42 protein-coding genes and 1 tRNA gene are annotated in these 43,926 nt (G+C 71.1%); 19 read left to right on the top strand and 24 right to left on the bottom strand.

The features are described 5' to 3' along the window. Positions 1 to 53 precede the first annotated feature (53 nt). Positions 54 to 126 (bottom strand) — tRNA-Arg (locus ACWDSL_RS26900). A 201-nt stretch (positions 127 to 327) separates the two neighbouring features. Between ACWDSL_RS26900 and ACWDSL_RS26895 the strand changes: the two genes are divergently transcribed. Together ACWDSL_RS26895 and ACWDSL_RS26890 are read left to right on the top strand one after the other, a co-directional pair. Further along, a complete protein-coding gene (locus tag ACWDSL_RS26895) occupies positions 328 to 846 on the top strand; it encodes a SigE family RNA polymerase sigma factor (protein WP_385625027.1) in 519 nt (172 codons plus the stop codon). Further along, entirely contained in the window at positions 827 to 1,738 is a 912-nt protein-coding gene (locus tag ACWDSL_RS26890; RefSeq protein WP_450489577.1) for a hypothetical protein, read from the top strand. The genes ACWDSL_RS26895 and ACWDSL_RS26890 overlap by 20 nt, the downstream gene beginning before the upstream one ends. Here the strand turns inward: ACWDSL_RS26890 and ACWDSL_RS26885 are convergent. From ACWDSL_RS26885 to ACWDSL_RS26840, 10 genes are all read right to left on the bottom strand, one after another. Next, complete coding sequence (locus ACWDSL_RS26885; RefSeq protein ID WP_450489575.1) at positions 1,728 to 3,518, bottom strand: IucA/IucC family protein; 1,791 nt, start codon at positions 3,516 to 3,518, stop codon at positions 1,728 to 1,730. The genes ACWDSL_RS26890 and ACWDSL_RS26885 overlap by 11 nt on opposite strands. After that, positions 3,515 to 4,183: a GNAT family N-acetyltransferase gene (locus ACWDSL_RS26880; RefSeq protein WP_450489573.1), complete on the bottom strand. Its 669-nt coding sequence runs from the start codon at positions 4,181 to 4,183 to the stop codon at positions 3,515 to 3,517. The genes ACWDSL_RS26885 and ACWDSL_RS26880 overlap by 4 nt, the downstream gene beginning before the upstream one ends. Continuing rightward, the gene (locus ACWDSL_RS26875) at positions 4,180 to 5,526 is read right to left on the bottom strand and encodes a lysine N(6)-hydroxylase/L-ornithine N(5)-oxygenase family protein (RefSeq protein ID WP_450489571.1); all 1,347 of its coding nucleotides are present in this window, start codon (positions 5,524 to 5,526) and stop codon (positions 4,180 to 4,182) included. Before ACWDSL_RS26875 ends, ACWDSL_RS26880 begins: the two co-directional genes overlap by 4 nt. A gap of 27 nt (positions 5,527 to 5,553) precedes the next feature. Then, positions 5,554 to 7,176 carry a pyridoxal phosphate-dependent decarboxylase family protein gene (locus tag ACWDSL_RS26870; protein ID WP_450489569.1) on the bottom strand — a complete coding sequence of 541 codons (1,623 nt, stop codon included), beginning with the start codon at positions 7,174 to 7,176 and terminating at the stop codon, positions 5,554 to 5,556. Between the two features lie 145 nt (positions 7,177 to 7,321). Beyond that, entirely contained in the window at positions 7,322 to 8,287 is a 966-nt protein-coding gene (locus tag ACWDSL_RS26865) for a siderophore-interacting protein (RefSeq protein WP_450489568.1), read from the bottom strand. A gap of 35 nt (positions 8,288 to 8,322) precedes the next feature. Further along, a complete protein-coding gene (locus tag ACWDSL_RS26860; protein ID WP_450489566.1) occupies positions 8,323 to 9,366 on the bottom strand; it encodes an ABC transporter substrate-binding protein in 1,044 nt (347 codons plus the stop codon). A gap of 149 nt (positions 9,367 to 9,515) precedes the next feature. Further along, positions 9,516 to 10,700, bottom strand: coding sequence for a PDR/VanB family oxidoreductase (locus tag ACWDSL_RS26855; RefSeq protein WP_450489564.1), 1,185 nt, complete (start codon positions 10,698 to 10,700; stop codon positions 9,516 to 9,518). Further along, on the bottom strand, positions 10,697 to 11,797 hold the full coding sequence (locus tag ACWDSL_RS26850; protein ID WP_450489562.1) for a Rieske 2Fe-2S domain-containing protein: 1,101 nt from the start codon (positions 11,795 to 11,797) through the stop codon (positions 10,697 to 10,699). Before ACWDSL_RS26850 ends, ACWDSL_RS26855 begins: the two co-directional genes overlap by 4 nt. 89 nt (positions 11,798 to 11,886) lie before the next feature. Beyond that, positions 11,887 to 12,189, bottom strand: coding sequence for a DUF4190 domain-containing protein (locus ACWDSL_RS26845; RefSeq protein WP_450489560.1), 303 nt, complete (start codon positions 12,187 to 12,189; stop codon positions 11,887 to 11,889). A 3-nt stretch (positions 12,190 to 12,192) separates the two neighbouring features. Next, the gene (locus tag ACWDSL_RS26840; protein ID WP_450489558.1) at positions 12,193 to 12,348 is read right to left on the bottom strand and encodes a hypothetical protein; all 156 of its coding nucleotides are present in this window, start codon (positions 12,346 to 12,348) and stop codon (positions 12,193 to 12,195) included. Between the two features lie 148 nt (positions 12,349 to 12,496). Here ACWDSL_RS26840 and ACWDSL_RS26835 point away from each other — a divergent pair, with 148 nt between their 5' ends. Next, positions 12,497 to 13,219: a TetR family transcriptional regulator gene (locus ACWDSL_RS26835; RefSeq protein ID WP_450489556.1), complete on the top strand. Its 723-nt coding sequence runs from the start codon at positions 12,497 to 12,499 to the stop codon at positions 13,217 to 13,219. On the opposite strand, the gene ACWDSL_RS26830 is transcribed toward ACWDSL_RS26835, so the two are convergent. Further along, entirely contained in the window at positions 13,185 to 14,510 is a 1,326-nt protein-coding gene (locus ACWDSL_RS26830) for a M6 family metalloprotease domain-containing protein (protein WP_450489554.1), read from the bottom strand. The genes ACWDSL_RS26835 and ACWDSL_RS26830 overlap by 35 nt on opposite strands. A gap of 406 nt (positions 14,511 to 14,916) precedes the next feature. Here ACWDSL_RS26830 and ACWDSL_RS26825 point away from each other — a divergent pair, with 406 nt between their 5' ends. Together ACWDSL_RS26825 and ACWDSL_RS26820 are read left to right on the top strand one after the other, a co-directional pair. Next, a complete protein-coding gene (locus ACWDSL_RS26825; protein WP_450489552.1) occupies positions 14,917 to 15,570 on the top strand; it encodes a TetR/AcrR family transcriptional regulator in 654 nt (217 codons plus the stop codon). Positions 15,571 to 15,816: 246 nt separating this feature from the next. Further along, positions 15,817 to 17,325, top strand: a complete 1,509-nt coding sequence (locus ACWDSL_RS26820) for an MFS transporter (protein ID WP_450489550.1) — start codon at positions 15,817 to 15,819, stop codon at positions 17,323 to 17,325. A 140-nt stretch (positions 17,326 to 17,465) separates the two neighbouring features. Here the strand turns inward: ACWDSL_RS26820 and ACWDSL_RS26815 are convergent, their stop codons facing one another. Further along, positions 17,466 to 17,966 (bottom strand): MarR family winged helix-turn-helix transcriptional regulator, encoded by a 501-nt coding sequence (locus ACWDSL_RS26815; RefSeq protein WP_450489548.1) that lies wholly within the window; start codon positions 17,964 to 17,966, stop codon positions 17,466 to 17,468. A 111-nt stretch (positions 17,967 to 18,077) separates the two neighbouring features. On the opposite strand from ACWDSL_RS26815, the gene ACWDSL_RS26810 reads away from it, so the two are divergent. Continuing rightward, positions 18,078 to 18,881 carry a dioxygenase family protein gene (locus ACWDSL_RS26810; RefSeq protein ID WP_450489546.1) on the top strand — a complete coding sequence of 268 codons (804 nt, stop codon included), beginning with the start codon at positions 18,078 to 18,080 and terminating at the stop codon, positions 18,879 to 18,881. Between the two features lie 51 nt (positions 18,882 to 18,932). Here the strand turns inward: ACWDSL_RS26810 and ACWDSL_RS26805 are convergent, their stop codons facing one another. Continuing rightward, a complete protein-coding gene (locus tag ACWDSL_RS26805; RefSeq protein ID WP_450489544.1) occupies positions 18,933 to 20,123 on the bottom strand; it encodes a questin oxidase family protein in 1,191 nt (396 codons plus the stop codon). A gap of 112 nt (positions 20,124 to 20,235) precedes the next feature. Further along, positions 20,236 to 20,673 (bottom strand): hypothetical protein, encoded by a 438-nt coding sequence (locus ACWDSL_RS26800; RefSeq protein WP_450489542.1) that lies wholly within the window; start codon positions 20,671 to 20,673, stop codon positions 20,236 to 20,238. 442 nt (positions 20,674 to 21,115) lie between these two features. Between ACWDSL_RS26800 and ACWDSL_RS26795 the strand changes: the two genes are divergently transcribed. Next, positions 21,116 to 22,117: a sigma-70 family RNA polymerase sigma factor gene (locus ACWDSL_RS26795; RefSeq protein WP_450489540.1), complete on the top strand. Its 1,002-nt coding sequence runs from the start codon at positions 21,116 to 21,118 to the stop codon at positions 22,115 to 22,117. 144 nt (positions 22,118 to 22,261) lie between these two features. Here ACWDSL_RS26795 and ACWDSL_RS26790 read toward each other — a convergent pair whose 3' ends face one another. Then, positions 22,262 to 22,999, bottom strand: a complete 738-nt coding sequence (locus ACWDSL_RS26790) for a 3-oxoacyl-ACP reductase family protein (protein WP_450489538.1) — start codon at positions 22,997 to 22,999, stop codon at positions 22,262 to 22,264. Between the two features lie 267 nt (positions 23,000 to 23,266). Here ACWDSL_RS26790 and ACWDSL_RS26785 point away from each other — a divergent pair, with 267 nt between their 5' ends. From ACWDSL_RS26785 to ACWDSL_RS26775, 3 genes are all read left to right on the top strand, one after another. Beyond that, positions 23,267 to 24,028: a DeoR/GlpR family DNA-binding transcription regulator gene (locus ACWDSL_RS26785; RefSeq protein WP_014179044.1), complete on the top strand. Its 762-nt coding sequence runs from the start codon at positions 23,267 to 23,269 to the stop codon at positions 24,026 to 24,028. Beyond that, complete coding sequence (gene pfkB, locus ACWDSL_RS26780; RefSeq protein ID WP_450489535.1) at positions 24,025 to 24,969, top strand: 1-phosphofructokinase; 945 nt, start codon at positions 24,025 to 24,027, stop codon at positions 24,967 to 24,969. The genes ACWDSL_RS26785 and pfkB overlap by 4 nt, the downstream gene beginning before the upstream one ends. A 93-nt stretch (positions 24,970 to 25,062) precedes the next feature. Next, positions 25,063 to 27,198, top strand: coding sequence for a PTS fructose transporter subunit IIABC (locus ACWDSL_RS26775; protein WP_450489533.1), 2,136 nt, complete (start codon positions 25,063 to 25,065; stop codon positions 27,196 to 27,198). A gap of 100 nt (positions 27,199 to 27,298) precedes the next feature. On the opposite strand, the gene ACWDSL_RS26770 is transcribed toward ACWDSL_RS26775, so the two are convergent. Together ACWDSL_RS26770 and ACWDSL_RS26765 are read right to left on the bottom strand one after the other, a co-directional pair. Continuing rightward, entirely contained in the window at positions 27,299 to 28,324 is a 1,026-nt protein-coding gene (locus tag ACWDSL_RS26770) for a pyridine nucleotide-disulfide oxidoreductase (RefSeq protein ID WP_450489531.1), read from the bottom strand. A gap of 57 nt (positions 28,325 to 28,381) precedes the next feature. Beyond that, the gene (locus tag ACWDSL_RS26765) at positions 28,382 to 29,602 is read right to left on the bottom strand and encodes a P1 family peptidase (RefSeq protein WP_450489529.1); all 1,221 of its coding nucleotides are present in this window, start codon (positions 29,600 to 29,602) and stop codon (positions 28,382 to 28,384) included. Positions 29,603 to 29,756: 154 nt separating this feature from the next. Between ACWDSL_RS26765 and ACWDSL_RS26760 the strand changes: the two genes are divergently transcribed. Next, the gene (locus ACWDSL_RS26760) at positions 29,757 to 30,290 is read left to right on the top strand and encodes an AMP-binding protein (RefSeq protein WP_450489527.1); all 534 of its coding nucleotides are present in this window, start codon (positions 29,757 to 29,759) and stop codon (positions 30,288 to 30,290) included. A 21-nt stretch (positions 30,291 to 30,311) separates the two neighbouring features. Further along, positions 30,312 to 30,509 (top strand): hypothetical protein, encoded by a 198-nt coding sequence (locus ACWDSL_RS26755; RefSeq protein ID WP_450489525.1) that lies wholly within the window; start codon positions 30,312 to 30,314, stop codon positions 30,507 to 30,509. 19 nt (positions 30,510 to 30,528) lie between these two features. On the opposite strand, the gene mscL is transcribed toward ACWDSL_RS26755, so the two are convergent. The 5 genes from mscL to ACWDSL_RS26730 form a co-directional block, all read right to left on the bottom strand. Further along, a complete protein-coding gene (mscL, locus tag ACWDSL_RS26750; RefSeq protein WP_089505288.1) occupies positions 30,529 to 30,999 on the bottom strand; it encodes a large conductance mechanosensitive channel protein MscL in 471 nt (156 codons plus the stop codon). Between the two features lie 57 nt (positions 31,000 to 31,056). Continuing rightward, positions 31,057 to 31,587 carry an RcpC/CpaB family pilus assembly protein gene (locus tag ACWDSL_RS26745; protein WP_450489523.1) on the bottom strand — a complete coding sequence of 177 codons (531 nt, stop codon included), beginning with the start codon at positions 31,585 to 31,587 and terminating at the stop codon, positions 31,057 to 31,059. Between the two features lie 344 nt (positions 31,588 to 31,931). Beyond that, the gene (locus tag ACWDSL_RS26740; RefSeq protein WP_450489521.1) at positions 31,932 to 32,792 is read right to left on the bottom strand and encodes an S-methyl-5'-thioadenosine phosphorylase; all 861 of its coding nucleotides are present in this window, start codon (positions 32,790 to 32,792) and stop codon (positions 31,932 to 31,934) included. 99 nt (positions 32,793 to 32,891) lie between these two features. After that, positions 32,892 to 33,242, bottom strand: a complete 351-nt coding sequence (locus ACWDSL_RS26735; protein ID WP_450489519.1) for an FmdB family zinc ribbon protein — start codon at positions 33,240 to 33,242, stop codon at positions 32,892 to 32,894. 139 nt (positions 33,243 to 33,381) lie between these two features. After that, the gene (locus ACWDSL_RS26730) at positions 33,382 to 34,890 is read right to left on the bottom strand and encodes a potassium/proton antiporter (RefSeq protein WP_450489517.1); all 1,509 of its coding nucleotides are present in this window, start codon (positions 34,888 to 34,890) and stop codon (positions 33,382 to 33,384) included. 210 nt (positions 34,891 to 35,100) lie between these two features. Here ACWDSL_RS26730 and ACWDSL_RS26725 point away from each other — a divergent pair, with 210 nt between their 5' ends. Then, positions 35,101 to 37,845 (top strand): penicillin acylase family protein, encoded by a 2,745-nt coding sequence (locus ACWDSL_RS26725; protein ID WP_450489515.1) that lies wholly within the window; start codon positions 35,101 to 35,103, stop codon positions 37,843 to 37,845. A 178-nt stretch (positions 37,846 to 38,023) separates the two neighbouring features. Here the strand turns inward: ACWDSL_RS26725 and ACWDSL_RS26720 are convergent, their stop codons facing one another. Next, positions 38,024 to 38,629 (bottom strand): 5-formyltetrahydrofolate cyclo-ligase, encoded by a 606-nt coding sequence (locus ACWDSL_RS26720; protein ID WP_450489513.1) that lies wholly within the window; start codon positions 38,627 to 38,629, stop codon positions 38,024 to 38,026. Between the two features lie 72 nt (positions 38,630 to 38,701). Here ACWDSL_RS26720 and galU point away from each other — a divergent pair, with 72 nt between their 5' ends. The 6 genes from galU to sepX form a co-directional block, all read left to right on the top strand. Continuing rightward, positions 38,702 to 39,604 (top strand): UTP--glucose-1-phosphate uridylyltransferase GalU, encoded by a 903-nt coding sequence (gene galU / locus ACWDSL_RS26715; RefSeq protein ID WP_450489511.1) that lies wholly within the window; start codon positions 38,702 to 38,704, stop codon positions 39,602 to 39,604. A gap of 4 nt (positions 39,605 to 39,608) precedes the next feature. Beyond that, positions 39,609 to 41,045 (top strand): molybdotransferase-like divisome protein Glp, encoded by a 1,437-nt coding sequence (gene glp / locus ACWDSL_RS26710; RefSeq protein ID WP_450489509.1) that lies wholly within the window; start codon positions 39,609 to 39,611, stop codon positions 41,043 to 41,045. 71 nt (positions 41,046 to 41,116) lie between these two features. Next, entirely contained in the window at positions 41,117 to 41,599 is a 483-nt protein-coding gene (moaC, locus tag ACWDSL_RS26705; protein ID WP_089505281.1) for a cyclic pyranopterin monophosphate synthase MoaC, read from the top strand. Positions 41,600 to 41,613: 14 nt separating this feature from the next. Next, positions 41,614 to 42,240, top strand: coding sequence for a MogA/MoaB family molybdenum cofactor biosynthesis protein (locus ACWDSL_RS26700; protein ID WP_450489579.1), 627 nt, complete (start codon positions 41,614 to 41,616; stop codon positions 42,238 to 42,240). A 17-nt stretch (positions 42,241 to 42,257) separates the two neighbouring features. After that, the gene (locus ACWDSL_RS26695) at positions 42,258 to 42,860 is read left to right on the top strand and encodes a GNAT family N-acetyltransferase (protein ID WP_450489507.1); all 603 of its coding nucleotides are present in this window, start codon (positions 42,258 to 42,260) and stop codon (positions 42,858 to 42,860) included. Positions 42,861 to 43,010: 150 nt separating this feature from the next. Continuing rightward, positions 43,011 to 43,926 (top strand): divisome protein SepX/GlpR (gene sepX, locus ACWDSL_RS26690; RefSeq protein ID WP_450489505.1); only part of this gene is annotated, 916 nt, incomplete at its 3' end.

The raw sequence follows: 43,926 nt of genomic DNA, 5'->3' as shown, positions 1-43,926 counted from the left end.
TGACAAAGGGCCAGCCTGGGAAGAAACCCCTCCTGAGCTGGCCCTTTTCGTTGTGCCCCCGGGCAGATTCGAACTGCCGACACCCGCTTTAGGAGAGCGGTGCTCTATCCCCTGAGCTACGGAGGCGCGACGCTCTGCTCCCGCAGCGCGCACCGGCGCCAGTGTAGCGGTTGCGCCGTGGGGGCCGCAGGGCGCTGAGGTGTGGGGGTGTTCGTTGAGCGCCGGTTGGCGGATTCTGGGCTTGAGGCAACCCCGTCCTGGCCTCATGGCGTTCACCATGTGTGAAAGACACGGTTCGGACAGGGGCGCCATGGCGAGGACACGACAGTGACGGGCGCGACGCCCGGCTTCGAGGAGTTCGTCGCCGCGCGCGGGCCTCGGCTGCTGAGGGTGGCCTGGCTGCTGACTGGGGATGCGCATCTGGCCGAGGATCTGCTGCAGACGGTGCTGGCCAAGGTGTGGCCGAAGTGGCGGCGGATCGCGGGGGAGAATCCGGAGGCGTACGTACGAAAGGCGCTGGTCAATACGCATGCCTCGTGGTGGCGGCGGCGCTGGCGCGGGGAGGTGCCGCACGACGAGGTGCCGGATACGCGGGCCATGCCGGATCCGTTCGAGGGGGTGGATCTGGAGCAGTCGCTGGCGGCGGTGGTACGGGGGCTGCCGGTGCGGCAGCGGGCGGTGGTGGTGCTGCGCTATTTCGAGGACCTGAGCGTGGAGGACACCGCCGATGTGCTGGGCTGCTCCACCGGCACGGTCAAGAGCCAGGCGTCCAAGGCGCTGCGTACCCTGCACGGGCTGCTGCCCGCCGCCGCGCTGGTGGAGGGTGGTGAGCGCCGTGGAGGGTGATGAGAGCCGCGACGCCCTCAGTGAGGCGGAGCTGCGGGTGCTGCTCGAGCGCGGTGTGCCCCGCCTGCCCGCTCCCGCTCAGCGGATGCGGCGGGTCCAGCAGCTGGTGGTACGGCGGCGGCGCGTGGCCGGGGTGGTCGGGGCCGCAGGGGTGGCCGGGGGAGTGGCCGCTGCCGTGACGCTGGGCGTGCTGGGGTATGTGCCGAGCGGGGGGTCCAGGGGGCACGGCGCCACTTATCAGGTGCCGGCCGCCTCGCCCACTGGTATCGGGTCTGGTTTCCGCTATCCCGGGCTGGGCGGGCTGACCGTACGGCTGCCGGACGGCTGGAGCGGCCGCAGCGTATGGGGTGGGGAGGAGGCGGGCACGGTGGGGCTGGCCGGGAGCCGGCCCGCAGCCGTGGACGAGGAGGGGTGTGCGGCGGGCATCCGGCGCTACTGTCTGGCGTCGCACGAGCTGCGGCGCGGGGAAGGGCTGCTGGTCTTCCGGCTGGAGAGTAAGAAGGCTCTGGACGCGATCGACCAGCGGGCGCCGCTGGTGGATACCCGGCCAGGGGACTCCTGCCGCCTTGCGGGCGGTACGCATGAGCTGCTGGGCTGGCGTGCTGCGGCGGGTGGGGTGGATGGGGTGGATGGCGCCTCTGGGGCAGCGTCTGGGTCGGGCGGGGCGGCCCAGCCGACCAGTTCGGCTGGGGCGTCCCAGTCCAGGCCGTCCAAGTCGGCCGAGCCGTCCGAGTCGCCCGCGCCGTCCGAGCTGTCCACGCCGTCCGGGGCGCGGGGGGTGATCATCGCTTCCGCATGCCTCAACCGGCCCTCCGCCCTCACCCTGAAGCAGGTCCGTTCCATACTCGGCTCCGCCGTCTTCGGCGGTAAGGCCACACCTCCTACCCCCTGAACCGCGCGATGGGGTTCTCCAGCGTCCCGATCAGCTGGAGCGCCCCGGCCGGGTCCGCCAGGTCGAGCATCTGCTGGTTGTTCCGCAGCTGGAGCCGGTTCAGGCAGGACAGTGCGAATTCGGGCGCGAACATGTCGTACCGCTCGAACTTCTCCGCCAGCTCCGGCACCGACGCCTGGTAGTCCGAGACGCATTCCGCCACCGTCCGCCAGAAGGTGTCCTCCTCCACCAGGCCCTCGGTGACGAGGATGCCGCTCAGGAAGCGCAGGAAGCAGTCGAAGACATCGGTGAAGATCGACAGCAGCTTCTTGTCCTCCGGGACCTCCACCCGGATCCGCGTGACGGCCGGCGGAAGGACCGCGTCCGGGTCCATGACGGCGATCTCCTCGGCGATGTCCTTGAAGATCGCCCGCCGCACGGCGCCGTCCTCGATGACGAGGATGACGTTCTCGCCGTGCGGCATGAAGACCAGGTCGTACGCGTAGAAGCAGTGCAGCACCGGTCGCAGATACGCGTCCAGGTAGCGGCGCAGCCAGCGGGCGGGGGGCAGGCCGGACTCCTCGATGAGGGCGCTGACGAAGGAGCCGCCGGTGGGGTCGGTGTGGAGGAGGGAGGCCATGGTGACCAGGCGTTGGCCCGGTTCGAGGGTGGGGACGGGGCTTTCGCGCCAGAGTGCGGCGAGCATTTTGCGGTACGGGGAGTACTTGTCGGTGGCGCGTTCGTACTGCCGGTGGTGGTAGCCGATGGCGGCGCGTTCGCGGATGATCGAGAAGCGGGCGGCGCGGAGGAGGTCGTCGCCGGCGATCAGGCCCGCGAGCCAGTCGTTGATGGCGGGGGTGGCCTCCATATAGGCGGCGGAGAGGCCGCGCATGAAGCCCATGTTGAGGACGGACAGGGCCGTTTTCACATAGTGCTTGGCCGGGTCGTCGGTGTTGAAGAAGGTACGGATCGACTGCTGCGCGAGGTACGCGTCGTCGCCCGTGCCCAGGCACACCAGGCGCTGCTGGGCGAGTTCGGCGGCGAAGGTGACCGACAGCTTGTTCCACCACTGCCAGGGGTGGACGGGGATGAGGCGGTAGTCGGCCAGGTCGAGGCCGAGGCCGGTCAGGGTGTCGGCGAAGCGGGCCAGGGCGGCCTCGCCCAGTTCGTCGCGGATCAGCCCGTCGTAGTCGAGGTCCGTGGAGGAGGTGAAGGTGGCGTGTTCGCGGTGCGCGGCCAGCCAGATCAGCTGGACGGGGCTCGCGGTCTCGGGGGCGTACGAGAGGTATTCGTGGACCCCGAAGCCGAGTCGGCCGTTGTTGGCGACGAAGCAGGGGTGGCCCTCGGTCATGCCGGTCTCGACCGTCTGGAAGTCGGACTTGGCGAGCTCGGCGGCGCTGACCGGCTCGCCGCTGAGCTTGTACGCGGTGCCGGAGAGGGTGGAGCTGATCTCTTCCAGGTAGACGGGGAGGATCTGGTCGCCGAGCCCCAGCCGTCCGCGCAGCTCCAGGAAGAAGTCGAGCGCGTCGAGGGGGAGTTCGGAGCCGTCCCGGGTGTCGTGGCGGGTGACGGAGTCCGCCTCGACCATCCAGTGGTCCAGGGCCAGCAGGCGGGCCGCGAAGCGGTAGGTCACCGAGCCGTCGTCGCTGGTGACGGCGTAGTGGCCGGGGGTGTCGGGCAGCGGCTCGGGGGCGAGCAGGCGCTCATGGGAGAACTCGGCGAGCGCCTTGCGTACGAGGAGGCGGCCGGCCCGCTCCCAGAGGGCGGGGGTGAGGTGGGCGACGGCGTCTCGGGGGCTCATCGGGGGGCTGCTCCTTGAACGGCTGCGTCGGGTGTGGTCGGTGTGGCGGGTGCGGCCGGTTCGCCGGACGTGTCGGGTGCCGTCGCGGTCTTGTCTGAGGACGCACTCGCCGTCGCCGCGCGGAATTGGGCGCGGGTGCAGAAGCTGAGGTACGCGTCCTTCTCCGGCTTGGCCACCGTGCCCGCGATCTCGAAGCCGACGGCCGCGTTGAGCCTGTGCACCGCCGTATTACGGACGTCGGGCTCGACCACGACGCGCCGGGTCGCCGGATCGGCGAAGAGGAACTCCATGACGGTGGTGATCACCGCCCGGGTGAACCCGTGCACCGGGGCGTCAGCCGGCGCGCACAGGAAGTGCATGCCGACATCGCCCTCCTGGGCGGGGTAGAGGCCCGCCAGCTCCACCCGGGCCGGGTCGTAGCGTTCGGTGAGGAAGGCGGGGCGGCCCTCGTGCAGGCCGATGAAGGCGTCGTGGTGCGGATGCTCGGTGATCTTGCGGTACTCGAAGGCGACCTGCGCCACGTCGGCGTCCTGCATCAGCCAGAAGGACGCCTTGGGGTGGGTGACCCAGTGGTGCAGCAGCTCGGCGTCGGCGGCCGGGTCGAGGGGGCGTACGGAGAAGTGGCCGAGCGCCGCGTCGAGGTGGGTGAAGAGCGCCATGGTCATCGCAGCGCCCCCTCGGGGGCCGCGAACTCCTGGAAGGCGATCGTCTTCTCGATGGGGTAGTGCTCGCGGCCCCCCAGCAGCTCGCGGATGATGCACGAGTTGCGGTAGGCGGCCATCCCGAGGTCGGGGGTGACGAAGCCGTGGGTGTGCAGCTCGGCGTTCTGTACGTAGATCTCCCGCCCGGCGCCGGCGGTGTTGATGCTGTAGTCGCGTGCGACCGCGAAGCGCCCGGCCTCGTCCCAGGCGATGCGGTCCCGTACGGGCGCCAGGAACTGCGGCACCTGGTGGCGGTAGCCGGTGGCCAGGATCAGGCCCTGGGTGGTGAGGGTGAAGTCCTGGCCCTGTTCCTCCTGGCGCAGCCCGAGGGTGTACGAGCCCCCGGCCGCGTCGCCGTCGGCCGCCTCGTATGACGCCTGCCGCAGCGCGGTGTTGGTCATCAGCCGGGTCGGGCACGGGCCTCGCCGGTTCTTGATGTAGAGCAGATCGAAGATGGCGTTGATGAGATCGGAGTTGATCCCCTTGTAGAGGTTCTTCTGCGAGGTGTTCAGCCGCTCGCGGGTGTGAGCGGGCAGCCCGTAGAAGTAGTCCACGTACTCCGGGGAGGTCATCTCCAGCGTGAGCTTGGTGTATTCGAGCGGGAAGAAGCGGGGCGAGCGGGTGATCCAGTCGAGCCGGTAGCCGTGCGTGTCGATGTCCTGGAGCAGGTCGTAGTAGATCTCGGCGGCGCTCTGGCCGCTGCCCACGACGGTGATGCTCTCCTTCGCCTGAAGGGCTTCCTTGTGCTCCAGGTACCGGGAGTTGTGGATCAGGTCGCCGCCCAGGTCACGGCAGGCTTCGGGGACGTAAGGCGGCGTCCCGGTGCCCAGCACCAGCCGTCCGGCCCGCCAGGTGCGGCGCTCACCGGTCGCGGTCTCGGTGGTGTGGACTGCGTACCGGCCGTCGGCCTCGTCGTACTCGACGGAGGTGACCTCCTGGCCGAAGCGGACGGAGTCGAGCCGGGCGGCCACCCAGCGGCAGTAGTCGTTGAACTCCTCCCGCAGTGGATAGAAGCTCTCGCGGATGTAGAAGGAGTACAGGCGGCCGTTCTCCTTCAGGTAGTTGAGGAAGGAGTACGGGGAGGTGGGGTCGGCGAGGGTGACCAGGTCGGACATGAACGGCGTCTGGAGCGTGCTGCCCTCGAGGAACATCCCCGAGTGCCAGTCGAAGTCCGGCTTGCGCTCCAGGAACAGCCCGTTCAGCTCGTCGATCGGGTCGGTGAGCGCGGCCAGGCCGAGGTTGAAGGGGCCCAGGCCGATGGCGATGAAGTCGTATGAGTCGGCAGCGGGGGAAGAGGCGGTGGACACGTGGGTCTCCGGCGGGGTGGAAGGCGGTCAGCTGGCTCGGGCCCGGGTGAACTCCGGTTCGGCGGCGTGCGGGGAGGACGACAGGTATTGCTCCGCGTGGCCGGCGATCAGGTCGAGGACGTGGGCGATGTCGCCGACCGAGGTCTCGGGGTTGAGCAGCGTGAACTTCAGGTAGTGCGCCCCGTCCACGACCGTCCCGGCCACGACGGCCGCGCCGGAGGCGGCCAGCGCCTCGCGCGCGTGCAGATTCGCCCGGTCCAGCAGTCCGGCGTCGAGCAGTGCGGTGTCGAGCAGTCCGGCGTCGAGCAGTGCGGCTGACGGCCCCCCGGTGTAGCGGAAGACCAGCGTGCTCAGCTGCGGCCGGGTGACCACCTCGTACCGCGGATCGGCGTCCAGCAGCCGCCACGCCTCGGCCGCCCGGTCCACCACCTCGTCGAACAGCTCCCCGACGGCGTCCGCGCCCATGACCCGCAGCGTCAGCCACAGCTTGAGCGCGTCGAAGCGCCGGGTGGTCTGCAGCGACTTGTCCACCTGGTTGGGGATCAACCGCTCCGCGCTGTGGGCCGGGTTGAGGTAGTCGGCGTGGTATGTGGCGTGGCCGAGCGTCGTACGGTCGCGCACCAGGACCGCGCTGGAGCTGACCGGCTGGAAGAAGGACTTGTGGTAGTCGACGGTGACCGAGTCGGCGCGCTCGATGCCGTCGAGGAGGTGCCGGCGGCGCGGGGAGACCAGCAGGCCGCAGCCGTACGCCGCGTCGACGTGCAGCCAGGCCCCGGCCCGTGCGCACAGGTCGGCGATCTCGGGCAGGGGGTCGATGGAGCCGAAGTCGGTGGTCCCGGCGGTGGCCACGACCGCCATGACGACCAGGCCCTCGCGGCGGCAGCGGTCGAGTTCGCGGGCGAGCGCGACGGTGCGCATCCGCCGGTCCTGGTCGCAGGGCACAGGGATGACCGCCTCGTAGCCGAGCCCGAGGACGGCGGCCGCCTTGGCGATGGAGAAGTGGCTCGCCTGGGAGGCGAGGATGCGCAGCCGGGGCAGGATCTGGGGTTTGGTGAGCGGCGTCCCGGCCGCCGCCGTCTCCTTCTCCACCAGCTTGCAGGCCTCGTCGCGGGCGAGCAGCATCGCATGCAGATTGGACTGCGTCCCGCCGCTGGTGAAGATGCCGTCCGCGGCCTCGCCGAGCCCGAGGCGCGCCGCCGTCCAGTCGATCAGGCGCCGTTCGATGAGCGTGCCGCCGGCGCTCTGGTCCCAGGTGTCAAGCGAGGAGTTGACGGCGGAGAGGATCGCCTCGCCGAGCAGCGCGGGGATGACCACGGGGCAGTTGAGGTGGGCGAGATAGCGGGGGTGGTGGAAGTAGACGGCGTCCTTGAGATAGACGCGTTCGAGCTCGTCGAGGGCGGCGGCCGGGTCGCCCAGCGGCCGTTCCAGGTCGATCCCGGTGATCTCGGGGGCGAGTTCGGCCGGGGTGACTCCGGTGAACGGGCGGGTGGTGCGGGCGACGGTGGAGGCCACCAGGTCGACGCCGTCGGACACTGACCGCCGATAGCGGTCCGTCGTACGGTCGTTGAAGAGGTGGGCCCTGCCATCCGCCGCCCCGGGTATCGGCCCTGACGACGGGTCCTCAGCGGCGGGGTGCGCGAGGAGACTCACGGTCTGTCCCTTCTGGGGTGGGCTGCTTGCGGGCATGGGTGTGCCCTGGACACGGCATGGGTGTGCCCTGGACGGGGGTGCGGGCGTGCGGGGTGGTGAGCGGTGCGGGGTGCGTGCGGGGTGCTGGTGTTCCGGGCTGCGCTGGTCAGTCGTCGTTCGACGTTGGGCCGGTGCCGCTCACGGCCTCCTCGACGAGCTGGTCGTCGGTCGCGCCCAGCCGCCAGTAGCCGGTGAAGGTGACCGCCTTGCGGTCGTAGCCGCGCTCGCGTACGAGGTGGCGGCGCAGCGCGCGGACCGTACCGGCCTCGCCCGCGATCCAGGCGTACGGGGTGCCCTCGGGCAGCACCGCGTCGCGTACGCCGTCCAGGAGGAGGGCCGAGCGCGGGTCGGCGGGGTCGGCGCCGTCGCGGACCAGCCAGACGATCTCGGCGTCCGCTTCGGTGGGCAGTCGCTGCAGGTCCTCGGCGTGCTGCACCTCGATCCAGACCTTGGCCCCGATGCCGGCGGGCAGCCACTCCAGGATTCCGGCGACGGCGGGCAGCGCCGTCTCGTCGGCGGCGATGAGCACCCAGTCGGTGCCGGGCGGCGGGCGGAAGTCGACGCCGCCGTTGTCGGGGGCGACCGAGCCGAGGAGCATGGCGCGGTCACCGGGCCGGGCGCGCACGGCCCAGCGGGAGGCCGGACCGCTGGCCGAACAGCCGACCGGACCGCCCGACGCATCGGCGCCGGTCGGGTCGGCGCCGTGCAGGGCGAAGTCCACGTCGACCTCTTCGGGTTCGCGCCGCTGCTCGCGCACGGTGTACGAGCGCATGACGGCCCGTACGGCGGGGTCCATGGCCCGCCACACCGGGAACCACTCCTCGCCCGCCTCGACCGGCACGATGGGGGCGTCCTGGTGGGGGTGCGGCAGGAACAGCTTGAAGCGCTGGTCGCGGCCGCCGGAGGCGAAGTCCTTCAGGGTGTCGCCGCCGAAGGTGATCCGCACCATGGACGGCCCGAGGACCTGTGTGCGGACGACCCGTACGTCGAAGAAGCGGAACGGGACGGAGGCGGGGGACGGGGACGGGGGCTCGACTGATTCGGTGGAAGTGTGGGGGGTGGCGGTGGTCATGGGAGCGGTCTCTTCCCTTCGCTTGCCCTGCCTGGTCAGCTGACCTTCTTCGCGTCCTGGATGGCCTTGGTGAGGGCTTCGATATGCGGTGCGGCGCCCGCGTACGAGAAACGCGGCTCGCTGCTCCAGGGGACGATCTGGCCGGCCTTGACCGCGGGGAGCTTGGACCAGGTCGGCTTGGCGGTCAGGTCCTTGGGCTGCAAGGTGGCGGTGCGGTTGTCGAGGAACAGCAGGTCGGCACCGTACTTGTCGGCGTTCTCCCAGCTCAGGCTCTCGAAGTAGCCGCCCTTGTCGGTCTTCTGCGGGACGACGAAGTCGACGCCGAGCTCGCGGAAGTAGATCAGGTCGGCGTTGACCGACGGGCTGGAGACATAGAAGAGGTCGGCGCTGGCGGAGCAGGCCATGACTTTGATCTTCTTCGACTTGACGGTCTTGCGCAGCGTCTCGGCGGCGGCCTCGAAGCGGGCCTTGGCGTCGGTGACCTTCTTGGCGTTGAGGTCGGCGCCGAGGGCGGCGGCGAGCGCGGCGTAGCGCTTGATGGGCTCGACCATGGAGACCCGGCCGGTGGTGAGGGCGGCGCTGGGGGCCAGGGCGAGGATCTTGCTCTTGGAGTCGTCCGGGACGTAGAACAGGGCGCCCGGGTCGTACATGTTGGTGATCAGCAGCTGCGGGTTGAGCGAGGCGTACTTCTCGACGTTGAACTGGCCCCAGGCGCTGCCGAGGACGGTCACCTTGTCGACGTCGATGTCCCCGGCCTGCACGTCCGGCTTGCCGTTCTTCAGCTTGGTCGGGCCGAAGACGCCGACGATCTGGTCGTCGATGCCGAAGTCGTACAGCGCGGCCGCCGACCCGATGTACGCGACGATGCGCTCGGGGCGGCCGCCCAGGTCGATCTTCGTCTTGCGGTCGTCGGTGAACGACCAGGACCCGCCGCCGCTTTTGCCCTCCTTGCCCTCCTTGCCCGAGGACCCCGAGCCGTCCTTGCTGCCGCACGCGGTGACGAGGGCGCCGAGTCCGGCGAGGCCGCCGGCGGCCAGCAGACCGCGGCGGGAGAGGGGGAGGACTCTGGGGTGGGGCATGGGACGCCTCTCTCGATGCGTACGGGGGCAGCCACGGACATCGCCCGAGGTCATAGTTAGGTTAGCCTAACCAACCTTGATGTCCAGTGGGCAGGGGCCCGAGGCGGTACGCATCACATACGGCGCGTCAGAGGTTCATCGGAAGTCCGTCAGAGGTCGAGGACGAGACGGCGGCCGCGGCAGCGCGAGACGCAGATCATCATCGATTCGTCCAACTCCCGCTCATCGTCGGTGAGTACGGAATCCCGGTGGTCCACCTCTCCCTCGACGACATCGGTCTCACACGTCCCGCACGTCCCTTCCCCGCACGAGTACAGAACCGAAACGCCCGCCGCCTCGACCGTCCGCAGCACGCTCCGCTCCGGCGGCACGGTCAGGGTCAGCCCTGAGCGGGCGAGGACCAACTCGAAGGAGCCGGCCTCGGCTTGGGGGCCGGCCGCGGTCTCGGGGCCCGCGACATCCGTACGGGGCTGGAAGCGCTCGGTGCGCAACGAGCCGGGGGGCCAGGCGCGGCAGCGCTCCTCGGCCGCCCGCAGCAGCGGCTCGGGGCCGCAGCAGTAGACGAGGGTGTTCGGGGTGTTCGGGGCTTCCGGGGTGGGCGCGGCTAGGAAGGACGCGAGGTCGAGCAGGCCCGACTCGTCCTGCGGGACGAGCCGTACCTTCGGCCCGTAGCGGTCGGCGAGTTGACCGGCGAAGGCCATCGAGGCGCGGGTCCGCCCTCCGTACAGCAGCGTCCAGTCGGCACCCGCCGCCTCGGCCGCGGCCGTCATCGGGACCAGCGGCGTGATCCCGATACCACCCGCGACAAAGAGGTAGCGGGCGGCGGGGCGCAGCGCGAAGCGGTTGCGCGGGCCGCGCACTTGGACGGCGGCGCCCTCGGTGAGGGCTTCGTGGACGTACGCGGAGCCGCCGCGTCCGTCGGGGGCGCGCTGCACCGCGATCTGCCAGCGGGCCCGGTCGGCGGGGTCGCCGCACAGCGAGTACTGACGGGTCAGGGACTCGCCGAGGAGGAGGTCGATATGCGCGCCGGGCTGCCAGGCGGGCAGTTCGCGGCCGGTGGGGTGGCGAAGGGTGAGGATGACGACGTCCGTCGCGGCGTCGGCTCTGCCGGTGACGACGAGGGTGTCGGTGAACTCGCCCTCCGGGCCTGCCGATGGCCGCGAGGGGACGGTGGTGGGGTCGTCGTGGCCCGTGGGGTGGGCCAGCATCCACTTCCACAGTTCCACCGGATCCTCCGCCGAGCGCTCGGCGCCGCAGTGGCAGACGCCGTGCAGAAGGTCGGTGCCCGGCAGCCAGTCGACCCGGTAGACCTCGGCGGTGGGCGGGCCGCTCATCGCCCGCTCACCGAGGCGGATGCGCCGGGCTGGGCGGCGGCCGGGCGCTCGCCCTCGCCTTCGCCCGCGCCCTCGGCGGCGAGGCGGGCGAGGATACGGCGCGCGGCGAGGCCGCCGGTGTCGATGTTGATGCTGAGCTCCTGATAGTCCTCGGGCTCGGTGTCCAGGGCCCGCTGCAGCAGGTTCAGCGCGTCGACGTCCTGCATGACCACGGTGCGGTTGAAGTCGTGGAGGAACGTGGTGACCTCCTCGTCGTCCTGCGCGAAGTCCCGTGAGACGGCCCAGAAGTCGTACACGGAGTGCTCCGTGGACGGCGTGATCGCGTAGGTGATCTCGACATGGAAGGCGTTGGAGTCGTCGCCGTCCGGCCCGGGCAGCACGCCGACCGGGGCGATGCGGCTGTGCAGCAGATACAGACAGGGGGCGTGGTATTCGATGTCCTGCCAGCGGGTGATGCGGCCCTCGATGCCGGTGGAGCGGGCGTAGAAGGGCGGGCACTCCGCGTCGTCCATGTGCCGGCTCACCCGCACCACGCCCGCGCCCTCGTCGACCGTGGTGGTGATGGGGGTCTCGGCGACCTCGGGGGTGCCGATGTAGCCGCCGTGCAGATACGTCTCGTGGGACAGGTCCATCAGGTTGTCCACGAGCAGCCCGTAGTCCGCGTCGATCGGCTCCATGCCGCCGACGGTCGTCCAGCGCGGGTCGGCCAGCCACGGGGCGCGCGGTATGGCGGTGGGGTCGGCGGACTTGGGGTCGCCGATCCACACCCACACCAGGGAGTCCTGTTCCACGACCGGGTACGAGGCGACCCGGGCGGTGCGCGGGACGCGCTTCTGGCCGGGGACGAAGACGCAGGTGCCGGTGGTGTCGTAGGTGAAGCCGTGGTAGCCGCAGACGACGCGGTCGCCGTCGAGCCGACTGGCCGACAGCGGATAGCGGCGGTGGACGCAGCGGTCGTGGAGGGCGACGACCGCCCCGTCGGACTCGCTGCGGTAGAAGGCGATGGGCTCGCCCAGGATGGTGCGGCCGAGCAGTTCGCGGCCGATCTCGCGTCCGTAGGCGGCGATGTACCACTGATTCCGTGCGAATGCGGTCATGGCATCAGCGTGGTGACGTGCGTCACGTACGGGCAACGGCCCTTCCGCTGAGTGGAAGGGCCGCAGGGGATTGCATGGCTTACGGAGCGTCAGCCGAACTGCCAGAAGACCGAGTTGTCCAGCGTCACCAGGACGATCAGCAGGATCACATCGGCGACCCCCAGGGCGAGGCCGAGCAGGGCCCGGCCGCGGCGCTGGGTCTGCCGGGCGATCGCCAGTGCGCCCAGGACGATCGCGCATGGTCCGAAGACGGCGTTGAAGAGCAGCAGTCCGATCAGGCCGAGGACGAACGAGGCCACGGCCATGCCGTCGGCGTCCCGGCGCCGCGCGGCCGAGGGGGTGGCCGGCGGGGCGGCCGACGGGGTGTTGGTGGTGGGTGCGGTCAGTGCCATGGGTCAGCTCTCCTTGTGCCCGGCGCGGTCGCGGATGAAGAAGATCAACAGCCAGGTGGCGATGGCGGCGGACGCGGTGAGGAAGATCGGGAGCGGGGTGTGGGCCGCCGCTCCCAGAAGGATCCCCACCAGGGCGAGAGCCGCGACGATGAAGAGCATGGGTGCCTCTCTCGGGAGCCTGATCTGAGGTGCGGATGGCGTGCGGGTGCAGCTTCAGTGAACACTTGGGATGACAACTGTTCACTGACTTCAGGATACCCCTGCACACCGCTGGAAAAAGTCGGCGAACGGTTGTTTACTGAATGATATGAGTCACACCCTCGGGGTCCGGCAGGCCCAGAAGCAGAAGACCCGGCGGGCGCTCCTGGACGCGGGGCTGCGGCTGCTGGAGGACCAGAGCCTCAGCAGCCTGGGCCTGCGCGAGGTGACGCGCGTGGTGGGTGTGGCCCCGGCCGCCTTCTACCGGCACTTCCGCGATATGAGCGACCTCGGCGTGGCGCTCGTGGAGGAGTCCCTGGGCAGTCTGCACGGGGTGGTCAGGGTGATCCTCGCCGAGCGGGACGGGGACGAGCGGCTGATCGACGCCACCGTCGAGGCCGTCGCCGAGCTGGTGCGCCGCTATCCGGCGCATATCCGCTTCATCGCGCGCGAGCGCCACGGCGGCGTACGGCCCGTACGGGAGGCGATAGCCGCCGAGCTGAGCCGTTTCGCGGACGAGGTCGCCGAGGCGTTCGCCCCGCAGCTCACGGCGGAGGGCTGGTCGCTGGAGGATGTCCGGATGCTGGCCGAGCTGTATGTGGACCACATGGTGATGACCGCGACGGCGTTCCTGGAGGCCCAGCCCGGTGAGCCGTCCGGTGAGCCGTCCGGCGATCAGTCCGGCGATCCCGGAGCTCAGTCCGGCGATCAGCCGGAGGCTCAGCCCGGCGAAGGGGTCGGCGACCCCGAGGCCGTACGGCGGGTGGCGGCCACCGCCCGCAGACAGCTGCTGCTGATCAGCCTTGGCCGCCGCCACTGGCGTACCGGGTGATCTCCACGCGGTAGTCGCCCCGGGCGTCGCGCCCGGTGACCCGGACCCGGACGCCGGTGCCCTGCGCCCCGCCGGTGAAGGTCTTGCCGGGGGCGAAGGCCGCGTCGCTCAGCCCGGGGTGCACATTGCGCTCGTCAGTGCAGCCGCCGCTGCCCGGGGTGCTGTCCACGACGGTGATCGGCCCCTGGCCGGAGTCGATGCGGGTGTCCACCCAGGAGACCAGGACGCCGGCCTTGCAGACCGCTTCGTCGTTGCCCTTGTTGGTGCGCGCTTCCACGGCGTACCCGGCGTATTTCGAGACCGGGACGAAGATCAGCTTGGTTCCGCCCCGGCGGCCGAGCGGGCTCAGGGTGCGCCGTGTGATGCCGGGGCGGGCGATGCACTCGACCTGCCCCGTGCCGAGCCAGCCGAGCTTCCACTTGTGCCAGGCCAGCAGGTCGTTTCCGACGCCCCAGTCCTCGGACATCACATCCCAGTGGCCCGCGCTGTCCCCGCCGTGCCGGGTGTAGAGGTCGGGGAGCCCGAAGACATGGCCGTTCTCGTGCGGGAGTACGCGGTAGCCGGTCTTCGCGAGCGTGCCGGAGCCGTCGTCCTGGCGGCTGTAGACGAAGGAGACATTGGCCAGGGGGACGCCGTCGGCGACGGGGGCGTGCTGGTTGTCGGCGTAGGTGACGGACAGCACGGCGCGTGCGGCGGGCGGTCCGGCGTTGGGTGTGACCAGGACGTTGACCAGGTCGTAGCGGCCGAAGTCGACATGCGGGTCGGCGGCCTTGGCGATGTCCGCGACCAGCTTGCGGTAGCCCGGCTCGAAGGGGCTGCCGCGCTTGATGCCGTAGCTGCGGAAGGTGTGGGGCATCTGCAGCCAGTGGTTGACCGGGGTCGCGGGCCGGTACTTCAGCCGGCCGTACGAGCTGCGCTTGAACCACCGTGAGGTCTGCGGGAAGAACTCCGCGTAGCGCTTGCGGGCGGTGCCCTGGCCCTTGGCGTCCGGGAAGTCGATCATGAGGGTGAGGGCCTTGACCGTCCCGGTGCTGCGGACGTAGCCGTGCCCGGTCGGCAGCCCCTCGGTCATCTGCAGCCGCTTGACGGGGGCCAGCGCGCAGGGCGCGAGGGCGGCACCGTACGCCGGATTGGCCGACAGTGCCGGGGCGCGTACGGGAGTGGCGGGGGTGGAGGGTCGGCTGGGGGCCGCCGCCGGGGTGGCCGCTGCGGCCAGTGTGACCACGGCGGCCACGGCGAATGCGCTGCCCCGGCGGGGCCTGCGTATTCGGTGGCGCGCGCGGTGGCGCATACGCTGGGGTATCCGGTGGCGCGCTCGATGGCGAGCTCGGCCACGCGCTCGACGGCGGGGCGTCTCGCCTGAGCGCTTGCCGGTCGTCTCGCCTGAGCGCTTCGGGGTCGTCTCGCCCAAGCGCTTGCCGGTCGTCTCGCCCGAGTGCTTCCGGGGCGTCTCGCGTGAGTGCTTCATGGCGAGTCCACCGTGTGGCGGCGTCCGTCCGGGCGCCCGTGGGGTGCGGCCGGGCGGGGGAAAAGGCTGCTCCGTCCGGGCGGCTCGGCCGCCGGACAGGTGTGAGGCAGGTCACCTCCGCTCGCGAAATTTCCGGGGACGGTCTCCCCGTTTAACCGTGTGTACGAAACGGGGACCGAGTCCCCGGAAATGTTGAACGCCGAATCTTCGTGCCGGAAGGAGTGCCGTCGTGGGAGCCGTGACCGCCACCGCCCAGCAGCCCGCGCGGCCCAGGCTGCGCGCCGACGCCCTGCGCAACAGGGAGCGGATCGTCGCGGCGGCCCGCGAGGTGCTCGTCGAGCACGGGGTCGAGGTCTCGCTCGATGAAATCGCTCGACGGGCGGGGGTCGGCAATGCCACGCTTTATCGGCACTTCGCGGACCGCGGCGAGCTGGTGCATCATGTCACCGTCTCGGTGATGGAGCGCATCGCCGACCAGGCCGAAGTCGCCCTGGCGGAGGAGCCCGACGCCTTCGCGGCGCTGTGTCGCTTTGTGCACGCGGCGGCCGAGGAGCGTGTCGGCGCGCTGTGCCCGCTGCTCTCCGGCGGTATCGACAAGGAGCACCCTGACCACATTGCCGCGCAGACGCGCCTGGAGGGCGCCATCAACGCCCTGATGGCCGCCGGGCGCGACTCCGGCCGGCTGCGCGCCGACATCGACGTCGGTGATCTGATGGTCGCCCTGACTCAGCTCACCAGGCCGCTGCCCGGCGGCGCCTGTGTGAACTTCGACCTCTTTGTGCACCGGCACCTACAGCTGTTCCTGGACGGACTGGCTGCCCCGGGGCGCTCCGTACTGTCCGGCTCCGCCGCCACTTTGGAGGATCTCAAGCGTCGTCCGTGACACACATCACGCGTCGTCCGGTGACCTGGACCGATTAATTCCCGTTCGTTCGCCAGTCAGTCTTTTCGTCGTCAGTAACGGCCCGTAGGCAGAAACCACCCGTAGCGCCGCCGCGTGTTGTCACCTTCCGGTGCGCCGCTACGTCGTTGTTGTGTCAGTCCGTTGCGCCAGTACTTCCTCACGTACGCCCTTTAGCCCGCCAAACGTCCCGTTTTTCACTCTCCGCACCGCAAGGTAGGCCCATCCATGCCTGAAACGGCACAGAACGTCGATCCCCGGCGCTGGAAAGCGCTGATATTCATCGCCCTCGCCCAGCTGATGGTCGTGCTCGACGCGACCATCGTGAACATCGCGCTGCCCTCCGCCCAGGACGCCCTGGACATCTCCGACGGCAACAAGCAGTGGGTCATCACGGCCTACGCCCTGGCCTTCGGTGGTCTGCTGCTCTTCGGCGGACGCCTCGCCGACCTGTGGGGCCGTAAGCAGACCTTCATCGTCGGCCTGATCGGCTTCGCGGCCGCCTCGGCGCTGGGCGGTGCCGCGCTCAACTCGCCCATGCTGATGGGCGCCCGTGCGCTGCAGGGCATCTTCGGCGCGCTGCTCGCCCCGTCGGCGCTCTCGCTGCTGGCGGTGACGTTCACCGATGCCAAGGAGCGCGCCAAGGCGTTCGGCATCTTCGGTGCCATCGCGGGTGGTGGCGGTGCCGTCGGTCTGATCCTCGGCGGTGTGCTGACCGAGTACATGAACTGGCGCTGGACGTTCTTCGTCAACATCCCGTTCGCCATCGTCGCCGCGGTCGGCGCGATCTCCGTGATCCGCGAGCCCGCCGAGAGCCGTAACCCCGCCAAGCTCGACATCCCCGGCGTTCTGCTGGCCACGCTGGGCCTGGTCTCGCTGGTCTATGCCTTCACCCGCGCCGAGAGCGACGGCTGGACCGCGGGCATCACCCTGGGCCTGTTCGTCGCGGCCGTCGTGCTGCTGGCGGCCTTCGCGGTCGTCGAGTCCCGGGTCAAGGCGCCGCTGCTGCCGCTGCGCGTCGTCACCAACCGCAACCGCGGTGGCGTCTACCTGTCGCTGGGCCTGGCGATCATCGGCATGTTCGGTCTGTTCCTGTTCCTCACCTACTACATGCAGATGGTGAAGGGGTACAGCCCGGTCAAGAGCGGTCTGTCCTTTCTGCCGATGATCGTCGGCATGATCACCGGCTCCACGCAGATCGGCACCCGGCTGATGACCCGGGTCCCGGCCCGGATGCTGATGGGCCCGGGCTTCCTGGTCGCCGCGGTCGGCATGCTGCTGCTGACCCAGATCGACCTGGACACCTCGTACCCGCTCGTGATCCTGCCCGGGTTCCTGCTGCTGGGCCTCGGTATGGGTACGGCGTTCATGCCGGCGATGAGCCTGTCCACGTTCGGCATCGAGCCGCGTGACGCGGGTGTCGCCTCCGCGATGGTCAACACCTCGCAGCAGGTCGGCGGCGCGATCGGCACCGCGCTTCTCAACACCATCGCCACCAGCGCGGGGGAGAAGTACGGCAAGGCGCACGTGGCCACGGCCAAGTCGCCCGAGCTGCTGCAACTGCAGTCGCAGGTGCACGGCTACACCACCGCCATCTGGTGGGCGGTCGGCATCCTGGTGGCCGCCGCGGCGATCGCCATCACCTTCGTCAACGCCGGGCGGCAGGACGGCAGCTCCGCCGCCAGCGGCTCCGGCGAGGGCGCGGCCGAGGACGCGATCCCGGTCATGGCGCACTGATACGCGCGGTGCGGCTCCGGCCGTACCACGTGGAAAGCCCCGCTCCTCCGGGAGGAGCGGGGCTTTCCGCTGTTCTGGCGCCCGTTTCGGCGTTCAGGTCGGCGCGTTCAGGTCGGCGCGGCCGGGGTCAGCGGCCGGGTTCAGCGCAGCCAGGGGAGGTCGGCGCCCTTCGGCTGGAGACCGTCGGCGATGATGCGGCAGATGTCGCCGAACTGGCCGATCTGCTCCGGTGTGAGCCGGTCGAATATGGCCGCGCGCACGGCCTCGACATGGCCGGGCGCGGCCTTCTTCAGCACCTCGAACCCCTCGTCCGTCAGCACGGCGTTCTGCCCGCGCTTGTCGGAGGTGCAGTCCTCGCGCCGTACCCAGCCGTTCTTCTCCAGCCGGGTGATGGCGTGCGAGAGGCGGGACCGGGTGATCTTCGCGGCCGCGGCCAGTTCGGTCATCCGCAGCCGGTGGCGAGGCGCCCAGGAGAGCTTCACCAGCAGGCCGTAGTACACATGCGGCAAGCCCGCGTCGCGCTGCAGCTGACGGTCGAGATGGTCTTCGAGCAGCATGTTCGCCTGGAGATAGGACTGCCAGGCGTGCTGTTCATCGTCGGTCAGCCAGCGGGGTTCTTCGGCGTCTGCGGGGGTCGTCATCGCTTCCACGATCTTAGTGTAAGAGCTATTTCTTGAAGTTTAAACTACTGGGCGCTACAGTGGTTCCGAAAAGTTTTCTTGAGACTTCAAGTTATGGCTACGGGAGCCGCCATGTCCGCCGCCACGCCGTCCTCGTCCGTACCGGGCGGGCGCATGCCTGCCCTCTACCTCAGCCACGGTGCTCCGCCGCTCGCCGACGACCCGGTCTGGCCCGGTCAGCTCGCCGCCTGGTCGGCGGGGCTGCCCCGGCCCACGGCGATCCTGATGGTCTCCGCCCACTGGGAAGAGGCCCCGCTGGCCCTCGGGGCCACCCAGGCCGTGCCGCTGGTGTACGACTTCTGGGGCTTCCCCGAGCACTACTACCGGGTGCGGTACGACGCCCCCGGCGCCCCCGAACTCGCCGAGCGCGTACGCAAGACGCTGCGTACGGCGGGCACGCCCGTCCAGGACATACCGGACCGGGGCCTGGATCACGGCGCGTACGTCCCGCTCGTCGAGATGTACCCGAACGCCGACATCCCCGTCCTGCAGGTGTCGATGCCGACCCTCGACCCGAGCGAGCTGATGGCCATCGGCCGCAAGCTCGCCCCGCTGCGGGACGAGGGCGTGCTGATCGTCGGCAGCGGCTTCTTCACCCACAACCTGGCCGCGCTGCGGAACGCGGGCCCGACGCCGCCCGGCTGGTCGACGGAGTTCGACGACTGGGGGCAGCGGGCGCTGGACGCCCAGGACGTCGACGGGCTGCTGGACTTCGAGCGCAAGTCCCCGGCGGGCCGCCTGGCCCATCCGCGCACCGAGCACTTCGCGCCGCTGTTCGTCACCCTGGGCGCCGCGGAGTCCGACCTCGGCGGTCAGCGCAGCGTCATCGACGGCTTCTGGATGGGGCTGGCCAAGCGGTCGGTGCAGTTCGGCTGACGGTCGCGAGGTTGTGCGGTCGCGCGGTCGCGCGTGGGGTCACGCGTGCGGTCATGCGATCGGTTCGATGAGCGCGCATGCGCGCAGGGCCGCCGCCACGGCGAGGTCGTCGCCCCCGTCCCCGCCGGCCCCGCTCCCGTTGGTTGTCGCCATGACATCGAGCACGGTGTCGGTCAGCTTGATCGCGTGCTCGTCACCGTGCGCGGCGGCGCGGGTGAAGATCTCCTCGGCCCGCTCGGCGGGCGTGGCCCCGGCCGGTACGGACGGCAGCTCGCCGTGCGGAAGGCCGGTGGGCGGCGCGTACGCGGCCAGCACCGCGGCGTTCGCCGCCCACGCCGCGTCCAGGCTGGTCGCCCACAGCTCGCGGGGGAGCGCGGGGAGGGTGCGCAGCACGGCATTGGGCGCGGTCACGGCGTGGACCAGCATGATCGGCTCGCCGTGGGCGTGGGTGGCGTAGCGGTGGGCGGCGGCCCGTACGAGCTCGGTCAGCAGCTCGCGCGCCTGATCCGGGCCGAGCGCCCCGGAGGCGGGGCCGAGCGCCCCGGAGGCGGGACCGGGCCAGACCGGGAACGTCGTGATCTGCGCCAGCCGGTCGCGGATGCCACCGCTCTGGTCCGCGACGCGCGGTACGGCGGCCATCGCCTCGGCGGCGGTGCGCGGGGCGGACCCCGGCAGCCGGTCGAGCGGGGGCAGCGGGGCGTGGCGGGCGGCCCAGTAGCCGAGGGCGTGGGCCAGCTCATGGGCGCGTGGCCCGGTCGCGAACTCGTCGGCGGGGGAGTGGGCGCTCGGGAGGACGGTGGCGGGGGAGTGGGCGCCCTGGAGGGCAGCGGCGGAGTGCGGCTCACCGAGGAGGGTGCGTACCGCGTGGCCGACGCGGATGACCGGGTGCGTCGCCCCGCCGGCGATCCCGGGCAGCAGCTGCGGCCACCACTCGGCGAGGACCTGGCGCCAGGGGCGGTCGGCGAGCTCGCGGGCGAAGTACGCGGTCCAGTCGGCGATCCGGCGCGGGTCGCCGAGCGCCTCGGACCAGTTGTCCGCGGTGACGGTGGCGTACGGCGTCGGCATGTCCTCGAGCTTGTTGGCGTAGAGGTCGAGCCAGCGGTGCACCGAGGGGCCCTGTCCATGCCGGACCAGGGCCTCGACGGCCATCGGGGCGTGGTTGGTCAGCCAGCCGCCGCGCTCGGGGCCCGTGGTGTGCAACCGGTCCAGTGCTTCGTCGAGTGTGCCGCTCGTGTCGTTCATGCACGCCACGCTAGGCAGGGGCGCCGGGCCCCGTAACGGTCCGGCGATGTACGGGAGTGGGGTCCGCGGACCTACGCCGCACGGCCCCGGTCCACCGGCCTGACAGCCGTTCTCAGTCGGCCGGGTGGGTGCGGAAGATATAGAAGGACGCGGCGTACATCGCGAGCCCGCCGCCGAGGCCCATCATGGAGGAGCGGAACACGGAGTGCTCGCTCAGGCTGTACAGGAAGCCGAAGGCGCAGCCGAAGAGCGCCCCGTACGCGGCCGACCTCAGCTCCGGCATCAGGGCGGACTGGACCCGGCCGACCAGATAGCACAGCGCCCCGACGACCACGGCCGCGGCCAGGCCGAGCAGGCCGGCCGGGAGGATGGGGGTCCCCTCGTTGTGGTCGATGAAGATCGCGTACCCGCCGACGAAGATGCCCAGGACGAGCGGGACCACCCAGGACGCGGCGGGATGCAGCCGGACCTGGGCGTGGGGGTGGGGGTGGGGGACGCGGAGGTGCGGGTGGTGGCGGTGGCGCGCCGGAGCGGCGGTGGGGGCGTTCATGGCGGGCTGTCCTTCCTCGACGCTCTGACCTGTCTCTCTCCAGCGCACACCCGGGTGACGGGCCGCGCAACCAGAATCCGGCCGCTGACGTCTTCGGGGATGAGAGCAACCGCGGGCGCCGCAGCCCGACGGTGAACGGTCGGAAACGGGGGTGATGGCCGTGGCTCGGAGCGAGTGGTCCCCAGGATCCCGAGGCTTCAATGGCCCCAAAGGGGGCAGCAGGGGCCTGTGGGACGCCCTTGATACCCTTCCTGACCTGCACTTCCGGGTGTTATAAGGGCAAAACGACACCGTGTGTCGGGACAGGGTACTGCATGATCGCGAAAACATGTGCGCGCCATGGGAATTCTGTCCGGATTCCAGTCGTTGTTTCCATCGGACGGGGCACCCGGCAGGAACACCGTCCATAGTCCGCGCCCGATCCATCTGTAAGGGAGCACGCATGGCAACCCGTGCCGTCGCCCGCAATCAGGCCACCGGCAGTGGCACTGGTGGGGCCAACAGTGTTCGCGCCACAGGCGGGGAGATCGCCGATCGCGACCTGGTCGGCATGTATCTCGACGAGATCGCTCGCACCCCGCTGCTCGACGCGGCCAAGGAGGTCGAGCTGTCTCAGGCAATCGAAGCGGGAGTCTATGCCCAGCACATCCTGAACGGTGAGGTCGAGGACGCCCTGGCGGCCGATGCGAGCCGTGCGGAGCTGGAGGCGATAGCCGTCGAGGGCACCCGCGCCAAGGACGTCTTCATCCGCTCCAACCTGCGCTTGGTCGTGGCCGTCGCGCGCCGGTACCCGCGCAGCGGGCTGCCGCTTCTCGACCTGATCCAGGAGGGAAACGCGGGCCTGGTCCGCGCGGTGGAGAAGTTCGACTACGCGAAGGGCTTCAAGTTCTCGACGTATGCCACGTGGTGGATCCGCCAGGCCATCACGCGCTCGATCGCCGATCAGTCCCGCACCATCCGGCTGCCCGTCCACCTGGTCGAGGAGCTTGGCCGGATCCGGCGGGTGCAGCGCGAGTTCAACCGTGAGCACGGCCGTGAGCCGGAGCACTCGGAGATCGCGGCGGAGCTGGGCTCCACCACCGAGCGGGTCTCGGATGTGCTCGACTGGGCCCGTGACCCCGTCAGTCTGAACATGTCGGTGGACGACGAGGGCGAGACTCAGTTCGGCGATCTGCTGGAGGACACCTCGGCCGTCTCGCCCGAGCAGTCGGTGATGACACTGCTGCGCAGCGAGGAGCTGGAGGATCTGATCGGCCGGCTCGACGACCGCACGGCATCCATCATCAAGGCCCGGTACGGCATCGACGACGGGCGGGAGCGCACGCTCACCGAGGTCGGCAAGCAGCATGGCCTCACGCGCGAGCGGATCCGCCAGATCGAGAAGCACGCGCTGCTGGAGCTGAAGAAGATGGCGCGCCAGACCGGCTTCGACGAAGCGGCCTGAGCCACCGTCCCCCGTATCCCTTTCCCCGTCTTTCTCTATCTCTGGTCTCTGTCCGTCTCTCCAGTCGCTGTCCGCAGTGGCCGCCCATGGCCGAGCCCCGGCGCCTCTTCCCCCCCCAGGCGCCGGGGCTCAACCCTGGGCTGCTCAGACGGCGAAGCCGCCGTCCACGGCGATCGACGCCCCGGTGATGTACCGGCCGTCGTCCCCGGCGAGGTGGGAGACGGTCGCGGCGATCTCCGACGGCTGTCCGTAGCGGCCGAGCGCGGTGAGCCCGCTCTGCATGGCGGCGCTCTCCCCGTCGGCGGGGTTCATATCGGTGTCGATGGGGCCGGGGTGGATGAGGTTGACGTTGATGCCGCGCGGGCCGAGCTCCCGGGTCAGCGCCTTGGTCAGACCGGTGAGGGCCGTCTTGCTCATCGCGTACAGCGAGCCGCCGGGGAAGGCGACGCGCTCGGCCATACAGCTGCCGATGTTGATGATGCGTCCGCCGTCGGTCAGATGGTGGGCGGCGGCCTGAGCCGCGAGGAAGGGCGCGCGGACATTGACGGCGATGACGCGGTCCACGTCCTCCAGCGTCAGGTCGTCGAACGGGCCGAGCACACCGGCGCCCGCGTTGTTGACCAGGATGTCGAGCCGCCCGAACTCCGCGGCCGCCGCGGCCACGGCCTCGCGCACCGCGCGCGGGTCCGCGCTGTCGGCCTGGACGGCCAGGGCCCGGCGGCCCAGGGCCTTGATCCGGTCGACGACGGCCGCCGCCCGCTCCTCGTTGCTCTGATACGTCAGCGCGACGTCGGCGCCGTCTTCGGCGAGCCGGAGCGCCACCGCTTCGCCGATGCCCCGGCTGCCGCCTGTGACCAGTGCCGCCTTGCCGTCGAGTGCCATGTGTGTCCCTCGTCCTGTCTTCAGTTGCTTTGTTGTGGATTGAGTCGTCCTGGAGGACATGACTCGATCCTCGTGGGGCGGGGGCGGGGATTCCGGCGGCATTCGGACGTCGCGCTGGTGCGCCACATATGCCCGATCGCGTCCGGCTTCGGTCCGGGGATGTCCGTACGGGATTGTTTCCTGCCCGAGTCTGTTTACTTCCCGGCTTTAGGGACGTAATCTGGCCGCGAAATCACAGGTTCGGGCATGGAAAGGACGTAAACCCACATGTACGCACCGGAGCGGCAGCAGGAGATCCTCCGGCTGGCCCGCGAGAGCGGCCGGGTGGATGTGCTGTCCCTTGCCGAGGAGTTCCAGGTCACCGCCGAAACGGTGCGGCGCGACCTGCGGGCGCTCGACAGGGCGGGCCTGGTCCGCCGCGTGCACGGGGGTGCCATCCCGGCCGGCCGTCTCGACTTCGAACCCGACCTCGCCGAGCGCGAGAGCACCGCCGCCGACGAGAAGGACCGCATCGCCCGCGCCGCCGTCGCCGAACTGCCCGCCGACGGCAGCGTGATCATCGACGCGGGCTCGACGTCGGCCCGGCTCGCCGCCGCGGTCCCGCTGGAGTCCGACCTCACGGTCGTCACCCACGCGCTGCCGATCGCCGCCCGGCTCGCCGACCACCCCGGTATCGCCCTCCACCTCGTCGGCGGCCGGGTCCGCCACCGCACGCGCGCCGCGGTGGACGCATGGGCGCTGCGCGGTTACGGCGAGATCAAGGCCGATGTCGTCTTTCTCGCCACCAACGGCTTCTCGCTCGAGGGCGGCCTGACCACCCCCGATCTCGCGGAGGCCGCCGTCAAGCGCGCCATGGTCGCCGCCGCCCGCCGGGTCGTCCTCCTCGCCGACTCGTCCAAGTTCGGCCAGGAGCACTTCGCCAGGTTCGGCGATCTCGGCCATGTCGATCTGCTCATCACGGACACCGGGCTCAGCCCGCAGGACGCCCTCGCCATCGAGCGGCAGGGCACGGAAGTAGCGCGCGTATGATCCTCACCGTCACCCCCAATCCCAGCCTGGACCGCACCTACGAGATTCCGGCGCTGGAGCGCGGCGCGGTACTGCGGGCCGCCTCCGATCGGGTCGACCCCGGTGGCAAGGGCGTCAATGTCTCGCGGGCCGTGGCCGCGGCCGGGCATCGCACGGTCGCCGTGCTGCCGCTGGGCGGGCCGGAGGGCGCGCTGCTGGCGCGGCTGCTCGGCGGGCTGGGGATCGAGGCCGCGGGCGTCCCCGTGCAGGGCTCGAACCGGGTCAACATCTCCGTGGCCGAGCCCGACGGCACCCTCACCAAGATCAATGCGGCCGGGCCCGAGCTGACCGCCGCCGAGGCGGAGGCACTGCTGGAGGCCGTACGGACGCAGTCCGCCGACGCCGACTGGATCGCCTGCTGCGGCAGCCTGCCCCGCGGGCTCGCCCCCGAGTGGTACGCCGAGCTTGTGGCGCGGGCCCACCGCGCGGGTGCCAGGATCGCCCTGGACACCTCCGGCCCCTCGCTCACGGCGGCCCTGCGCGAGCGCCCCGACGTCGTCAAGCCGAACGCCGAGGAGCTGGCCCAGGCCGTGGGCCGCCCGCTGGCCACCATCGGCGACGCGGTCAAGGCGGCCGAGGAGCTGCGGGCGCTCGGCGCGCGCGCCGTCCTGGCCAGCCTCGGCGCGGACGGCCAGCTGCTCGTCGACGAGACGGGCACCTACTTCGGCGTGGCTCAGGTCGCCGCCGTCCGCAGTAATGTCGGTGCGGGCGACGCTTCCCTCGCCGGATTCCTCGCGGCGGGCGGCCTCGGGCCGGCCGCCCTGGCCTCGGCCGTGGCCCACGGCGCGGCCGCCGTACAACTGCCGGGCAGCGTCATGCCCACCCCGGCCGATCTGGACCCGTCCGCCGTCACCACGACCGCGGACGTCCCGCTGGACCGCGCACTCACGGAGCCCGCGTGACCAGCCCGACCCCGTCCCACCCCCTCCCACCCCCAGTCCCCACTCTGCCGCCCACCTTCCCCGGGGCGGTACCGCACGCAAGGGAGCCGCGAGATGAGTGAGCTGATCACCGCGGACCTGGTCGACCTGGACCTGTCCGCCGATACCAAGGAAGCGGCTGCCCGGTCGCTCGCCGAACGCATGGTCGCGGCCGGCCGCGTCACGGACCTCGACGGCTTCCTCGCCGACGTGGCAGCCCGTGAGGCGCAGATGCCGACCGGCCTGGACGGCGGCATCGGCATACCGCACTGCCGCAGTGAGCATGTCACCGAGCCGACCCTGGCCTTCGGGCGCAGCGCCGCGCGCATCGACTTCGGCGCCCCGGACGGGCCGGCCGACCTGATCTTCCTGATCGCCGCCCCCGCGGGCGCGGACAGCGATCACCTGACCATCCTGTCCAGCCTGGCGCGCCAGCTGATGAACCCCGAGTTCACCGGCGCCCTGCGCGCGGCCGAGGACCCGCGACAGGCGGCTGCCCTGATCCGCGGCGACCAGCCGGAGTCGTCGACGGCGACCGATGCCGAGGCGAGCACCAAGACCCCGTCGGCCGACGCCTCCGTCGACCAGGCCACCGCCACGTCTGGCGACCAGGCGGCTGCCGCGTCGGGTGTGGCCGCTTCCGTTGCCGGGTCCGAGCCCGCGGCGGCTGCGGCTTCCGAGCCTTTCCGGATCGTGGCCGTCACCTCCTGCCCCACCGGCATCGCCCACACCTATATGGCAGCCGAGTCGCTGGAGAGAGCGGCTCAGGACGCCGGGATCGAGCTGGTGGTCGAGACCCAGGGCTCGGCCGGGTTCGACAGACTCACCCCCGCGACCATCGCCGCCGCCGACGCGGTGATCTTCGCGCATGACGTCGAGGTGCGGGACAAGGAGCGGTTCGCCGGGAAGCCGACCGTGGACGTCGGGGTGAAGGCGGGCATCAACCGCCCGGCGGAGCTGATCGCCGAGGTGCGCGAGAAGGCCGCGCGCGGCGAGATCAGCACACCGGCCGCCGCCTCCGCGGGCGCCGACCGCTCGGCGCCGATGGACCGGGCCGGCGAGTCCGGCGACCGCTTCGGCACCCGGCTGCGCAAGTGGCTGATGACGGGCGTCAGCTACATGGTCCCGTTCGTGGCCGCGGGCGGTCTGCTGATCGCGCTGGCCTTCGCGATCGGCGGTTACGAGATCGCGAGTGCCAAGTCCGTCGCCGACCACTTCGTGTGGACCGAGACGGACAGCTGGGCGGCGCTGCTCTTCCAGATCGGCGGGGCCGCGTTCACCTTCCTGGTGCCGGTCCTGGCGGGCTATATCGCCTACGGCATGGCCGACAGGCCCGGTCTGGTGCCCGGCTTCGTCGGTGGCTACATCGCGACCACCATCAAGGCGGGCTTCCTCGGCGGTCTGGTCGCGGGTCTGATCGCGGGCGCGGTCGTCATGGGCATCCAGCGGTTCAAGGTCCCGGCGTCGCTGCGCGGCATCATGCCGGTCGTGGTGATACCGCTGATCTCCTCGGCGATCGTCGGCTTCCTGATGTTCGTGGTGATCGGCAAGCCCATCGCCTCCGCACAGAAGGGCATGACCGACTGGCTCAACGGCCTCTCCGGCACGAACGCCATCATCCTCGGCGTCATCCTGGGCCTGATGATGTGCTTCGACCTGGGCGGCCCGGTCAACAAGGTCGCGTACGCCTTCGCGACCGCCGGTATCGGGGTGTCGGACCCGAGCACCGGCAGCCTCAAGATCATGGCCGCGGTGATGGCGGCCGGTATGGTCCCGCCGCTGGCCATGGCCCTGGCCACCACCGTCCGCGGGCAGCTGTTCACCAAGACCGAGCGGGAGAACGGCAAGGCGGCCTGGGTGCTGGGAGCCTCCTTCATCAGCGAGGGCGCGATCCCCTTCGCGGCGGCGGACCCGCTGCGGGTGATCCCCTCCTCGATGGTGGGCGGCGCGGTCACCGGCGCGCTGTCGATGCTCTTCGAGTGCACGCTGCGCGCCCCGCACGGCGGCATCTTCGTGGTCCCGCTGATCGGCCAGCCGTTCCTGTACCTGCTGGCCATCGCGGCGGGCACGGCGGTCTCGGCCGGTCTGGTCATCGTCCTCAAGGGGATGCGCAAGACCACCCCGCCCGAGACGGCCACCCCGGCCGCCGACGGTGAGCCCGCCACGGGCGCCGGTGCCGGCGGCGAGACCAAGGTGCCCGTCACGGTCTGACCTGGCCGGCCTCCACCACAACCACTGCCACATCCACCGCCGCCATCCGCGGCGTGCTCCCCTCGGCGGTGACACGGACCCCCTCCGTCTCACCGCCGAGTCATGCGCGGGGCGGTACATCATCCGTCACCTCCGTCGGCAGGTCGCGCGATGCGTAGTAGGCGCCGAGCGCGGCCTCGCTGCCCGACCCCATGGCGGTCGCGATCCGCTGGAAGCGGGCGGAGCGCAGATCGCCCGCGGTGAAGACCCTCGGGTGCTGACGGGAGGGCGGACAGTAGCCCGAGGCGTCGGCGGAGAGGTCCCCGCCGGGCGGTGTCGGGCCGCTGCCGAGGTTCCGGAACCCAAGGTGGCAGGTCAGGGTCCGCCGGTCGCCCTCCACGGTCAACACCTCGGCCGTGAGCGGCGCCCCGGGCACGGGTGGCTCCCCGGGCGAGGGCGGTACGAGGGTCAGATGGCGGACCGGCACCAGTTCGACCCGCGGGTCCTGGGCGATCTCCTCGGCCTTGTACGCGTCACCCGGCGGACAGGCCACGACGAACCGGCTCTCCAGGCCCGGATGGGCCCGCAGCAATGTGCCGAGCGGCCGGTCGGCGCCGAGGACCAGCGCGGTACGGCCGGTGAGCGCGGCCGGGTCCGCCTCCCACAGCGGAGGCAGCGCCATCCCCTCCCGACCGTCGATCCACCCCACGTCCTCCGGCCGCAGCGGCCCGACACCGGTGGCGACCACGGCGTACGGCGCGGTCAGCAGCAGACCGGAACCGGACGCCCCCGTGGGCACGGCGGTCACCTCCACCCGGTCCTCATAGGCACCGATCCGCACGGCGCGCCGACCGAGCTCCACCCGGCACAGGCCGCTGCGGGCGACATCGGCCGTGATCGCCGCCGCCAGAGCCGGGCCGGTGGAGAAGCCCAGCACATTGCCGAGCACCGGGATGCGCTCCAGCGTCCGGCACAGCGCCTCACCCGGATCGACGAGCACGGACCGCATACCGAGGCCCGCGGCCATCACCACGGCGGCGCAGCCGGCCGGGCCACCGCCGACGACGATCAAGTCGGCCTCCATTGCGGTGGTATTCACGGCGGAGGTATCCATGGCGGTGGTGTCCACCGCGGTGGTGTCCGTCATCGGGCTCCCCTCAACTCCCCTCGCCCCGTCTCCGCGGGGCTCTCCCAACGGGTCCCTCTACGGGGCTCCGACCCCGTCCTCCGTCTCGTCCTCCGGTCCGGCCTGTCCGGGGCCGTACAGGTCGCGGTACGAGGGGAATACGCCCCCCGGCCCGTCCACCCCCTCGGCCGCCAGTACCCCCTTGACCACCGCCCGCGTCAGCACGTCCGCCCCTGCGGCCAACACCTCGTTCAGCGCCCCGGCCTCCATATGCACCCCGAACGCCGGGTCCTGCCCGCCGTCGGCGCCCTCGGGCACGAGCGGGCGGTCGCCCGTCGCCAGGGCGAAGACCGTGTCGCCGTCGGACAGCAGATGCACCGGCCGCACAGCGCGCGCCAGGCCGTCATGTGCCGTGCCCGCGAGCTTGTGCGCCTGGGCGCGGGTGAGCACCGCGTCCGTGGCAACCACCGCCAACGTGGTGTTCAGCGGGGGCCGTACGGAGGCCGCCGAGCGCCGCTCCGACTCGGCCCGCGCGGCGGCCAGTCGACGCTGCGCCCTGGCGTGTTCCGCCTCGCCGGGGCGCCGCGCCCGGCCGTCGCCCCGCGCCAACTCAGCTGGCCCGTACGGCTCGTACGGCTCGCCGAACCACTCCCCGTACAGTGCGCCCGTCAGCGGATCGACCACCGAGCCCGCCGCGTTGACCGCCGCCAGGGCGGCCACGGTGATCCCGGACGGCAGGACCACGCTCGCCGATCCGATGCCTCCCTTGATTCCTCCCGCCACCGCGCCCGTGCCGGCCCCCACACTGCCCTGCGCGACCGGCGCGCCCATGTCCGTACCGGCTGCGGCGTCGATGGCCGCGCGCCCCAGCGCGGCGTCCGGCCGGGCCCGCCAGTCGCCCCCGCGCCCGAGGTCGAAGAGGGCGGCGGCCGGTACGACCGGCACCACCTGGGCCGGGTCCGGTCCGACCCGGAAGCCGCGGCCCCGCTCCTCCAGCCAGGCGGCCACTCCGGAGGCGGCGTCCAGCCCGAACGCGCTGCCGCCCGTCAGCACGACGGCATCGACGCGCTGGACCAGATTGCGCGGATCGAGGGCGTCGGTCTCGCGGGTGCCGGGGCCGCCGCCCCGGACATCGACCGCGGCGATCGCACCTCCTTCGGGGGCCAGCACGACGGTTGTGCCGGTGAGCCATCCGCTGTCGGTCCGCCGCGCATGGCCGATGCGCAGTCCGGGTACATCTGTCAGGGCGTCGACCTGGCCGGGGCGGGCGGGTCGGGGTGTTGTCCGGTCGGTATCCATGGGCGCTATGCGTAGCACGGAAGCCGTGGCGAAGGGCCCGCGGGCACAGGAGCCTTCGGACGGGGCCCTCATCAACAGGACGTTCATCAGACGTTGATTGGCCGACGGCAGGCTGTGCGATATGCCGTTCGCCCGCGTCCGAAGGAAGACCAACGTGCCCAGTACGTCTCGGACGGAGGAGCTCCCGACCCTGGCCGCCGCCGCGCGGCAGATACCCCGGGTGGCCCTCCGCTGGATCAGTGAGCCGGACTGCGAGGAAGAGCTGACGCACGCCGAACTGCTGGACCAGGCGGGTCGGGCGGCGGCGGCCCTGACCAGGCTCGGCGTAGGCCCGGGAGACCGGGTGGCAGTGCATCTGCCGCTGATCCCCGAGTCCGTGATCGCCACGCTCGCCTGCGGCCGCCTCGACGCCGTACGCTCCACCCTCCCTGTCGGGCTGCGCGTCCATGAGCTGCGCGAGCGGCTGGCGGGGATGGACGCGAAGGTGCTGATCACCGCGGACGGCGACTGGCGGTGCGGGGAGCCGCAGTCGCTCAAGCCGCTGATCGACCGGGCGCTGGCGGGTAGCAGGCGGATCCCCAAGGTCCTGGTCGTCCACCGCCTGGCCCGCCCCGTGTCCTGGACGCCCGGCCGGGACCTGTGGTGGCACGAGCAGCTGGCCGCCGCCGCCCTCGCCGACGCGCCGTGAGACCGGCCGTACTCTTGACGCATGAGCACCGCCCCTGACCCCGGACCGCGCGACCCGGCAGCCGCGCTGATCTTCGACGATCCGCTGGCGCGGCAGTCCTCGGACGACACGGACCGCGGCTGGGGTGAGCGGTCGCCCGGCGGCGACGTCGGCGATGGCACCGACAGCGCCGCGGACCTGGCCCGCTTCCTCGACGAGAAGCCGCCCCACCACCTCTGAGCTCCGGAGCCCCGAGGGCTCAGGTGCTCGATCGGCTGCCGCGCTGCGCGATCAGCTCGTCCCTTATCTCGCGGAGCAGCGCGATCTCGGCGCTCTCCGTCTCGGCCTGCTTCTCCTCTTCCTGCCGCTCCTTGGCGGCCTTCCGCGCCAGATAGCGCGACATCGGCAGCACCATCAGGAAGTACACCACCGCCGCTGTGATCAGGAAGGTGAGCACGGCGCTCAGCACGGTCCCCCAGAGGATGGGGATGCCCTTGGTGACCTCGCCCGCGGCGTTCGTCTCGCAGGGGGCCTCCAGGCAGGAGCGGTACTTCTCCAGGTCCTTGGTGCCGAAGGCGCCGACGACCGGATTGATCAGGCCCTTCACTATGGAGTTCACGACACTCGTGAACGCGGCTCCGACCACGACCGCGACAGCCAGATCGATGACGTTGCCACGCATCAGGAAGGCCTTGAAGCCCTCCACGACGCTCTTCTTTTCCTCGCTCAACCCTTTGCCTCTCTCTTGCCGCACCAATTCTGGAGCGGACGGCTCCGCAACCTACGGTCAAGAGCGGCACAGCGCCACCGCCAACCTCGATGTGGCCGCCGCACCGGCCAGGGCCGCCGCGGTAGGCCGCGGCACCGCGAGCACCACCAGCGCCCCGCCACCCGCCGCCCCGCCACCCGCCGCCCCGCCACCCGTCGCTCCGAGATCTCCGGTCTCGACGTCCGCCGCCGCCACACGCCCCGGCCGCGGCACATCGGTCACCCGCGCGCCACGAGCGACCACCTGCGCGGCGGCCGGGCCGCGGGTCTGATCGGATCCCGGGGCGGCCAGCACATCCACTCGGTCGCCGGGGCGCAACAGCCGCACGGACGCCGCGTCGGCGATCCGCACCGGCGTGGACACCACGGCCGGAGGCGGCTTGTGTCGGCCGTCGTCCGGTGGCGAGGACGCCGCCGGACGTGGGTCGGAGCCGCCGGAGGGCGCGGCGGCAGCCAGCGCGGCCGCGCTCAACGCCAGACCCGCCGCCATCGAGCGCCGCCGCCGCCGTAACGCGCGCCGCAGCCGATCTCCGCCTCGGCTCACCCGCACCGGTCCGAACCGTGGCACCGCGCACGTCGGGGGAGTGCGACGGGACCGCTCGGCCCAGGACGGAGCCGAGCGGGGCCGGGACGCGGGCGAAGACGCCGAAGACGCCGAAGGCGAGGAGAGGGATGGAACAGGCGGAAGGGATGGAGGCGATAGAGGGGACGAGGAGGGTGAAAGGGATGGAGAGCGAAGGAACGGGTCGGACACGGCAATCACCGCCTGTCGTGAGAGGTCAGGAGCTTCTTGCCCCTTCACGATGCCCGCCCTCGCCGGATCCCGCTGGACCCTGTGCACAACCCCCAGGCTGTGGATAACTCCGTCACCCGTGCGAGTAAGCCCGCCGTCCGCTACGGCAGTTCGATCCCCAGGTCCCAGCCGTCGTGCCCATGCGTGCACAGACAGTCCCGCGCCTCGGTGGCCGGCAGTGCGCCCACAGCGTCGAACAGCACGTCGCGCAGCCGCTCCAGGTTCTCCCCGAACACCCGCAGCACTTCCCCGTGCGAGACCCCCTCGCCCGTCTCCGCCCCTGCGTCCAGGTCTGTGACCAGCGTCAACGACGTGTAGCAGAGCTCCAGTTCACGGGCCAGTACCGCTTCCGGATGCCCTGTCATGCCGACCACCGACCACCCCTGCGCCGCATGCCACCGCGACTCGGCCCGGGTGGAGAAGCGCGGCCCCTCGATCACGCACAGCGTGCCGTCGTCCACCGGCTCCCAGTCGCGCCCACGTGCCGCCGCCACCGCGATCTGCCGCCCTGTCGGGCAGTACGGATCGGCGAAGGTGGTGTGCACCACGTTCGGCACCCGCCCGTCCGGCAGCGCCTCGCCGTCGAAATAGGTCTGGACGCGGCCCTTCGTGCGGTCCACCAGTTGGTCCGGCACCAGCAGCGTGCCCGGCCCGTACTCCGGCCGCAGCCCGCCCACCGCGCACGGGCCGAAGATCTGCCGCACGCCGACCGAGCGCAGCGCCCACAGGTTGGCGCGGTAGTTGATCCGGTGCGGGGGCAGGTGGTGCTTACGGCCGTGGCGCGGGAGGAAGGCGACCTTCCGCCCGGCGATCTCGCCGAGGAAGAGCGAATCGCTCGGTGCGCCATAGGGGGTGTCGACAGTGATCTCGGTCACGTTGTCGAGGAAGGAGTAGAACCCCGACCCGCCGATGACCCCTATCTCCGCCATCTCCGCATACGTGCTGCTGGTGGTCTCCGCCATGCGATCACCCTAGCCAGCGCCGTCCGCGCATACGACATCCCGCCGTTCTCCCCCAAGGGAGAGCGGCGGGATGTCGTATGCGATTGAGGCGGTCGCGCGTCAGGCGGCCGACGAGGTGCTGCTCGACGTGGACGACGACGAGCCCGAGCCGGACGAAGAGCTCGACGACGACGAAGACGTGTCCGAGGAGGAGGACGAAGACGAGGACGAAGAGTCCTCGCTCTTCGCGGCCGCCGACTTGGACGAGCCGCCGCTCGTGCTGCTGGACGAGGAGCCGCGGCTGTCGTTCCGGTAGAAGCCCGAGCCCTTGAAAACGATGCCGACCGCCGAGAACACCTTCTTCAGGCGTCCCTTGCAGTTGGGGCACTCGGTGAGCGCGTCGTCGGTGAACTTCTGCACCGCCTCGAGGCCCTGGCCACACTCGGTGCACTGGTACTGATAGGTCGGCACTTACTCCTCCTGGCACTCTCACTCAATGAGTGCTAACGACGCTCCATAGTGCAGTATTCCTGCCCGCCAGTCCACTGCGGCGGGCCATACGGTGACCCAGGCCACGTGGCCCGGGCCGGCAACCGCGCGGCCCGCCCCGTCACTCGCCTCTCGTGCCCAGCCAGCCCGCCAGCTTGCCGCCCCGGCCCACCGCCCGCAGCCGCTCCTCGGCCGCGTCCCGCACCGGGTCCGTGGCCACGACCAGCAGCTCGTCGCCGCGCCGCAGCACGGTCGAGGGCTGCGGCACAAAGCTCTTCCCGTCCCGTACGACCAGGGTGACCGCGGCCCCCGTCGGCAGCCGCAGCTCGCCGATCTCCACGCCGTGCATCTTGGAGTCCTTGGGGATCGACAGCGACAGCAGATGCCCGCGCAGCCGCTCCAGCGGCGCCGACTCGATGCCGAGGTCCGCCGCGGCCTCCTCCTCGCCCAGGCGCAGCCGGCGCGCGACCCAGGGCAGCGTCGGGCCCTGGACCAGGGTGTAGACGATCACCAGCACGAAGACGATGTTGAAGACGCGGCGGCTGTCGGGCACGTTCGAGACCATCGGGATGGTGGCGAGCACGATCGGCACCGCGCCGCGCAGCCCCGCCCACGACAGCAGTGCCTGCTCCCGCCACGGAATCCGGAAGGGCGCCGAGCTGACCAGCACCGAGAGCGGCCGGGCCACCATGGTGAGCGCCATTCCGACGCCGATGGCCGGCCAGACGTCGTCGCCCAGCTCGTGCGGGGTCACCAGCAGGCCGAGCAGCACGAACATCCCGATCTGCGCGATCCAGCCAAGCCCCTCGGCGAAGCCGCGCGTCGCCGGCCAGTGCGGCAGCTTCGCGTTCCCCAAGATCAACGAGGCCAGGTAGACGGCGAGGAAGCCGGAGCCGTGGGCCAGTGCCCCGCCCGCGTACGCGATCACGGCGATCGCCATCACCGCGATCGGGTACAGACCTGAGGCGGGCAGCGCCACATGCCGCAGGCCGTACGCCCCCAGCCAGCCGATCGCCAGCCCCACCACGGCGCCGATGGTCAGCTCCAGGGCGATCTCGCCGAGCATCACGTACCACGGGCTTATCGCGCCCTGGGCGGAGAAGGCGACCACCAGGATCACCACCGGGGCGTCGTTGAAGCCGGACTCCGCCTCCAGGGTGCCCGTGAGCCTCCTGGGCAGCGGCACCTTGCGCAGCACCGAGAAGACTGCCGCCGCGTCGGTGGACGACACCACCGCGCCGATGATCAGCGCCTGCCGCCAGTCGAGGCCGACCAGATAGTGCGCGGCCGCCGCCGTGACCCCGACGCTCACCGCGATCCCCACGGTGGACAGCACCGCGGCGAGGGGGAGGGCGGGTTTGATTTCCCGCCACTTAGTGCCGAGGCCGCCCTCGGCCAGGATGACCACGAGCGCGGCATAGCCGAGGACCTGCGTGAGCTCGGCGTCTTCGAAGACGACGCCGATCCCGTCCTGCCCGATCGCGACGCCGAGGCCGAGGTAGATGAGCAGGGTCGGCAGCCCGCTGCGCGTCGAGACCCTGACGGCCGCCACCGCTACGAGCAGGACGAGAGAGCAGATCAGCAGGAGTTCGTTGAGGTGGTGGACAGTCAGCGGCCGAACCTTTCTCACGGGAGCGGCCGGAAGGCTCCCCGACCGACCGGAACTTCATTGCCTTACCTAACATTTTACGGGTTCTTGACGCGAGTGGCTCACATGGGTTTTTCGCGGGTGGTGGCCGGTGGGCGGCCCGAGTCATGACTCCGCGTAGGGGCAGCGACAGCGCTGCGCCTATGGTTGCTCCAGCACTCCAGGATCACCCTGCCCCTCCGAAGGACAGCGATGCCCGCCAACAAAAACGGCCCTTCTGGCAAGAAGAAGGGCCGACGTGCCCGCCTGATCGTGATCGCAGTCGTGCTGCTGCTCGTGGGGGGCGTCGGATACGGCACGTACTGGAGCATCAGTACGGTGCGTGCCTCCTTCCCGGAGACTACGGGATCGCTGCAGCTCAAGGGGCTGTCCGGGCCCGTACAGGTCAAGCGCGACGGTTACGGGATACCGCAGATCTACGCCGACACCCCTGAGGATCTTTTCCGCGCCCAGGGGTTCGTCCAGGCCCAGGACCGCTTCTGGGAGATGGACGTACGCCGCCACATGACGGCCGGTAGGCTCTCCGAGATGTTCGGCTCCGGACAGGTGGAGACCGACGCGTTCCTGCGCACCCTGGGCTGGCACCGGGTCGCGAAGCAGGAGTACGACACCAAGCTGTCGCCGACCACCAAGAAGTATCTGCGGGCCTATTCCGACGGGGTCAACGCCTATCTCGCGGACCACCAGGGCAAGGAGCTGTCCGTCGAGTACGCGGCTCTGGAGTTCGAGAACGACTACAAGCCCGAGAAGTGGACCCCGGTCGACTCGGTGGCCTGGCTCAAGGCCATGGCGTGGGATCTGCGCGGCAATATGCAGGACGAGGTCGACCGCGCGCTGGCCTCCAACCGGTTGAAGCCCGAGGAGATCGAAGAGCTGTACCCGGCCTATCCGTACAGCCGCAACAAGCCGATCGTGGGTGAGGGCGCGGTGGACGAGACCACCGGCGACTTCGACCCCAAGGCGACCTCGACGGGCACCTCCGCCGACTCCACCGCGAACGGGGTCGCGGACGCCACCCAGGGCTTCCAGACCCAGCTCACCTCGCTCTCCAAGACCCTCGACGACGTACCGGCGCTGCTCGGCCCGAACGGCACCGGCATCGGCTCCAACTCCTGGGTGATCGCGGGCCGGTACACGACCACCGGCAAGCCGCTGCTCGCCAACGACCCGCATCTGGCCCCGCAGCTGCCGTCCGTCTGGTACCAGATGGGCCTGCACTGCAACCAGGTCAGCGCCGCGTGCCCGTACGACGTGGCGGGCTTCACGTTCTCCGGTATGCCGGGGGTCGTCATAGGCCACAACCAGGACATCGCCTGGGGCATGACCAACCTGGGCGCCGACGTGACCGACCTCTACCTGGAGAAGGTCACCAACCAGGGCTACCTCTACGACGGCAAGCAGACGCCGTTCAAGACCCGCGAGGAGACCATCAAGGTCGCCGGCGGCAAGTCCCGGACGATCACTGTCCGCTCGACCCGGCACGGCCCGATCGTCTCCGACCGCGACGACGAGCTCGGGGACGTCGGCAAGAGCGCACCGGTCGGCAGCGACGTCGGCGATGTGGCACCCGACCGCGGTGACGGCTACGCGGTCTCGCTGCGCTGGACCGCGCTGGACCCGTCCAACACCATGGACGCGGTCTTCGGGCTCAACACCGCCAAGAACTTCACCGACTTCCGCAAGGCGGCCCGCGACTTCGCCGTCCCGTCCCAGAACCTGATCTACGCCGACACCAAGAACCACATCGGCTACCAGGCGCCCGGCAAGATCCCCACGCGCGCCAAGGGGGACGGGCGTTACCCGGCGCCCGGTTGGGACTCGCGCTACGACTGGAACGGCTACATCGCGCAGTCCGAGCTGCCCTGGGACTACGACCCCAAGCGGGGCTACATCGTCACCGCCAACCAGGCCGTCATAGGCAAGGACTACAAGTACAAGCTGACCGACGACTGGGGATACGGGGCGCGCAGCCAGCGGATAACCGACCTGATCGAGTCGAAGATCAAGGACAACGGGAAGATCTCGACCGATGACATGCAGTCCATGCAGATGGACAACAGCAGCGAGATCGCCGAACTACTGACCCCCTACCTGCTGAAGATCAACATCAAGGACGACTTCGTCAGGGAGGCGCAGAAGCTCCTGGAGGGCTGGGACTACACCCAGGACTCTGACTCCCCGGCCGCCGCCTACTTCAACGCCGTCTATCGCAACGTCCTTATGCTCGCGTTCGGAAATAAACTTCCGAAGGAGCTGCGGGTGAAGGGCCAGTGTCTGCGCGTCCGGCCCGCCGATGACTCCGGCCCCGCCGACGACCTGAACGGCAAGGCGCGGCTGGTGCGGGAATGCGGTCAGCGCGACGCGGCATCGGCCCAGCCGGACGGCGGCGACCGCTGGTACGAGGTCCTTCGGAAGATCATCAAGGACCCCAAGAACCACTGGTGGAAGACCACCGGCAGCCGCCTGGAGCCGGCCGCCACCAACCGGGACGAGCTCCTGGGCGAGGCCATGAAGGACGCGCGTGCCGAGCTCACCGCCAAGCTGGGCAAGGACATCAACAGCTGGAGCTGGGGCCGACTGCACCGGCTGACGCTGAAGAACCAGACTCTGGGCACCGACGGCCCGGGAGTGGTGCAGTGGCTCCTCAACCGCGGCCCTTGGAACCTGTCCGGCGGTGAGGCCGCGGTCAACGCCACCGGGTGGAACGCGGCGGGCGGCTACGACGTCACGTGGGTGCCGTCCATGCGGATGGTCGTCAACCTCGACGATCTGGACAAGTCGCGGTGGATCAACCTCACCGGCGCCTCCGGACACGCCTACAACGCGCACTACACCGACCAGACGGAGAAGTGGGCGAAAGGTGAGCTGCTGCCCTGGTCCTTCAGCAAGAGCGCGGTGAAGAAGTCGACGGACGACGAGCTGGCGCTCACGCCCTGACCCCTCCCGCCGGCGCGCCTACGCACGCCCCCCGCGAGACCCCCGCCCATACGGCGGACAGGTTTCGCGAGGGGCGTGCGGTCGTATAGAGGCTCGCCTAAGCCGTAGTCGTATAGAGGCCCGCCTACGTCGTGGTCGTATAGAGGCCCGACTGAGTCGTAGTCGTATAGGGGCTCGCTTAAAGGGACCGGAAGCGGTGCACCGCCGAGGGCGTGACCGCCGCGTGCACCGGCCGGTCGTGGGCCTCACCCGGGACCTCGTCGAGCACCTCGCCGTCGTACAGCAGCACCACCAGCGCCGGCTGGGCCCCCGCCCGGTCCAGCCGGGCCAGCACCCGGTCGTACGAACCGCCGCCGCGACCCAGGCGCACCCCGCGCCGGTCCACCGCGAGCCCGGGCAGCAGCACGACGTCCGCCCTGGTGACCGCCTCGGGGCCCAGCCGCGGTCCGTCCGGCTCCAGCAGCCCCCGCCTGGCGCGCACCAGCCGCTCGGGGCCCTCGTCCGGGCCCCAGTCGAGGTCGTTGTCCTCCTGCAGAACCGGGAGCAGCACCCGTACGCCCCGTGCGCGCAGCGCCTCCCTCAGGCCCCGTGTGCCGGGCTCGCTGCCCACCGAGACATACGCGGCCACCGTCCCCGCCTCCGCGAGCTCCGGCAGCTCCAGCGCGCGACACGCCAGACGCGCCTGGGCGTCCGCGATGTCATCCGCCGTCAACCTGGCTCTCACCGCGATGAGGCTTCGCCGCAACTCCGGCTTACTACCTTCGGCATTGATCACTGAGTGCATAAACTTCCTGTCTCATGCCATATTCACCGAACCCTCATTAACCGCTTAAAGGCACCCGATAGGGTTCAGTACATGACTCAAGCGCGTACTCGGATCAGCAAGGCTGTCATCCCCGCTGCGGGGCTTGGAACCCGCTTCCTGCCGGCCACGAAGGCCACCCCCAAGGAGATGCTGCCGGTCGTCGACAAGCCGGCGATCCAGTACGTCGTCGAGGAAGCCGTCACCGCCGGGCTGTCCGATGTGCTCATGGTCACGGGCCGTAACAAGCGGCCCCTGGAGGATCACTTCGATCGCAACTACGAGCTCGAAGAGGCCCTGAGCCGCAAGGGCGACGAGACCCGACTCGCCCGCGTGCAGGAATCCAGCGATCTCGCGACCATGCACTACGTCCGCCAGGGCGACCCCAAGGGCCTCGGCCACGCCGTGCTCTGCGCCGCCCCGCACGTCGGTGACCAGCCCTTTGCCGTCCTCCTCGGCGACGACCTCATCGATGCCCGCGATCCGCTCCTGTCCCACATGGTCGAGGTGCAGGAGGAGCACGGCGGCAGCGTCATCGCCCTGATGGAGGTGGACCCCGCCCAGATCCACCTCTACGGCTGCGCCGCGGTCAAGCCGACCCTGGACGGCGACGTGGTGCGGGTGACCGGGCTCGTCGAGAAGCCGGACCCGGCCGACGCGCCCAGCAACTACGCCGTCATCGGCCGCTATGTCCTCGACCCCGCCATCTTCGACGTGCTGCGCGCCACCGAGCCCGGGCGCGGCGGCGAGATCCAGCTCACCGACGCCCTGCAGGCGCTCGCCGCCGATCCGGACCTCGGCGGGCCGGTCCACGGGGTCGTCTTCAAGGGGCGCCGCTACGACACAGGCGACCGTGGCGACTATCTGCGTGCCATTGTCAGACTCGCGTGCGAACGTGAAGACCTGGGCCCGGACTTCCGGGACTGGCTTCGCCGTTACGTCACCGAGGAGATGTAGCACTGTGAGCAGCACCGCAGCACGCGCCACCGACCAGGGCCCGGACCAGGAGCCGGGGCCGGGTCCGCGGTCCGGCTCGTCCGGGCCGGGTCGGGGCGAGGATCGGGGCGGGGGCCGGAGCGGCGACGGCAGGCGCGAGGGCCGGGGCGAGAGCCGGGGCGCGGACCGTTTCTGGACGGTGGCCGAGCATCTCGACGACATCCTGGACCATCTCCACCCCCTCGACCCGATCGAGCTGCAGCTGCTCGAAGCCCAGGGCTGCGTCCTCGTCGAGGACGTCACCGTCCCCGCGGCCCTCCCGCCGTTCGACAACAGCTCCATGGACGGCTATGCCGTCCGTACGGCCGACATCGCGGCTGCGACCGAGGACTACCCCGCGGTGCTCACCGTCATCGGAGACATCGCGGCGGGCAGCGAGACCGCGCCCGCCGTCGCGCCCGGCGAGGCCGCGCGCATCATGACCGGCGCCCCGCTGCCGCCCGGTGCCCAGGCCGTCGTGCCCGTCGAGTGGACCGACGGCGGCCTCGGCCGGGGGCCGGTCACCGCCATGCCCGCCCACAGCGAGGCCCCTGAGGGCGCGAGCGGCAGGGTGCGGGTGTACCGCCCGGCCACGACCGGGCAGCATGTGCGCCCCCGCGGCTGCGACGCCAGGGCGGGCGAGCTGGCGCTGGCCGCCGGCACGCTCCTGGGGGCGCCGCAGATCGGGCTGCTGGCCGCGCTCGGGCGCGCCACCGTCAGGGTGCGGCCGCGGCCGCGCGTGGTGGTGCTGTCGACCGGCAGCGAGCTGGTCCAGCCCGGCCAGGAGGCGGGCCCGGGCCGGATCCACGACTCCAACAGCTTCCAGCTCACCGCCGCCGCGCGGGACGCCGGGGCGATCGCCTTCCGGGTGGGCGCGGTCGCCGACGACGCCGGGACGCTGCGGGCGACCATCGAGGACCAGCTGAGCCGGGCGGACATCGTGGTCACCAGCGGTGGCGTCAGCGTCGGCGCGTACGACGTGGTCAAGGAGGCCATGCGGGAGGTCGACTTCCGCAAGCTGGCCATGCAGCCGGGCAAGCCCCAGGGCTTCGGGCGGGTCGGCCCGGACCGCGTCCCGTTCATCGCCCTCCCCGGGAACCCGGTCAGCTCCTATGTTTCGTTCGAGCTGTTCGTACGGCCCGCGATCCGCACCCTGATGGGCACCGGCCCCGTCCACCGCCCCATCGTGCGGGCCCGCTGCCCCGAGGGCGTCGGGTCCTCCCCGCGGGGGCGGCGCCAGTTCCTGCGCGGCTGGTACGAGCCGCCGGGGATGGATGCGGAGACCGGCCTCGTCACCCCTGTGGGTGGCGCGGGATCCCACCTGATCAAGGCGCTCGCGCACGCCAATGCGCTGATCGTGGTCCCCGAGGAGACCACGGAGGTCGCCGCCGGCGCCGAAGTGGACGTCGTCCTGCTCACCTAGGCGCCTGGCTGCCGCCCGCGGCGGGTACGGTGTCGTCCCACAGGAGCCACCTGGCCCGGACCGGGAGAACGATGAGCAGCGCCCAGGACCATCTCACCCATCTCGACCCATCGGGCGCGGCGCGCATGGTCGACGTCTCGGACAAGGACGTCACCGCCCGCACTGCCCGCGCCACCGGCCGCGTGCTCGTCGCCCCGCGCGTCGTGGAGCTGCTGCGCGGCGATGGCGTCCCCAAGGGCGACGCCATCGCCACCGCGCGCATCGCGGGCATCATGGGCGCGAAGCGCACCCCGGACCTGATCCCGCTGTGCCATCCGCTCGCGCTCTCGGGCGTGACCGTGGACCTCGCGGTCGCCGACGACGCCGTGGAGATCACCGCCACGGTCCGCACCACCGACCGTACGGGCGTCGAGATGGAGGCCCTGACGGCGGTCAGCGTGGCCGCGCTGACGGTGATCGACATGGTCAAGGCCGTGGACAAGTCCGCGGTCATCACGGACGTACGGGTGGAGGAGAAGACGGGCGGCAAGTCCGGCGACTGGAGCCGGACATGACGGGCCTGACGAGTATGAGCGGCTCGCCGGCCTACCGCGCCCTGGTCGTCACCGCCTCCAACCGCGCCGCCGCCGGGGTCTATGCCGACAAGGGCGGCCCGCTGCTCGTGGACGGGCTGGCGGCGCTGGGCCTCGCGGTCGACGGGCCGCGCGTGGTCCCCGACGGCGACCCGGTGGAAGCGGCCCTGCGCGAGGCGGTCGCCGCTTCGTACGATGTGGTGGTGACCACGGGCGGCACGGGGATCTCGCCCACCGACCACACCCCCGAGGCGACCCGCCGAGTGCTCGACTACGAGATTCCGGGCATCGCGGAGGCAGTCCGCGCCGAGGGGCTGGCCAAGGTGCCCACCGCCGCGCTCTCCCGCGGCCTGGCCGGGGTCGCCGGCACCACCCTGATCGTCAACCTGCCCGGGTCGACCGGCGGCGTACGGGACGGGCTCGCGGTCCTGGGGCGGATCCTGGTCCACGCGGTCGAGCAGCTGCACGGCGGCGACCACCCCAGACCCGCGGACCCTCCTGATCCCGCCGGCTCCACTGGTGCTGCCGATCGCACGGGTCCTGCGGGTGCTGCGGGTCCTGCCGACCTCACTGGTCCCGCCGGTTCTGCGGGGCCTGCCGGTTCTCTCGGGAGCGCGAGCTGAACGCGCCCTGGCCCGTCATGCTGGCGGACGGCGATACGGTCCTCCGCCCCATAAAGCTGCGTGACCAGCGTGCCTGGCGCGAGGTCAACCAGCGCAACCGCGAATGGCTGCGCCCCTGGGAGGCCACCATTCCGCCGCCCCCGCCCACCGGCCCCGTCACCCACCGGCCCACCTACCGCCAGATGGTCCGCCATCTGCGCGCCGAGGCACACGCCGGGCGGATGCTGCCGTTCGTCGTCGAATACGGGGGACGGCTGGCCGGACAGCTGACCGTGGCCGGGATCACCTGGGGCTCGATGTGCTCGGGCCATATCGGCTATTGGATCGACGAGGCGGTCGCCGGCCGCGGAGTGATGCCGACCGCCGTCGCGCTCGCCACCGACTACTGCTTCCGTACGGTCGGACTGCACCGCATCGAGGTGTGCATCCGGCCCGAGAACGGACCGAGCCGGCGAGTGGTCGAAAAACTGGGATTCCGCGAAGAGGGGCTGCGCCCCCGCTACCTCCACATCGACGGCGCCTGGCGTGATCACCTGGTCTTCGCCCTCACGGCGGAGGAGGTTCCGGAGGGATTGTTGACCCGGTGGCACCGGACGAGGCCCAGCGCATCACAGAAATAAAATATGTGTTCGAAAACGCCCGGCATTTGAGCACATTCCCAACCTGGTCATCCCACCAATCACAAAAAAAGTTCGAGATATCAGCCAGATCGTGCGACACACCGCGCCAATTGGCAGATGGCCTCGCACAGACCCCTCTACCGTGTGACCGTGAGCAGCAGTGGCCTCATCTACGCAGTCATCGTCGGGGCCTGGGCCGCCTATTTGGTACCGATGTGGCTCCGTAGGCAGGACGAGCTCAATGAAGCCCGTCCCACGGAGCGCTTCAGTACCGCCATCCGGCTGTTGTCCGGGCGGGCGGGAATGGAGCGTCGATACGCCAAAGAACGGGCGGAGCTCGAGGTCCTGGGGGGCCTGGAGAACCAGGAGGGCCGCGCCGACGATACGGACCGCCGCGAGGCCGGGGCAGACCCCGTCGCCCCGGACCGGCGCGTGGCCGAACCGGACGCCGTGACCGACGCGGTCGACGTCCGGGCGTTCGCCGACCCCGTGACCATGCGCACGCCGGTGCCACCCCCCGCCCCACCCGCCGACAGCCCCGCCCCGGCCCCCTCCTCCGGCCCTTCCGGCACTTCCGGTCCTTCTGGCTCTTCCGGGCCCTCCGGTCCTTCCGGGTCTTCGGGGTCGGCTCCCACGGCCGCGGCCCGCAGTGGGCGCGCGAAGGTGCTCGCGCGCCGTCGGCGCACCACCATCGTTCTCTTCCTCGCCTTCACCCTCGGCGCGGTCGTCGCGGCGGTCGGCGGCCTCACCTTCCTGTGGGCCCCGGCCCTCCCGGCCGTCCTGCTGAGCGCGTACATCGCCTATCTGCGCACCCAGGAGCGCCGCCGCTTCGCCTTCACCATGGACCAACGCCGCGCCGAGCTGGCCGCCCAGCGCCTCCGCGAGCGCCGTCCGCACCCCCGCCCGCCCGCCGAGGACCCCACCGACGACGGCGGCCCCGCCGAGCCGCCCGCCCGCGCCGAGGCCGCCCGCCCGGCCCCGGCCCCCGCCCCAGCTCCAGCCCGGATCTGCGGTGTACTCGCCGAGGCTGATTCACTGTCCGTTGTGTCCACTCTTGCCCCCTTTC

Source organism: Streptomyces sp. NPDC000941 (assembly GCF_053599555.1).
Note: the sequence above shows the minus strand (reverse complement) of the source record. Positions and strands in the feature narration are given on the sequence as shown.

Excerpts from the sequence above, each read along its gene's own strand:
- ACWDSL_RS26885 (WP_450489575.1), bottom strand. The coding sequence starts at position 3,518 with ATGAGCCCCCGAGACGCCGTCGCCCACCTCACCCCCGCCCTCTGGGAG.
- ACWDSL_RS26880 (WP_450489573.1), bottom strand. The coding sequence starts at position 4,183 with ATGACCATGGCGCTCTTCACCCACCTCGACGCGGCGCTCGGCCACTTC.
- ACWDSL_RS26865 (WP_450489568.1), bottom strand. The coding sequence starts at position 8,287 with ATGACCACCGCCACCCCCCACACTTCCACCGAATCAGTCGAGCCCCCG.
- ACWDSL_RS26860 (WP_450489566.1), bottom strand. The coding sequence starts at position 9,366 with ATGCCCCACCCCAGAGTCCTCCCCCTCTCCCGCCGCGGTCTGCTGGCC.
- ACWDSL_RS26855 (WP_450489564.1), bottom strand. The coding sequence starts at position 10,700 with ATGAGCGGCCCGCCCACCGCCGAGGTCTACCGGGTCGACTGGCTGCCG.
- ACWDSL_RS26850 (WP_450489562.1), bottom strand. The coding sequence starts at position 11,797 with ATGACCGCATTCGCACGGAATCAGTGGTACATCGCCGCCTACGGACGC.
- ACWDSL_RS26845 (WP_450489560.1), bottom strand. The coding sequence starts at position 12,189 with ATGGCACTGACCGCACCCACCACCAACACCCCGTCGGCCGCCCCGCCG.
- ACWDSL_RS26840 (WP_450489558.1), bottom strand. The coding sequence starts at position 12,348 with ATGCTCTTCATCGTCGCGGCTCTCGCCCTGGTGGGGATCCTTCTGGGA.
- ACWDSL_RS26835 (WP_450489556.1), top strand. The coding sequence starts at position 12,497 with ATGAGTCACACCCTCGGGGTCCGGCAGGCCCAGAAGCAGAAGACCCGG.
- ACWDSL_RS26830 (WP_450489554.1), bottom strand. The coding sequence starts at position 14,510 with ATGCGCCACCGCGCGCGCCACCGAATACGCAGGCCCCGCCGGGGCAGC.
- ACWDSL_RS26820 (WP_450489550.1), top strand. The coding sequence starts at position 15,817 with ATGCCTGAAACGGCACAGAACGTCGATCCCCGGCGCTGGAAAGCGCTG.
- ACWDSL_RS26815 (WP_450489548.1), bottom strand. The coding sequence starts at position 17,966 with ATGACGACCCCCGCAGACGCCGAAGAACCCCGCTGGCTGACCGACGAT.
- ACWDSL_RS26810 (WP_450489546.1), top strand. The coding sequence starts at position 18,078 with ATGTCCGCCGCCACGCCGTCCTCGTCCGTACCGGGCGGGCGCATGCCT.
- ACWDSL_RS26805 (WP_450489544.1), bottom strand. The coding sequence starts at position 20,123 with ATGAACGACACGAGCGGCACACTCGACGAAGCACTGGACCGGTTGCAC.
- ACWDSL_RS26800 (WP_450489542.1), bottom strand. The coding sequence starts at position 20,673 with ATGAACGCCCCCACCGCCGCTCCGGCGCGCCACCGCCACCACCCGCAC.
- ACWDSL_RS26795 (WP_450489540.1), top strand. The coding sequence starts at position 21,116 with ATGGCAACCCGTGCCGTCGCCCGCAATCAGGCCACCGGCAGTGGCACT.
- ACWDSL_RS26790 (WP_450489538.1), bottom strand. The coding sequence starts at position 22,999 with ATGGCACTCGACGGCAAGGCGGCACTGGTCACAGGCGGCAGCCGGGGC.
- ACWDSL_RS26785 (WP_014179044.1), top strand. The coding sequence starts at position 23,267 with ATGTACGCACCGGAGCGGCAGCAGGAGATCCTCCGGCTGGCCCGCGAG.
- pfkB (WP_450489535.1), top strand. The coding sequence starts at position 24,025 with ATGATCCTCACCGTCACCCCCAATCCCAGCCTGGACCGCACCTACGAG.
- ACWDSL_RS26775 (WP_450489533.1), top strand. The coding sequence starts at position 25,063 with ATGAGTGAGCTGATCACCGCGGACCTGGTCGACCTGGACCTGTCCGCC.
- ACWDSL_RS26770 (WP_450489531.1), bottom strand. The coding sequence starts at position 28,324 with ATGACGGACACCACCGCGGTGGACACCACCGCCATGGATACCTCCGCC.
- ACWDSL_RS26765 (WP_450489529.1), bottom strand. The coding sequence starts at position 29,602 with ATGGATACCGACCGGACAACACCCCGACCCGCCCGCCCCGGCCAGGTC.
- ACWDSL_RS26755 (WP_450489525.1), top strand. The coding sequence starts at position 30,312 with ATGAGCACCGCCCCTGACCCCGGACCGCGCGACCCGGCAGCCGCGCTG.
- ACWDSL_RS26740 (WP_450489521.1), bottom strand. The coding sequence starts at position 32,792 with ATGGCGGAGACCACCAGCAGCACGTATGCGGAGATGGCGGAGATAGGG.
- ACWDSL_RS26725 (WP_450489515.1), top strand. The coding sequence starts at position 35,101 with ATGCCCGCCAACAAAAACGGCCCTTCTGGCAAGAAGAAGGGCCGACGT.
- ACWDSL_RS26720 (WP_450489513.1), bottom strand. The coding sequence starts at position 38,629 with ATGCACTCAGTGATCAATGCCGAAGGTAGTAAGCCGGAGTTGCGGCGA.
- galU (WP_450489511.1), top strand. The coding sequence starts at position 38,702 with ATGACTCAAGCGCGTACTCGGATCAGCAAGGCTGTCATCCCCGCTGCG.
- moaC (WP_089505281.1), top strand. The coding sequence starts at position 41,117 with ATGAGCAGCGCCCAGGACCATCTCACCCATCTCGACCCATCGGGCGCG.
- ACWDSL_RS26700 (WP_450489579.1), top strand. The coding sequence starts at position 41,614 with ATGAGCGGCTCGCCGGCCTACCGCGCCCTGGTCGTCACCGCCTCCAAC.
- ACWDSL_RS26695 (WP_450489507.1), top strand. The coding sequence starts at position 42,258 with ATGCTGGCGGACGGCGATACGGTCCTCCGCCCCATAAAGCTGCGTGAC.